This window comes from Sphingobacterium suaedae (assembly GCF_042684625.1).
Classification (GTDB): Bacteria; Bacteroidota; Bacteroidia; order Sphingobacteriales; family Sphingobacteriaceae; genus Sphingobacterium; species Sphingobacterium suaedae.
In genome coordinates this window covers 57,672-115,342 of record NZ_JBHULR010000015.1, presented here as the reverse complement: position 1 = coordinate 115,342, position 57,671 = coordinate 57,672, and the positions used below count along the sequence as shown (strand labels likewise).

Here is a 57,671-nt window from a genome sequence, read left to right as displayed (position 1 = left end):
GATAAACCATTTTATTATCTACCAGCTTACGTTCGAAACCATGAATTAGGTTATCCCAGTCCGTGTTATTAAACAACATTGGATCTATCGGGTTATTCAAAGAATCGACAAAACTGAAAGCAAGCGTATTTCCTGCACTCTTATTATCTTCATCTTTTCGAAAAAATATATGAATGGATCCGCCGGAAATAGGTTCGCGTTCACCGTACAGGTTCAGTGTATGAGATGGCCATACATATGAATTTAACGCAACGCCTGTCACTGGATCGTAAATAGACGGAACGTATGCCATTTCTTTGTAGGGCTTCAACCTTAAATTGCGCACATATTTGCGTCCGCCTGCATTTTCCACCTGCACATCAAACATGTAACCTGAGTCAGGAATCGTTTTTACGAAACTGGAATTTCCGCTTTCCCAAAAAAGTAAGTTTCCAGATTTCTGACCAATTTCCAACATAGAATGATATTCGATCTTGCGCTTACTTTCAATTTCCGCTAATGATTTTTCCAATCCGGAATACTCCTTCGTCCACACTTTCACAGGGAATTTATCCGTCAATGCTGTAGCAGGCTCCCCTTTAAACGTGCGTACATTAACTAGTGAGAATTCTAGCGGTTGTGATGTGTTACTACCGACGCTCGTTATATTTTCATAGATCGTCTTCCTTCCCAAAATAGGGTTTAACTCCTTCAAGGAATAATTAACTTCATCTCCTAAGGAATCCCTATTCTCCGGAATAAATTTCTTACAACCGAGTAGACACAAGCCCAAGCCGATCATTAATAAACTTTTGACTCGGTATCTTAAAACTGTTTTTTTCATACTATTGGGAGAATTTGGTAGTTAGTTTATTAAAACCGAAATCATGACCAGAACTCAGAACATGGATCACGCCATTCTTCGTTTTCAGGTTGACAGCAGCAGTATTAATTGTCTTCCAATAGCGTTGGAAAATTGAATTATTGACATCGCTCAACAAGATCTGCTGCTGCCCTCCTTCAATTAAGCCAGAAGCGTCGGTAATTTTATAGAGCAGATTCATGTCATAGTTGAACCGCGCACTTTTCACGGTACGCCCTTCACGAAAAGGCTGTAGTTCTTCGGTGTCAAATTTCTCTGTAAAAACGTAGCGTGACACCAACGAATCAAGCTCTAGTTTATCGATGTCTTCCAAATAGAGTGGCGATTTTTGTGAAAGCCCTCTTGCCACGTTCATCGCTTTGACCGCAATTTCAAAACTACGATTGGTTACGGCAAACAATGTCAGTTCTCCGGATTCAGTTCCAAGAGTTTTTCTTAACTCTGGCAAGCGATCTAAAACCAATACTAAAGAATCAAAGGTGCCTGGTCGGGATTCTATATATTGTAATATAGTGCCGTCGTACGTCTGCGTTTCGTTTGTGTATTCATAATAGTGTTGATCTCCCCTCTCGCAGGATATAATCAAGCACAAGCTGATGAATATGCTTACTATGTTTACAAGCTTTTTCATAATCGTTTTGTTCCAGTTAACTTGGTAGTTATTTCCAATATGCATTTTGTTCCAATAGCGAATTATTATTGAGTACCTCTCTCGCGATGGGCCAGTAAATTCCATGTTTGTCAATTAGCTCGGTCACTGCATTATCTACTCGTTTTAATCTGTTCAAGCGAATCTGATCGTACCATCTCCATCCTTCGCCCATTAACTCTCGTCTACGTTCCTGAAAAATTGCGGTCAGGAGGTCTTCGTTGGATGTGCTCGTATGGGCTTTCGTTCCACGAAGCGTTTTGACGACATTTAATAAACGAGTTGCTTCTGCCTCCTGTCGCAAGACAGTTAAGATCTCCGCCCGCAGCAATGTCATTTCTTCCAAACGGGTAAATAATAATGAAGAGCCAAAAACCGCATATGACGCTTCTGATGTTCCACCGTCTCGTAGAACTTTGATCTTGCTGAAAATAGGCGTCTCGCCACTATAATTACTGAAATAATTCGTTCTAGTCAATCCGGATAAAGTATCAATTCCGAATCGTGTATCGTTGGGTTCTGGGAAAAGGGAGGTTATGGTATCTTTAGAAACGTACATCGCCGGATTTTTTTTATATACCAACGGTTCGGCTAAAGTAAGCTCTTCAATATGGCCCGTGGCAGTGGCTTCACTAAAAGCATACGGAGCAACGATACATAATAGTTGTCCCCCCGTAAATTGATTGGAAAAGATTCCGGCCTGTCCCGTCAATGTACTAATGGAAGAATAAGAGAGACCAATTCGCGCATAGTTATCTAACACAAATTTGGAATATACGTCTGCTTGAACGTAGCGTTCACCCCATGCTGCTACATGGGCTAACAGAGCATAGGCCGTGACTTTATTAAATAAGACTCCGCGCCATACGCTAAAACCTTCATTATAGTACGAAGATGAACTTAAACTATAGGTGTAAGGCAAATCCTCCGCCGCCTTTAACAACTCAGACTCTACATATTCCAGAACAGTTTCTTTGCTATTACGCGGGCGCTCCAGAAACTCTCCATCATCAAACGAACTTTTCAATAGCGGGACGTCTCCCCAAATGCGGACCATGTAGAAATATGTAAAAGCACGCACAGTCCGAGCTTGAGCGATGTCCCATTTCAAATTCACATCGGTATATCGGCTGTCTTTTTGCAACACTTCTGGGGCCCTCTCAATAAACAAAGAGGCCGCATTGATGACCGCATAGAAACGACGCCAATTAGTCAATGTTTTTATAAGTGGGTAGGAAGCATTGAGGTCATGATCATGAACAGCATCTAGATCAGCGCGCGTATAAGATATGAAATCGCCTGAGCGCAATTCTCCATATACCCAGTGCCCATTTCCTTCCAATAAAGCTGCACGTAGCAGCCCGTACATGCCGATGAGTCCCGCCTTCGTGTCTGAGATATCCGTCCATTGCAATTCTTCCGACGCTACATCTGCAGCTTTTACATCCAAATGCTTCTCACAGCCGTATTGAATCAAAGTGCAAATAGTCAAAATCAATAGGCTTGCATATTTTATATAAGTTTTCATATTCAGTCGGTTAGAAAATTAGAGGTCTAGTTTTATTCCCAAAGTGTATGTTGGTGCCAAAGGTAATCCGTATCCTGTATAGTAACCATTAAATTCGGTCAACTCTGGATCTACACCTGAAAATTTCGTCCATGTATGCAGATTGTTGCCCGATACATAAATATAGGCTCGTCTAGCTGTTTTCATAGCTTTTCTTATTCCATCAATACCACACAAGTCGTATCCCAGCGTTAAGGTGCGTAATTTGACAAAGGAGGCATCTTCCAAAAACAAATCTTGTTCAACACGGTAAGGCACCACTGCACTCCATGGATTATATGTCGGATACTTATCAATATCAATATCTTGTTGCCAATGAAAGATCTCTCGTACGGATTGTATTGTGTTGTTACTTTCGTTATTAATAAAATCGTACCGTGTGGCAGCCCTATTATTCAGTAACTTATGTCCTGCAGCGAAGTAAAACTGAAACGTCATATCAAAATTTTTATAGCGTATCTGATTATTCCATCCGCCGAAGATTTTTGGTGTTGCTTGTCCAATCAGCACTTTATCATCTTGGTCGATTTGTGCATCTTGGTTAATATCCTTCCACTTCGGATCGCCAGCATTTAGATAAACACCTTCAAAAGCCAACCGGCGGCCGTCTTCGACCGGAATCTCCGCAACATCCTGATATATTCCCTGATTCTCATATAGCCAGAATTGATCTATCGAATGTCCTATTTTGAGTTTCCGATCTCCTATAATCAACTCGTCCAGACCATTAGGTAGGGCGGTTAGGGAGTTTCTATTTGCAGTAATGTTTAGGGCGGTTTTCCATTGAAAGTTGCGATTATCGCTAAAAATACTTCCTCCCAAACCGAGCTCCACCCCCCTATTCCGCACACTTAATCCATTCTTATGTTGGCCAGTATAACCGTATTCGCTAGGAACCGGGATAACGGTGATCTGATTCTTGTCCTCTTTGTTGTACAGCGTAAGGTTCGCAAACAAACGATCATTCAGCCACGAAGATTCGACACCTAAATTGAGTTGGTCGGAATATGGCCACTCAATCCCGTACCCCATCCAACCACTATTATAGGGTCGAGACAATCCGGCAAAACCATTGTAGGAGACAAGTCCTGCCTCCGTACTCCAGCCCATATTAGATGAGTATTGTGGTCCAGTTGCATAGCGAGCGCCGGAAACAGGACGTGCTATACGAGCCGCGCCCAAACGAATTTTTAAAACGGATAAAATTTCAGAATCATCAAATAAATGGTCTTTCATGTTCCATCTTACAGTTGCCGCCGGACTAAAGAACCAACGACTGTCCCTTTGAATCGTGGAAGCGCCATCGATACGAGCTAACACATCGGCTTCCAACATATTGGATAACGTATAACTTGCCCGCCCATAAAATGACTGCATCCTGAATTGATCTTTATTATTCCATCGGTAAACGACAAGACCACCTCTAGGCAAGAGATAATCTCCATCGCTGGAATTACCATTAACCACATTGATCTTTACAAAATCATTTGGTCCATCATATGCTTTCGCATAATTAAATCGATATAAATCCATGACATAATCGCTACCTAAATGAAATCGTAGCGTTTGATCCTTAGCTAGCGCTAATTGATAGTTTAACTGGTTATTAAAGATCAATCGTTGCGTATATCCAAAATAATTGGAAACAAAATTGCTTCCCTCCATCAAGCCCGATGGCCAAAAAACGTCACGCAAGCCCTCGGTATAGTCTATAGAAAGCTTGGTCTCGTAAGTGAGCTTGGACAAAATTTTGAACCTAAAGTTTACATGCCCGTGAATGTTGTTGGTCACATTATCATTGAGTGAGCCATTATACTGATCTAAATAATATGCATAGACGTCTTTATTAGGAGCAAGTGGTGTCGAAAGGTCTGGCAAATACGCTGTTTCGGCAAACTGGTCCCTTAAACTTCGGTTTCGTTTACGTTCTGATCGGTTTGCGTTAATGAAGGAAGACACAGTGAACCACTCAAAAGGCACCATATTTACGCTGAATAGCGCATTATAAGTTTTTAAACGCGTATCGTCGGCCACCCCTTCGTTATTTTTGTGGCCGCCATAAAAGCTGAAATTCGCCCGTTCCGAGCCTCCGGTCAAACTGATATCCAAGGAATATAAAGCACTGTTTTTGTAGTAAAGATCTGACCAGTTCGATGATCCGTAGTAATTCATATTGGTAGAATCGGCCAAATATCCCGGATATTTTAGCTTTGACTCCGCATCTCCATATAATGCGTAAAACGGTTGCCTGAACATATTTTCGTACTCTGCATTAATAGGAATAATGGAAGGCTTCTGAGCAAATCCGTAATAACTATTGATCGACAACTCGCGATTTCCAGATTTACCACTATGTGTTAAAATCCAAATTGCTCCATTTGCCGCTAAAGGACCTAGTTCCGCTAATTGTAGAGGATCGGTTATAACTTCAATCGATTTAATCGCGCTTAGATCAACCCGCGTTAGCAGATCCGTCTCCGTGCCAATCTTTCGGAAATTATATCGCTGTATATTGAAGGCAAAATTACTTTCCTGCCCTAAAGGTATCCCATTCACAAAGACGGTGGGTTGCACTGCATTCATGTCTTTATTGGACAGTAATGGGGATGATAGCCCCCGCCAGATGATATTTTTAAGGCTTCCTGGTTCACCAGACCCTTCCTGTACGTATAATCCAGAAACATAGCCCTTAGTATATTGAGCCGCACTAAGAAACGGGTTTAGATTCATGACTTGTACGTCAACGGAGTCTGCTACTTGTTTGCGTTCAACCAACGTATTGATCCTACGTCTTAAGCCTTCTGAAATTTCAACATCTTGTTCGTTTCCGGTTGTATCTTGGATGGCTAAAATAGCACTTGAAAGCACATTCAAACTATTTCCATATAGGGAGGAAAAAGGAAGACAAAACACTGAAAAACAAATAAGAGAATACAGTTTTCTTATCATAATTAGTAAATAATCGCTAAGGTTAGTAAGCGTTGTTATTGATCAGTTCAGAACAGCCTTTCTGCTGTCTCTGGAATCAATATTAAAGAAAACCGAGACAAAAAAGAATCAAACGAGCAACGAAAACGTTTGCGCAATTTTACGCAAACGTTTGTTCCTTGAACGATTAGCAAGACATGTGCATCACGTTTAGCATTAAGCATAACGACTTAACATACTGCGACAAGCGGACGAGCAGAAATAATTGAGAGGATTTTGCTAAAATGAAACGTGAGTCGTCAACTGTAACATAACCTTGAACAGTCACTAAAAAAGTCCTAAAAGATAATGGGCTTCTATCAAAAAGTGTCGATCGGCTCCCGCACTGCCGAAATCATCACGCGTCTCAGAAAATATGCTGATCGCAACAGAACGATCGACCTTTTTTAAACAAAACGAAGAAAAAAAAATCCCCGTATGTGAATATCACATACAGGGCTAGAGTGTATTTTTGCAGGACAAGATTTTGTCTAGATTAACACGTAGCAATCCGTTTGTGATGTCCTGTCTTATCGATTTAAAAAAAAATTACTTCAAAACTTCTTGCAGCTTCTGTTCCAAAGCCTCGCCTCTGAGGTTCGATGCAACAATTTTTCCCTGCGGATCAATGAGGTAGTTTTGTGGAATGCCACGGATAGAATACAACTCGACCACAGGCGAATTCCAAAACTGCAAGTCCGATACGTGCGGCCACTGACCAAGTTGATCATCTTCGATCGCCTTCAACCAGTCCTCTTTTTTTCCAGGGCGATCCAGAGAAACTCCCAATACGGTAAAATTCTTGTCTTTGAATTTGTTAAAAGCAGCCACAACATTCGGATTCTCATGCCGACAAGGCCCGCACCAGCTAGCCCAAAAATCGATCAACACATATTTTCCACGTAATGAAGACAAGGACAGATTATTTCCTGCCGTGTCCGGCAACGTAAAATCGGGCGCTAATGCTCCAGTAGCCAACTTCTCCATACCAGCGATCTTTGTCGCGAGCTCTTTTCCGAGCGGTGTAGACTTTAGATTCGCTGCCAGCCCATCAAAGGCAGATTTAGCAAATGATGTTACATTCTCAGGAGAAGCAAGTTCATTCAAGACCGTTAAAGCCACGTAACTGTTGGGATTCTCTTTCACAAACGACTCATTCAGGGCACTTTGCTTTTCATAAATCGCCTCAGCTTTGGTTTGCAAGCTGCCAATAAATGCTTCGTCTTGCTTCTTATCATCTGGTGCAGCTTGGTACTCCGCGTCCAGTGCAGCGAACCCATCGTTCACCTCTTTTAAAGATGCTTTATATTTAGCAAAATCGTCGTTCACCGCATTACCACGGCCTGAAGCTGATTCAAAATCAGCACCTTCAAAATGGATAACGCCTTTGGCTAAATACACAGAATTCATCGGCGGACGTTCGCCGCTATCCCGCAGTTGAGACATATTTTTACCGTCGGCCGACAGAAATAACATCGCTTGTGTCGGTTGGGCAACTGATCCTTGATATTTAAACACTCCGTTATCCACCGTGACAGAATCTATAGCACTTTGGCCATTGTCTCTATATTGGATGAAGATTTTTGCTCCCGCTTGGGTTTGTCCGATCTTACCATTGAGCGTAAAATCTTCCTGCGCAAACAACATGGCTGGCACTACGCCTAAACCCATTAAAATCGCTTTTTTCATATATTTTTTGTTCGTTCTACTATGTTAGACTGTAAAATATGCGTATGGTTAAAACGGCTGGCCATTTACCAGCGTCCACTAGCGCCACCACCTCCAAAATCTCCACCGCCGAAGCCGCCAAAACCACCACCACTACCTCCGCCGAAGCCGCCGCCGCCGCCAAAGCCGCCACCTCCGCCTTTGCCCAGACTGTTCAATAATGTCCACCAAAATAGGTCAGACGTACCTCTTCCTGTCATTACCCGTCCTCCACGGTTTCCTCCGCCACCATTGCGCGAAATAAGTACAATCACAATGATGACAACGATAATGATAAGCATCACAGGTACTCCGCCACGCTCTCCATCGCGCCGTTCTTTCCGCGGATCGGCTTTATATTCTCCCTTGCTATATGCAATAATCGCATCAGTAGCCTTGTCCAAGCCGCCGAAATAATCTTGCTGACGGAAATACGGTTTTATCTCGTTTTGAATAATTCGATACGCTATAATATCGGGAAGTACACCTTCCATCCCGTATCCGGTTTGTATAGTGACCGCCCGGTCATCGATCGCCGCCAAAACAATAACACCATTATTGTATTTTTTCCCACCAACACCCCATTTTTTTCCCAAGCGGACAGCGTAATCCGAAACATCATATCCATCTGTCGAACGGATTAAAACCACGGCTACTTGCGTAGACGTGCTATCCTCAAACGCCAGAAGCTTCCGTTCGAGCGACTGTAACTCCCCTTGGCTTAATGTTCCAGTAAAATCAGAAACAAGTTGGTTCGGTGCCTCCGGAATATCTTGAGCGTTTAGCGCGAGCCCTGACAACAACAGCATCAAAAAAATACAGAAGCGGTTGTAAACGGAACGGATAGGATATGTATATTGCATATTAGTGTTTGCCAAAATAAATATCGTCTGGAAGTTCATTAATATCATCATCACGACGGGGAAAAAAGGTGTTCAGTTGCTCGCCGATGTGTTGGATACCGACTATCAGCCCTTGGGCCATTTCTCCTTTTTTAAAATAAGCAATCATCTGCTCCTTCGTATCATCCCAAAAATCGTCTCCCACTTTCGTATGAATACCCCGATCGCCAATAATAGCCAATTGATGGTCATCGGTAGACAAATAGATAAGCACTCCGTTTTTGAGAACTGTTTTATGCATCTCAAGCTTCTGAAAGTAGGCGATAGCAGCATCGATCGCCGAAGGCCATGCCAACTTCTTATCAATTACCAACCGAATTTCGCCGGAGGTTTTACTCTCGGCCACACTGATCGCCTGCACAATGCGGTCCTGATCGTCTGTTGTAAATATTTCCATGATGATGAATAAGACACATGCCCGCTAATCGTAGCCATTCTCGTTGATCATACCTACGGGACAGACATAAAAAAGATGAATGGGAAAGCATAAAAGGCTATCCAATTCACCTATCGTTGTTTTAACACTTCTTAAAAAGATACCGTCGGTGCTTTATCCGCCCCTTCTGCGGCTTTAAATGTTCCCTTAGCTTTAAAGCCGAACATTCCAGCCATGATGTTATTCGGGAAACTGCGAACGGTTGTATTATAATCTTGCACAGCATCATTATATGCCTTACGCTCTACGGAAATCCTATTTTCGGTTCCTTCCAGTTGCACTTGCAATTCCTGAAAATTTGCATTCGCTTTCAAATCGGGATAAGCTTCGACGCTGACTAATAATCGGCCTATCGATTGTGACAATGCGTCTTGTGTCTGCTGAAAATTGGCAATGGCTTCCTCTGACAAGTTTGACGGGTCCACCGATACAGATGTTGCTTTTGCACGTGCTTCGACAACAGCAGTCAATGTACCCTCTTCATGTTGAGCTGCCCCTTTAACAGTCGCGACTAGATTTGGAATAAGGTCAGCACGACGCTGGTAGGCATTTTCTACCTGTGCCCATTTCGCTTTCACATTTTCGTCTTTGGACACCATTGTATTGTATCCGCAAGAACTGAACGAAAGGGCAGTAAATAACCCTACAATAGCAATTAATAATCTTTTCATGTGCAAAATTTTAATCTATTTTCTATAAAAATACTAAAAATGTTTTATAACAGAAAAGGCATAACAAATGATATACCAAGCCTGTCAATCTATACAAATTGGCAGACAATGTGTACCTTTGCATCTGTTTTGGGATAAAAACCCAGCCTAGCATATGCAAAAAGAAATAGAAATCGCGCTGATCCCCGAGTTTGTTGATGATGAAAAACGCATACTAACAGAGGGAGCAAAGCTCCTGAACATTAGCCGTGAGCGTATCCGTGGATATCGCATACGAAAACGCTCTATTGACGCCCGCAGCCGGCAGGTATTGTTCCGTATGCGCGTAGTTTTTTACATCGACGAGTCTTATACACCCGCTGTCTATTCTACCGAAATGAAACTCGTACACAATGCGCCCCCCGTAATCATCATCGGTGCTGGCCCTGCGGGTCTGTTTGCGGCTCATCGATGCTTGGAAAGGGGATTGAAGCCAATCGTACTGGAGCGAGGCAAACCGGTAAAAGAGCGGCGCAGAGATCTTGCAAAAATAAATCGGGACGGCATTGTTAATCCAGAATCTAATTATTGTTTTGGCGAAGGGGGGGCGGGGACGTATTCAGACGGGAAATTGTATACCCGCTCGGATAAACGTGGAGATGTACAAAAGGTTTTGCAAATTTTTGTACAACATGGTGCGACCGAAGATATCTTGGTGGATGCTCGTCCACATATAGGCACCAATAAACTTCCCCATATCATTGAAGATATGAGGAATACAATTCTTGAATGGGGCGGAGAGGTTCGATTTGATTGCAAAGTAACCGATATCCTCCATAACTTTGGACGGGTTACTGGGGTCAAAACCGACGCTGATGACATTATCGAGGCGCATCACGTTGTGGTAGCCACTGGCCATTCCGCTCGAGACATATTTGAGTTGTTCCGAAGGAACGGCTGGAGGACGGAAGCGAAGCCATTCGCCTTGGGCGTACGTATAGAACATCCCCAATCGATCATAGATCAAGCACAGTACCATTGCCCCGTCCGACACGAGAACTTACCACCAGCCTATTACAGCCTGGTAGAACAAGTCAACAACCGCGGCGTTTTTTCATTTTGCATGTGTCCCGGAGGTATCATCGCTCCCTGCGCAACCGACCATGAAGAGATTGTCGTAAATGGATGGTCCCCTTCGAAGCGTAATAATCCGCACGCCAACTCCGGAACTGTTATTCAGATCAGCTTAGAGGACGTGCCCGGAGCCGCTCAAAATGCCTTTGCCCTTTTGGATTTTCAACGAAGAATAGAACAGACTGCCTTTCAGATTGGCGGAGGTAATCTGGTAGCCCCTGCACAGCGCATGGTCGACTTCGTAGAACGTAAAGTTTCTAATACCCTTCCCGAGAACTCGTACAAACCTGGCACGCGCAGTGTCGACCTGACTGAGGTCCTCCCTTCCTTCGTTCATGAAGCCTTACGGGGAGCACTCCCAATTTTCGGAAAGAAAATGAAGGGATATTATACGAATGAAGCCATTTTGGTCGGCGTTGAATCCAGAACATCGTCGCCGATCCGTATACCGCGGGATCGCGATACCTTACAACACCCAGACGTGATAGGATTATATCCTTGCGGCGAGGGTGCCGGTTATGCTGGAGGCATCGTGTCCGCAGCTATCGACGGAATAAATTGTATAAACGCTATTAAACCTTAACGAATATTTTCTGCAAAAAGATTTACAAACGTCTACAGAATCAAGGGGTACCCGCTTCGAATTAATCCCTCACACCCCTTAGGCGTTCTGGTTCAAAAAACGGTTCGGTTATCGAACGCACCTTATATTTTTGAAAGTGCTCTCAACCGGTCCCGTTCCTGAATAATTAACTGGTTCGTAGGCGATTTCGTCTCCTCCCGAGAAGGTTGCCAAATAACTATAAACTTCCATACCACGCCCCACGTCATGCGCAAACGTAGACCACACATGTGCACTTCGCCCATATGAACTACCCAGATCTATTGCAACATCACCGTCCACCACACCAGTCGCAGTACCAAAACCATTCATATTAAATCGTAGCTTTGCACTTGGATAAGGAGTTCCGGTACCTTGGGTATCGTCATATTCATAATAACCCAACCCATTCTCGGTCTTATAGGTTTCAATAGGAAACACAGGCGTTATCATCATAAGGTCATTAAAACGCACGGTCCTCCATAAACCTTCGGGGTATACCAGGGCACAAGGGTCTCCATTCGTCAAGCTAATACCGTACTGTCCCGGTAACATACCACGAAACGAGAAATAAGTATTCCGTGCATTCGTATGTGCATTTGTCGGAAGAAATCGGTAAGGGTTATGCCCTCCATGGTAATAGAGATTAGTTCTAGCCCATCTTACCGAATTCACAATCAAAGGCGACTCTACAAAGTTTATAGTCGCTGCATAGCTTGTTCCTATTTGAGGTGTCAAACTAAATTCGAACTCAGCAGGGGAAGCCATTAAATCGCTGAATATTCGGTTTGTCCCATTACTTAACTTGATATCCAAGGCATGGACTGACACGTTGAGATCAATCGGTTCCTCACGCGCTGTATAAATATATGTTACTTTTCGGTCTGCATAGCCAAACTCTAGATTGCTAAAATCCTCGAAATCGAAATTGACCGGTTCTGAGGAGATATTGGATAGCGAGGCGTCTTTCAAATTGAATGAAGCGGTCGTGCCTGTAACACCTGACACCTCCAGGCCTACCTGGTTCATGTCGCCAAACATGCCCATCGAATTAAGCTCTAAAACTATTCGCGCATATCGGTGGGAAAATAGAACATTTAACGGCGGTACTTCACCGCTTCCCTGGGCAGGTATTTCGATTGAACCTGAAGCGTACAGCAAATCCGTATTATGAGGTACAACCAATTCAGGAGCAGCAGGATCGGGAGCCGGCATGGGATCCGAATTATGATAAGATACAGCATACCAGTCATATGATTCACCCCTGTTTAACGTGATTTCTCCGGGGATACCTGAGACCATTTGCGTGGAGTGAACAAAGCTTCCATCACTTTTATAAAATAATATACGATAGGTAATTCCCTCCTCCATCGACGGGGCTTCAGATTCCGTTGATTGCATGTTATTACTTTCACTTCGCATATTTGATTTTTTCTTCACCTTAGAGCTCCATTTTTCAAGGGAAATTTGTGCATCAAACGATTCGAAAGAAATCAGATCTTTGGAATTGATTACATCTGGAGTTGCATTACTCGAACCCCGGTTAGTCTTAAGTTTATTATTCGAGACCGCCGGGACCTCTTCTACCCCAACGACATCCACAGTCAGCTTAACGCTCTTCGTCTCAATATTTTCAGAATCGGCCGTCTTAGCACATCCAGCGAACAAGGATACCATACTCAATACAAGAACAGGCAAAGCGGACATGCGCGGATATAATTTGGTCAACATATTCAAATGGCTTGGTAGATTAATTCAAAAATTTATTCACTCTTTCAATAGATAGAATGCTAAAATATTCATTTCCAATCAAAAAAACAAAAAAAGCATCCAATATAAGTCCTGTCAGTTGGACGTATATTAAACAACGACTAAAAAGCTCGTTATTCTAATCGCGGAGTATCCTATTATCGCGCACATTAACTTTTGAGTAAATATTAGGTTTTATTTGCATCACGGCGTATCCTATATTAAGTTCGATTGAAGTTTGGGTTATTAAAAAAAACAGTTGACAAATATATCCTGAATTGCTACCTTTGTAGCACAATCAGCGAAAGTAGCTCAGTTGGTAGAGCACAACCTTGCCAAGGTTGGGGTCGCGAGTTCGAATCTCGTCTTTCGCTCAAAAAGGCTTCTGTAATGGAAGCCTTTTTTTTTTATTTAGAATTTTCCGCACCGCAATTTCAAATCAACATAATAGGACCCGCTATATCTATTCCTACGATTTCATATTAAAAAAAAGCGTTTAGTAGTTACTAAACGCCTTTAACATATAGAATGGAAAACAATTTACGATTTTTCTAAACCTTTCGCGACCAATTCTTCCACATATCCACGTACGATTTCATTCGAAAACCGACTGGTGACATCGAAAGCGAACGCATGCACAAGTAATACACGGGCCGACTCCTCGCCAATACCCCGCGCACGCAGATAAAACAGTGCTTCGTCATCAAATTGCCCCATGGTACATCCGTGTGAACATTTGACATCATCAGCAAAAATTTCTAACTGCGGTTTCGTGTATACCGTAGACTTATCACCGATTAACATGTTATTATTTTGTTGAAATGCATTGGTTTTCTGTGCATCTTCGCGTACAAAGATCTTTCCATTGAAAACTGCCGTAGACTCGTCCTGAGGAATGTTTTTATACCATTCATACGATTCACAATGCGGTTTCAAATGATCAACAATCGTATGATTATCTACAAACTGACGACCAGACGTCAGATTGATCCCGTATAGGTGAGATTCCACTTCTTCGGCATCCAAACGAACGTTAATATTGTTTCTGACAAACGATGCTCCAGGCAAATTACAATTGTAATTATTATACAGGCTGTGCTTCTCTTGATAGATCTCCGTGTGTTGTATATAGTTACTTGACGATTCAGCAACCTGAAGATAGTAGTGCTGTACTTTCCCGTTTTCCTGAACTACGATTTCGCTTACCTTATTATGCAAATTTTTAGGTGTACCATCGAGTGTGATAAAAGATTCAATAATCTCTACTTCAGCGTTTGGTTCAACAACTATAAGATTACGCGTTTGTGCAAAAAACTCTTGTGTTCCAGCCGCCACGTGTACTATGTGTATTGGTTTGGAAACAACCTTGTTTTTAGCCACCGATAGGTACACACCGGCCGTTTGCAATGCGGTGTTTAACTGAACCAATATATTATCCGATTTATCGGCATGCTGTGCATAATGCAATCTGAAATTCTCTTCCGTATGCGCTTCTTCTATTGGTTTAACGGTTAAGCCGATTTCGTCTTCTAGCGAGGAAAAGGCCAACACATACTGGCCGTTAATCAACACGATACGATGTGCATCTAGGTCTTTGATATCTGCTTTGCGCGTATCCACCTGATCAACATTTACATCCGTATTTAACACATAATCGGTATTGACCAATGCATGAAGATTCGTATATTTCCACTCCTCGTTTTTAACGGTAGGAAAGCCTTCTTGCTGAAAACGATCAAATGCTTCTCGCCGTAAAGTTGTCAAATTTGCAGGCTCCTGAACCTTTTCCAAATCATGGAACGCGGAAACCAACTGTTGATATAATGAATCTGCTACTAATGTACTCATGTTATTTTTTGTCAATCCGCTACTCAAATTACCCATTGATAATCCTTATTATGCGGTTTGCGTGTCATATTCTTTTAACCAATCGTAACCTTTTTCTTCCAGTTCCAACGCAAGCTCTTTCGGTCCTGTTTTCACGATACGGCCATTGTAAAGTACATGGACGAAATCTGGCACGATATAATCCAATAGGCGTTGATAATGCGTAATAACCACAAACGCATTATCTTGGGAACGTAACTGATTCACACCATTGGCAACAATGCGCAGCGCGTCAATATCCAACCCAGAGTCTGTCTCATCCAAGATCGCAAGTTTTGGGTTTAACATAGCCAACTGAAATATTTCGTTCCTTTTCTTTTCTCCTCCAGAGAAACCTTCATTGAGAGAGCGGTTAGCCAGATTAGCAGAGAATTCCACCAGCTTTTGCTTCTCTTTTACTGCTTGCAAAAACTCCTTCGCTTCCATGGGCGGCAAACCTTTATATTCGCGGATATCGTTGACCGCGGTTTTTAGAAAGTTGATGTTGGAAACGCCTGGAATCTCCACTGGATATTGGAAAGCTAAGAACAGTCCTTCCCGTGCACGATCCTCAGGAGCAAGGTCCAATAGATCTACACCATCTAACAAGGCCGAGCCCTCTGTCACCTCATATGAGTCGCGTCCGGCCAGCACATTTCCTAACGTGCTCTTTCCAGCGCCATTTGGTCCCATGATGGCATGGACTTCGCCAGCTTTAACTTCTAGGTTTAATCCCTTTAATATCTGTTTGTCTTCTACAGACGCGTGCAAATTCTTGATTGATAACATTATATTCTTATTGCTTATTCTAGTGGAAATCTCGCGAGAAACTCCATTTATTCACTTCGTTCAAATTATCCTACAGATCCTTCTAAAGAGATCGCCAACAACTTTTGTGCTTCGACGGCAAATTCCATCGGCAATTGATTTAACACTTCCTTCGCGTAGCCATTCACGATCAAGCCAACGGCTTTCTCCGAGTCTATTCCGCGCTGGTTTAAATAAAACACTTGATCCTCACCTATTTTTGAGGTTGTCGCCTCATGCTCCAGTTTCGCAGTGCGGTTCTTATTTTCAATATATGGAAAGGTATGTGCACCACAGCGATCACCAATTAATAAGGAGTCACATTGTGTAAAGTTTCTCGCCTTATCCGCATTTGGACCTATTTTTACAAGCCCGCGGTAACTATTATGGCTCAAACCAGCTGAAATTCCTTTAGAAACTATTTTCGAACGCGTATTTTTACCCAAGTGTATCATTTTGGTTCCCGTGTCAGCCACCTGACGGTTACGAGTCATAGCGACAGAATAAAATTCGCCAACGGAGTTGTCACCCTTTAAGATCACACCCGGGTATTTCCATGTAATAGCAGATCCTGTTTCTACTTGAGTCCAAGAAATCTTCGAATTATCCCCTTTACAGATCCCGCGCTTTGTTACAAAATTGTAGATACCGCCCTTTCCGTCTTTGTCTCCCGGATACCAATTTTGTACGGTTGAATATTTTATTTCGGCGTCACGCTCTGCAATGAGTTCAACTACGGCGGCGTGCAATTGGTTTTCGTCACGCATAGGTGCCGTACACCCCTCCAAGTAGGACACATATGCACCTTCATCAGCAACGATCAACGTGCGCTCAAATTGCCCGGTATTTTCTGCATTGATACGAAAATAAGTAGACAATTCCATTGGACAACGAACACCTTTGGGTATATATACAAAGGATCCGTCGGAAAATACAGCAGAATTTAGAGCCGCATAGATATTATCGGTCTGCGGAACAACCGTGCCTAAATATTTTTTAATTAATTCAGGGTATTCCTGTACTGCCTCACCAAATGAACAAAAGATAACCCCCTGTTCTTTCAATTTCTCGCGAAAAGTAGTTTTAACAGATACCGAGTCGAACACAGCATCCACAGCCACCACGCCAGCAAGAATTTTTTGCTCATCGAGCGGAATACCCAATTTTTCAAAGGTAGCCAATAATTCCGGATCAACTTCATCCATACTTTCCAGCTGCTTTTTCGCTTTCGGCGCAGCGTAATAAGAAATATCCTGAAAATCGACCTCTGGATTTTCAAAATTTTGCCAAGTCGGCATCTTCATTGTTAAGAAATGTCGAAAGGCCTTCAATCGCCATTCCAACAACCATTCCGGTTCATTTTTCTTCGCGGAAATCAACCGAATAGTATCTTCATTTAGCCCCTTTGGAGCTATCTCCATTTCAATATCGGTTGTGAAACCGTACTTATATTCTTCGAGCTCTAGCTCTTTTAGTAATTCGTCGTCTTTGGTACTCATTTCTCTTCCCCTTTTATTAATCGGCGATCCCTACCTGCTTTTCGGACAACAAAGATACGATTAAATAACCAATAAACCCCACTTTTACGCGCGTGTCCAATCAGTTTTTGATAAAAAAAATGACAAATGTCATTTCCTTGTCTCCACGCCCATTTTCATCGAAAATTTATGACATTCACATGATTGCCAATAGATAGCGGTAATTTTATAAAGAAGTTAACATAAATTTTATCTATAGATAATAGTTGGTACACACACTTGATGTACGAAATATTATTCCGTATATTTACTTTTTGGAAAATATAATATTCACGCAACGCTGATTATAAAAATGCCATACCAACCAGACAAAACAGATCTAAAGATCCTGAAATTGTTACAGGAAAACGGGCGAATCACCAATTTACAATTGGCTTCTAACATTGGCTTGTCTCCTGCACCGACACTAGAGCGGGTACGTAAGCTGGAAAATTCAGGCTTCATAAAAAGTTATCATGCTTTTGTGGACGAGGAAAAACTTGGGCTCGGCATCAAATCGTTTATTCAGATATCGCTGGATTTTCATACACACAACGCTATTCCAGAATTTGTGGAGGCAGTAAAGTCTATCCCAGAAGTTACAGAATGTCATCACGTAACAGGAAATTGTGACTTTATACTCAAGGTTTACGTAAAAGATATTAAGGCCTATGAAGGGGTCATTATGGAAAAAATTTCCAAAATTCCTTTTGTAAAGACTTTCCAAACCATGATGATCATGTCGACAAGCAAAAAGGAGCCCATCGTCCCATTGGAGTATTAAACCAGATATGTATGCAAACGAATCATGTAAACCATAATGACCTTGCACTCATTCTTACTTGGCCGGATGCAACCATTCGTGGGGATGAAAAGTGGATGATGTTTTTTAAAAAAATTGGCATCGTAAAAAATTTGAATTTTAAAGTTGGACACACGGGCATCGTGCTGATCAAACGCGAAACTGGAGAAATGTTATTTTACGATTTCGGCCGATATATTACACCTCGGGGATTTGGTCGAGCACGGTCCAAATTTTCTGATCCCCGGCTAGAAATCAGACTTAAGGCAAAATTTGACGGACAAAGCCTCGTTAATCTAGAACGCATTATTTCGCAATTTGAGGTGCAAAAATCGGCCATGTACGGTGAAGGGGAATTGTATTTCTCCATTGCCACTGACATTAACTTCGAATTGGCCAAAGCATATGGTGACGATTGTGTTCATCAGGGGACTTTTCCATACGGCGCCGTAGCGCGGAACAATAACAATTGCTCCCGTTTTATCGCACGTATGCTTATGAAATCGTCCAAGAAATACAATTGGAGGCACAGCATCAATTTCCCTGAAACAATCAAGGCAAGCCCGATCAGTAACGTGGTTAACGCGGTTTCCGATCGTATGATCTATTCATTCACACCAGAAAAGGGGTTGCGCCGTTTCAAGATGAACCGTTGGCAGTCTTTTGGATTCCTACTGCGGAAATTAGGCGACAATGTTGCTATTCATAAAGCAAGTTTACTTCCAGACGATTTGATTATAGGGTGCATGCAATTTTCATCCAAACCGATTTCAGTACCAAAGGATGCACAATACCTTGGTGGCGTAGGCGATGGGGCTTGGTTCTCGGTACAGGCCGCACCTGCTGGTCGGGTTATCGTTAAACGTTTTACATCCAAGGGCGAACTCGAATATGTCATTCTAGGCGAAGCCATGGAAGAGCTCGACTTTACCGTGCCATTCGACATCGTGTATGACAGCCATCTTTTGTTTACACATGTGCGCCAAAATGGACGGAAAATCAGGATTAACCACATCCAGCGGCTAGCCACGGAAGACTATCACTTCAAAGATCTCAAAGAGCTGTACGCCTAATCTTAGAGTTGCCAATCGATGGGTTGCTTGGCATGTGCTTCGAGATAAGTATTTGCTTGGGAGAAATGTCTACAGCCAAAAAAACCTCGATAGACCGAAAGGGGCGATGGATGTACTGCTTTCAGAACAAGGTGCTTTTTTGTATCAATGAGGACTGTTTTCTTCTGCGCGTAGCTTCCCCATAGAATAAAGACCACATGGTCCAATTTTTGAGAAATCAAATGAATTATTTGGTCGGTAAATTCTTCCCATCCCTGCTTTTGATGAGACGCCGCCTGGTGGGCCCGAACGGTTAATGTCGCGTTCAACAATAACACGCCTTGCTTAGCCCAAGAAGAAAGATTTCCAGATGCGGGTGCACGGAATCCTGCTATATCTGTAGTCAATTCCGCATAAATATTCCGGAGCGAGGGAGGCAAGCCTATTCCGTCCGGAACAGAAAAAGAAAGTCCATGTGCCTGCCCGTCATTATGGTATGGATCTTGTCCCAAGATGACAACTTTTATCGCTTCAAACGGTGTCAATTTAAATGCATTAAAGACAAGTTCTTCGGGAGGAAATACAAGACTATGCTTTCGCTCTAGTTGAACAAAACCAGATAGCCGGCGCATAAACTCCTGCTTGAACAGGGGCTGCAGGATCGGATCCCAACTGGAGTGATAACGTTCTGCCATACACAAAAGTACAATTTTACAATTTTATCACCCAAACAAGTTGTATAAGCTCTAAAATAACCGGATATTTGTACTCGGTTTATTTAACTTGGAAATTTAGCATATGTCAAATATAGTTCGCATTATTCTGAGCAGCCTTTTATTAATTGGAACTGTGGTTCTATTTTGGTTCGGGCATTGGGGCTGGGGTATATTAGGAATACTCGTGACCATACTCGCATGGGTAACGGTCTTCTTCAACGAGAACATGTTGATCGCGCAGTGGTTTTTGCGGAAGGAAAACATGTCGAAAGCAGAGCATTGGTTAAAAAACATCAAGAACTACGAAAAGCAACTCATAGCAGCACAACATGGCTATTACCACATGCTGATAGGCATCATCGAATCGCAACGTGCCCCTCTACAGTCGGAAAAATACTTTAAAAAAGCGCTGACTTTAGGGCTTCATATGGACCACAATGTTGCCCTCGCCAAACTCAGCCTAGCAGGAGTAGCCATGGCCAAACGGAATAAACGCGAAGCTGAAAAGCTCTTATCGGAAGCAAAAAAAGCAGATAAAAATAAATTATTGGCCGATCAGATTAAGATGATGAAAGACCAAATGGCATTAATGGATAAGCAACAGTTTAGATATTCGCGCTAAAGCAAAAAGGTCGGTAAAAAACAATTACCGACCTTTTTTATTGAGGCTCTGCATAGACCAAAGGTCAATCTCCCACTTGTTGACAAACGTCTCGTTGTTTTATCGAAAAACAAACATTTTCTAAAACTTTTCGGTTATTATATTAAAACGAGTCTTCATGGATCTACATTCCGGCCTTCCGTATTGGATTGTTAAGAACGCACTTTACGATCATTACCAGCCATTGCGAAAAAACATACGAACAAGAGTTGCTATTATCGGATCGGGTATTACCGGTAGTCTGGTTGTACACGAACTGTGCAAACGAGGAATCGAATGTGTTGTTGTAGATAAACGTAGTCTTGGATTTGGATCTACAGCAGCGAGCACAGCACAGTTGCAATACGAAATCGACGTTCCTCTAAGTAAGCTCATCTCTTTGGTCGGCGAAAAAAATGCAGAAACTGCCTACAGAAATTGCCTACAGTCTATTGATGATTTACAACAGGTTTTGCAAGAAACAAATACGTCCGAGAGTTTCCAGCGGGTACCGACCTATCTTTTGGCAAGCGACAAGACCGGGCATCGGATGCTAGAACGCGAATATACTGTTCGGCAGAAGGCCGGCCTTCCTGTCGATTTCCTCTCCGCCAATCGAATTGCTGAAGATCTGGGAACCTTCCACTCCGCCGCCTTATATAACGACTCCTCTGCGCAGATGGACTGTTACGCTGCGAGCATCGGTATTTTAGACTACTATGGAAGACACGGCAAAACCGCCCTATATTCAAACACGTTAATTACAAAGTACCAGAAGTCAGCTAAAGGATATAGATTAAGCACAGCCGACGAATGTACTATTGAATGTGATTACGTCGTGATTGCTGCCGGATTTGAAGCGGGAGAGTTTCTTCCAAAACGCGTCATGGATTTGCTTTCGACCTACGTTATCCTATCCGAGCCCATAGAAGAGAAATACCTCTGGAATAAACGTGCTCTACTTTGGGAAACGAAAGCGCCCTACCTCTACATGCGAACGACAGCGGATAACCGGATTATTGTCGGAGGCGAAGATGTTCCTTTCTCTTCTCCGGATAAACGGGATGACTTGCTTCGTGAGAAATCTAAGCGCCTTGAACGCAAATTCAGAAAATGGTTTCCGGACATCCCTTTTGTTACGGAAATGAGCTGGTGCGGCACATTCAGTTCCACATCCGATGGCTTGCCATTCATAGGAGCTTGGCCAAGGAATCCGCGCATGTTGTTCACGTTGGGATACGGCGGCAACGGTGTTACATTCAGCATGATCGGCGCCCAAGTGATCGCACAAGTTATTGAAGGAAAAAAAGATGCCCGACTGAAATTATACGGTTTCGACCGGCCTCACATTAGCGGTTAATTTAGCTGGACTTCCTGTGTGATGAACTTGCCTTCCTCCGCACTATCTTCGTATACCAGATAGAGCATTCGAGCTTTTTTTCCTTTCCAATTTGCAACGTTGATTGTCAACGGCACCGGTGTATTTTCTTCCAATAAATAGTGTAGATAATTCTGCCGGTCTGCCAGCTGAACCAAAACGCGTCCCATTTTGATGCTTGCAAACAAATACTTCGTTCCATCTTCATCGATAACTTGCGTAGCATATGTATTCAACTTAAACTCTCGTTGATTCATCTTATACGAAATTAGAAAAAGATCCACATGCAATGTATCCCCTTTTGCATTGGTTCGGGCCGATTTTACATCTACTTGTACATCATCGATCACGTTAACAGACGGATCTTCCTGGCCGGACACGCTCGTGGCACAAAAAAAACAACATCCGAAGAAAATAAATAACAATCTATTCATGAGCGCAAGCGATCTGCCGACTTTATCAGTTTTTCATCTTTCCGAATGCCGCCAATAGCCATAGCTAAAAATATAACCGCTACGGGCAGGAGGAAGAATCCCACACCGACATTTCCCGCCTGAATCTTCTGAGAAATCGCATCGAGAATCGTGTTGGCCGAACTGTACATCCAAAAACCTAAAAGTGCAATCAGCAACATCTCCACAAAAACAAGAACGATCTGGCGTTTTCTATTTCTAAACTGGAATACGATCAATAGTGGCGCAACCACCACAATACCTGCAAATATGGCGAGCGGAATAGTACTATTCTCGCGCACCGACTCGTTATTAACTGAGGAGTATGTACCTGTTACGAAAATTTGCTTCCCGAGTCCTACCAGATCGATAAAACTTACATACGGGAAAACGAATAAGCCCAGCAATACTACTGCTGCAGCAAGTAACCAAACCGTTTGAATGCGTTGAATCATAACTTTGTTTTAACAGCGTGACAAACTTAGATAAATTTACGCTGGCTTGCAACACCGTTCCTCCTGTCAGCTTGAAAATGTCTATATCTGCTCGCGAAATTCACCGTTTATGCAACGGCTCACGAAAAAGTAGGGAACGGCGTATTCTCTAGCGTTATAGTACATAACAATCAAAAGGACAAAAGGATTGTTATTTTTATAATTACGCCAGCAAATCACATGATTTTATACCATCTGGTCGAGTACGAACGCACGACCAACCTCTGGACTATTTAATCTAACAATTTGTGCTTGGTCGCGAGCATGATCAAACTAGCAATGTTCGACACTTTAAACTTATGGAGCATGTTCTTTCGATGCGTTTCGACCGTCAACGGACTTAGAAAAATTTTTTCTGCAATTTGCTGGGAGGTCATACCTCCAGCAATTAAACTTAATATTTCAAGCTCTCGTTTTGTCAGGGAAGGAATACTCTCCAGTTCTGTCTTGTCTGGAGACGCGATGATCCGCTGTACTTCTTTGCAAAAAACAGTATTACCTTTGATAGCTTCATCGATTGCATTATGCAATTCCTTCTTATTGACATTCTTCAATAGATAGCCGTTCGCTCCGGCATTCAACATCTTCAGGATCATACTGCGTTCCGCATGGTTGCTTAGCCCCAATACAATGGTTTCAGGACGCATTGATTTAATTCGCTGGCACAATTCGATACCGTTTGTATCGGGTAGCATCATATCTAAAAAAACAATAGGGTATGGGATTTTCTGAAAAGCTTGCAGAAAGGTCGTACCGGATAGAAATCCTTCGATTTTATCGATGACATCATTGTTACGCATTAAGGTTTTTAGTCCCTCGATAATCATTCCATGATCATCGACAATAGCCAGTGTGAAGTTAGCGGTCGACATGTAATTCAATATTTACGGTGGTTCCTTCATTTTCCCCGGAAACCACATCCATTTTTCCCTGTAAGTAACGCACGCGCGTATCGATGTTTTTGATTCCGATCCCTTTATTTTTACGTTGGAAAAGAGCATCGCTATCAAAGCCAATGCCATCGTCCTCTACGGTAATGAAAATGATATCCTCGTTTTTGCTGCATTGCACAATGATCTGTTTGGGAAAGGCGTGTTTCAACGCGTTCGTCAACAATTCTTGAATGATACGATAAATCTGCACCTGCAGATCCCTGTCTAAGTCATGCGGAATATGAAATAGCTGCAACTCTATTTTTGTGACACCGGTTTTCAGTTCGTCGACCAAATCCTTAAGCGCGATCTCTAATCCGAAATGATTTAGAACAGCAGGCATTAGATTATGCGAGATGCGTCGCATCTCTTTGATAGAACGATCGATTCCGTCGATTAGAATGGGAAGCTCTGGATGCTGAATACTATCATGAACCTCCAGCAATTTGTATTTCAACGACGCAAGGATACTGCCTAACCCATCGTGCAGATCTCTGGACAAACGTTGGCGTTCTTTGTCTTCGCCCTCAATCATGGCGCGCAAGGCCAATAAATTCTCACGACTTTCTTGCTCCCGAACCTGTTGTTCGTGCTCCATTTCGCGTTGCAGTAACAGTGCTTGATTCTTCTTGTGGTTGAAATAGGCAAAAACACCTAAGAGAACTAGCCCTAAAATCATGAGAGCCACAGCCAGACGCATGTTCTGCTGATTCAGTTTAGTTTTCTCCTGTTCCAATTGTAAAACTTGAATCTTCTTTTCTTTCTCCAACGTCTGGTAACGCTCATCCGATTCCGCTAATGATGTACGCACCTGGCGGAACGCGGCCGTATCGATCATTCGTGCGTAATCTTTTGCCCATTGCAAGGCCATTTTGTAGTCTCCTAAGTGTTCATAAATAGTTATGTACCTTCCCGCATGCGTAATGCTGTCTTGGAGCGAATGGTAAGGATGCAAATTGCCGACACTGTCATTTTTAAGCATCCAGCCCAGCGCCAGCCTATAATCTTCCTGTGCCATACTGTTCAATGCAAGTTGAAAGTAGTGGCCAGCTTTACTCATTTGTGCCTCTGGATGTTCTCCTTTCGTACTTTGGATGGCTTTCCATAAAAAGGTGTTGCTTTTCGCGTAGTCTTTTGTTATCCGATAATATGCGCCGAGCGAGTAGTAATAAAAAGATTGTATCTCCAGATTGCTTCGGTTTTTTTCCGCAAAAACCCTATACTTTGGGATTAAGGATTCAGCTTTTGCAAAATGTCTACTAAAGGCGTAGCTGCGTAGTAACGTGGCATAGCAATCACTGATCGATATCTGCTCTTGTCCATGTTCCGAAAGGTATAGCAACGCTTCCTCCAAATATTTTTCGGATGCAGCATACTGCACATGGTTATGATAGAATAGGCCTTTCTTGTAAAGTAACTGCCCCATCCTCTCCAAGTCTTGCGCTTTCTTGGCATACGCCAATCCCTGATCGATAAACGACATTCCTTCACTATCCATATCTTTCCGTTGGTATAGAGAGGCTAAACTGGAATAACCTCGGGCGACCAAACTGTATGCTTCTGGCCACTTATACGCCTGCATATCGTTGATAAATAATTGCAAAAGGCGCTCACTGCGGGTAGGATCGTAATCCATTACAAAAAGTCCTTCATAATATTTACCGACAGTCTTCAGGTATGGGCTCCCTTTGGAATGGTGCGTCCCCTTTTCAAGATGTACCTTACTCGAGGCAGAATCAGTTGCCCCGCGGTAATATGAAAGCTGATAGTGTAAACGAGCTTTCGATGAGTCATCGACAGCTTGAAGTAGTTTCTGATCAAGCTTCTCAATTTCTATCGTATACGGATTTTCTTGTCCGCGTGTCTCATACAGAGAAAAAACAAGAAAAAATAGGACGATCCTTAAAAAACTATGTAGTAAAGCCATCAGACGTGCTAGTAAATCGAGATAAAAATAACCATAGTATGGTAGATTAAAAATACCGGAAAACAAGTAGAACACAATTTGCGGGTTTTCAGTAATCAAATTGTTAGAATATTTTTTACATAAACAGCATAATATACTTTTAGCTACCTTTGTTTGGTGGAACAGACAAAGCAACGTTTTTTTTTGGAAATCGCATACGACGGCACCGCATATCACGGCTGGCAGGTTCAAGACAATGCTGTCTCTGTACAGCAACGTCTCCATGAAGCATTACAAAAAATACTTCGTATTCCGATCGAAACCATTGGAGCGGGCCGAACGGACACTGGTGTACACGCGAGGCAACTTTTCGTACATTTTGACGCTGATGAGCAGTCCATCCTCGATACCGACCGTTTTTTGCATTCATTAAATGCGCTACTGCCCTATGATATTGCTGCAAAACGCGTATTGCCTGTAGCACACGACGCACACGCCCGTTTTGATGCAACGGAACGTTCTTACGAATACCATATACATTGGGGGAAGAATCCCTTTCTACGACATCGGTCTTGGCAATTAAGAGATCTTCCAAACAGCACTTTGATGAACCTTGCGGCTGAGCTTTTACTGGGAAAACAGGACTTCGGCTGCTTTTCAAAAAGCCATACTCAAGTATTTACGAACATATGTACGATCAAACATGCAGCCTGGGAAACAACGGCACACGGTCTGATTTTCCATATAACCGCCGATCGATTTCTACGCAATATGGTCCGCGCCATTGTAGGTACACTGCTGGAAATAGGACTGGATAAAAAACCGGTTACTTGGATGACTGACGTTATTCGGAGCAAAGATCGAGCGCAAGCCGGCACATCGGTACCAGCACATGGTTTATATTTAACACGAGTTATTTACCCTTATATAAGCGAATTATCTTGAGCGAACAGAAGATAACAGGCAAGACCTACGACAGTAAACTCCTCCGGAGGATGGCAAAATATATGAAGCCATATCAGGGCATATTTTGGGCGTCTGTCATTCTTACTATTCTTTTAGCGGCTGTAGCACCGGCACTTCCGATGTTAGTAGAATATACACTTGACAGGTACATTTTGAAAGCTGATGCATCCGGGCTAACTTGGATGCTCATTGCCATGATTGTCCTTCTTCTCGGACAAACAGTGATCCGTTATTACCATACATTAGCAACAAATGTATTAGGACAGAATGTGATCCGTGATATCCGTATTCAGGTATTCGATCATATTACGAAACTACGGCTGAAATATTTCGACAATACACCACTTGGAAAACTGATTACCCGAACAATATCTGATTTGGAAACCATATCCAACATCTTCTCCCAGGGACTAATACAGATTATTGGTGACCTGCTACAATTAGTCGTTATTTTGGGAGTGATGTTTTACACCGACTGGAAATTGACATTGATCGTTCTTATTCCAATGCCAATGATGATCTGGGCAACATACATTTTCAAAGAGGCCATGAAATCAGCATTTGTTGACGTACGGACGTGGGTATCCAATCTTAACACCTTTTTGCAAGAGCATATCAGCGGTATGGCTATCATCCAATATTTTTCGAGAGAAGAACAGGAGATGCGCAAATTTGACAAAATAAACATCAATCACCGGGATGCGCATATTAGGGCCAACTGGTATTTTTCGATCTTTTTTCCGGTGCTGGAAATTATCTTAGCTATTTCTACAGGATTATTGGTTTGGTACGGATCCAAACAAATTTTAGCGAATGTGATTTCTCCAGGTGTCGTAGTTGCGTTTTTAATGTATATCAATATGATTTTCCGGCCCATCCGCGAACTGATCGACAAATTCAACACACTGCAAATGGGGATGGTCTCTGCCGAACGTATTTTTGACGTGCTCGATACCGAAGAATTTACACCGGATCAAGGCACTTACGCGCCCGCGGATGTGAGGGGAGACATTACCTTTGATCATGTTTGGTTTGCTTATAACGATGAAAAGTGGGTATTGAAGGATGTCAGCTTTCACGTGCAACCAGGGGAAACATTGGCCTTAGTAGGAGCAACAGGTGCAGGAAAATCATCTACTATCAACATCCTCAGTCGGTTTTATGAAATACAAAAAGGTAGTATTCTTTTAGATGGTCGAGACATACGCGACTACAAGTTGGATTTTCTGCGTGGACATATCTCAACCGTTTTACAGGACGTTTTCTTGTTTGCGGATTCTATTTTCAATAATATAACACTTCACAATTCTTCTATCTCGCTGAACGATGTGATCGAGGCTTCAAAAAAAGTTGGAGCTTACGATTTTATCATGCAGCTTCCTGGAGGGTTCGACTATCAGGTGCAGGAACGGGGAGCAACTCTATCATCTGGACAAGCTCAGTTAATTTCTTTTATTCGAGCGCTGGTACATAATCCAACAATCTTGATTTTAGATGAAGCGACTTCCTCCATCGATACGGAAACCGAACTATTAATTCAAGCTGCGATTGATAATATGATGGTAGGCCGAACAGCAATTGTTATTGCTCATCGCTTATCCACCATACAGAAAGCGGACAAGATTATTGTATTTGATAAAGGAGAAATTAAGGAAGTTGGGACCCACAGTGAATTATTAAATATAGACGGTTACTATAAAAAATTGTACGATCTTCAGTTTAATTCGCTTGGCATTTAAATTCGTCTAACCTAAAGTGTAATTTGTGCCTAGCAAACCTATCTCCCGATTGGGATCGCAAAGATAAGCTGCTAGGACTTTATATCTTCAATTGGGGTGGATCATCTCATGGATCTGCCGCATATAATAGCCTTCGTTCATCGATTTTGTAAAATCAATCCATTCTTCGTGTTTAAATGTGAACACGATTTCTCGTACCGGAGTGTTCAATACGATTCGTGCGATACCATCGGGAAATCGAAAATACTCCTCTCCCCCCATTTTTGCTTTTATTGTTTCCCAAAAGCATCTATACTGCTCTGGGTCGAACGTGAGAAGAAATGCCTGGTGCCAGATGTAGCAATTTTTACATTGTTGGCAATAGCTTACCGTTGTGGTTCCGTTTGTGCTCAGTACTATGGATTGACACATTTTTATATTTTATTTAGATCAAATATAAATAAGATAATGGATTTGCCCAAACTATTTCACAAAACTTTCCATAATTTCAAAAAGATATCCAAAACTATATTCATTTACAGACAGGTGTGCTTTACCAACACCTTTGTTGGAAAATAGCATGATTGGCGGCCACATCCAAACTTCCGAATATGAACACATAAACACACGGTTTGACCCAAATAAAAAAGGTTACACAGACCGTGTAACCTTTTTTATCGAATGAAATTTGGACTTAGTTCAAGCCTCGTTTTTTCATTAAATAGGCCGGATTAGGATCTGTACCCCGGAAGGCTCGGTACATCTCTGCAGGATTACCTGTTCCGCCACGCTCCAAAATATTTTTCCGAAAAGAAATTGCCGTAGCCTCGTCATATAAAGACTTTTCCTTAAACGCAGCAAAAGCGTCAGAATCTAATACTTCTGACCAGATATAGCTGTAGTAGCCCGCAGAATAACCCCCAGAAAAAATATGCTGGAAATAGGTGCTTCTATAGCGCGGGATGATGGCATCTATTAGGCCTATCTTCTTCATCGAAGCGGCCTCAAATACGTTCGCACTGTCTTTAATCGGTGTTGTACGCGTGTGATAATCCAAGTCGAGCAAAGAGGCCGCCAGATATTCTACAGTTGCAAAACCCTGGTCGAACGTCCCCGCTTTTTCCATCTTGTTGATCAAAGAATCGGGTATCGCTTCTTTCGTTTTATGATGTTTGGCATACGTTTTCAGAACTTCGGGATCTGCCGCCCAATTCTCCATGATTTGAGAAGGAAGCTCGACGAAATCACGCGGAACAGAAGTTCCTGCAAGGCTTCTATATTTGACATTCGAGAGTAGCCCATGCAAGGCATGCCCAAATTCATGAAATAACGTCGTAGCCTCGTCAAATGTCAACAATGCCGGATTGTCTCCAACTGGTTTTGTAAAGTTGCAAACGATGGAGATTACCGGTGCAACGCGCTTGCCTCCTGCGGTAAATTGGCTCCGATAGGCTGTCATCCACGCTCCACTACGCTTCGATTCGCGTGGAAAAAAGTCAGCGTACAATAATCCCAAATGAGAACCGTCCCGATCTTTTACTTCGTAGACTTCCACTTCGGGATGATAAGTAGGCACGTTATTCAATGCTATAAATGTAAGTCCATACAATTTGTTTGCCGTTGCAAAAGCTCCCTCGCGAACGGCTGTTAGACTAAAGTAGGGCTTGATTTGCTCCTCGTCCAGTGCATAACGCGCTTTACGGATCTTCTCCTGATAATAACGCCAATCGTAAGGCGCTACCTGAAACGTATCCTTCGCCAATTGAATCTCCTTCTGGATATCTGCAGCTTCACTCTTCGCCTTTGCTAAGGCTGGTGTCCATATTCTGTTTAATAGTGCATAAACATTACTTGGGTTCTCAGCCATAGACTCTTCCAGTACATATGCCGCATGAGAAGCATAGCCCAGCAACTTAGCCTTGTTCAGACGAAGGTTTGCTATGTCAACAAGGATCTTTTTGTTATCCTGCGCATTACCGTTGTTCCCCATATGTTGGTACGCATTCCAAATCGCTTTACGCAGATTTCGGTTGTCTGCATACTGCAGGAAAGGCATAACAGACGGATTTTTGAGGGTAAATACCCATTTTCCTTCTTTGCCTCTTGATTTCGCCTCGTCCGCGGCTGCCGAAATGAGTGCTGCTGGCAGACCTGCTAGATCTTCCTTTTTTTCAATAACTAATTCATAGGCATTTGTCTCAGCTAACGCATTTTGCCCAAACTGTGTTGTCAAAACAGACAGCTCTGCATTTATTTTCTTCAACTTCTCTTTGTCTGCTTGAGAAAGATTGGCTCCGGATCGTACAAATCCTTTGTAAGTCTCCTCCAATAACTTCACGTCTTCCGCATCGAGGGTAAGCGCCTCGCGTTTATCGTACACCACTTTCACCCGGGCGAATAACTTTTCATTTAAGTATATTCCATCTCGGTGGGCAGACAAAATTGGAGCCAGGTCTTTTGCAATGGCCTGAATTGAGTCGTTCGTATTGGCCGAATTGATATTAAAGAAGACCGTCGAAACATTGCTGAGCAGAGACCCCGCATTTTCCAGCGCGACGATCGTGTTTCGAAATGTCGGTTCATCAGTGTTACCGATGATGGAATCTACCTCTAAATTGTGGATTTTTAAAGCCTCGTCAAATGCCGGCCGATAATGCTCTATCCTAATTTTGTCAAAAGGAGGAACCTGAAAGGGGGTCTCGTAGTTTAAAAGTAATGGATTATCTGTGGTTTGTGTTTTATTTTGATCTTGACAGCCTACAACGACAGCTGCCACGATCAAACAAAAGGGTAAGAAATTATTTTTACTCATTACTGCCAATTAAAATTCGAAGCAAAGATAAGGATATATTGCCTATAAATAAAGCGAACCAATCGTAACCCGTATTATCCCAGAATTTAGTCTCGGTCTAAAAACACCGAGCAGGTTATTCACGGTAAGCCCATGCGTGGTTATATCCTAAAATAGAATAAAAGATATACAAACAAAACCAGTCCATTGGCGGTACCACCAGCTTGGCGCTATTTTTGAATAACTCATGGTGTGAATCTATTACGGACAGTTGATAACATATGAAGGACAAATCCAATGATTGGAATCGTAGGCGGTGTTGGTCCGCTCGCCTGGCTAGATATTGCAACTAAAGTTATTGAGGAGGCGATAGCAACAACGGATCAGGAGCATCTTCCGCTGTTGTTATCGACACAACTCCATCGCGTCGCCGACAGGACAGCATACTTGCTCGGCAAGTTTGCGGAAAATCCCGGATTCGCTATTGCCCGCATTATTTAAAAATTCCCTATCATACAGCGCACGCGCTACGCATCTTTGATGCAAAAATTGAAATATCCTTAAACCTTTATTCAAAATATTATTCTATAATATCAAAATGTAGCAAAATTATATTGTCATTCGTTTTAATACAAAAGAACAAAAAATATGAAAAAAATTACTTTCAAAGGCTTCGGCTTGGTTTTAACCTTGATTACTTTTACTTCTGTTGCTGTCGCACAATCTACGGTTACTAGAGAAGATTTATCTATATTTCCAAAACCTGAAGCTGGATACAAAAAAATGGTTATCGACGTTCCACATTCTCAAAACGATGCGCACAAAAAAATCGAATTTACAATTGGAAAAATAATGGAGGTTGATGGATGCAACCACTTTGGACTACAGGGGACCTTGGAGAAAAAAGATCTCGTCGGCTGGGGATACAATTATTACGTTTTCAAAACAAACGGACAAGTGGTCAGTACACAGATGGCCTGTCCCGGTCAACCGAAACGACAGTTATTCGTATCTGCAGCACCAGAGATAGCTAACTATAATGGACGCCTACCGATTGTAATCTACGTCCCGCAAGATTATGATGTCCAATTCAAAATATATAAAGCGGAGGATGATGTCTTCCACGCCAGCGAAGTACGTCAAGATAATAAGTAACAAAAGGAAGCGACCTGCGGGTCGCTTCCTTTTGTTAGAATATCTTCTTCCACCAACTTTTAGCTATACCTACATACCATTTGCCGTCCTCTTTTTTAACAGGATACACCTCGATATAATCGCCCTGCCCCGGGTCTCCGCGCCCTGTCTGTAGATCAAAACGGTGTCGATGAAAAGGACATACCAATTTCTTTTCCTCACACCAGCCTTGCCCGAGATCTGCTCCCGCGTGCGGGCAGCGACTAGAGCTCGCATATAGCTGTCCATCAATCAGCACCAAACAGAGCTTCTTACGCCCTATTAATCGTTTTTCAATTTGGTTTTCCGCCTTTGGTGCCGGAACCAAAAACCATTCGTGCTTGTCCATACTTATAAAGATAGCAAGATTATAATCGTATGCCACCGTGTTCAACGGTGTAAATTCTACTAAAAATAAAAGCCTCCGATTATGTCGAAGGCTTTTATTTTATCCAGTGTTAATCTTATTGGAATTTTTTTCCGTTGATCTTACGCTCATTCTCTGTCAAGTAGATTTTACGCAAACGCATGGATTGAGGCGTTACCTCAATATATTCATCTGCCTGTATATATTCCATACATTCTTCCAGAGAAAACTTAATAGCTGGGGCGATACGTGTATTGTCGTCAGATCCTGAAGCACGCATGTTTGTCAACTGTTTTCCTTTGGTCACATTAATCGTCAAATCGTTATCGCGAATGTGCTCACCTAGAATCTGTCCTTCATAGATCTCCACGCCGGGATCAACGAAGAACCGTCCACGGTCCTGCAATTTATCAATCGAATAAGCCGTAGTAGAACCCGTATCCAAAGAAATTAAAACCCCTGCCAAACGTCCAGGAATTGTTCCTTTCCATGGTTCGTAACCTTTCAAACGGTGAGCCATCACAGCTTCTCCAGCAGTCGCAGTCAAAACATTATTCCGAAGACCGATAATACCGCGGGAAGGAATAGAAAATTCCAAGTGCTGCATATCACCTTTGCTTTCCATAACTAAAAGCTCGCCTTTTCTTTGCGTCACCAACTCAATAACCTTTCCTGAAACTTCGCCTGGTACATCCACAACAAGCTCTTCAATAGGCTCGCATTTAACGCCGTCAATTTCTTTAACAATTACCTGAGGTTGACCAACTTGCAACTCATATCCTTCGCGACGCATCGTTTCGATCAATACCGACAAATGAAGGATACCACGCCCATACACCAACCAAGCATCGGGAGATTCTGTCGGAACAACACGTAGGGCAAGGTTCTTTTCCAATTCCTTTTGCAAACGGTCATAGATGTGACGCGATGTAACAAACTTTCCTTCTTTACCAAAGAATGGCGAATTGTTGATCGTAAACAACATGTTCATTGTTGGCTCGTCGATATGCATCACCTCCAATTGCTCTGGATTCTCGAAGTCAGCTATCGTATCACCAATATCAAAACCTTCAATACCTACAACGGCACAGATATCACCTGCATGTACTTCCGGAACCTTAATCCGGCCTAATCCTTCAAACACTTGAAGCTCTTTGACCCGTGACTTTACAACTTTCCCATCACGTTTCACTAAGGATACCGGCTGATTTTCTTTGATTGTTCCACGAGCAACACGACCGATCGCGATACGCCCTACAAACGTCGAGTAGTCCAATGAGGTCACTTGCATTTGCAGCGTGCCTTCCGAAACTTTAGGCGCTGGGATATGGGTTAAAATGGCTTCCAGAAGATCCGTAAAATCAGTTGTCGGTTTTTTCCAGTCCGTAGACATCCATCCTTGCTTTGACGATCCGTAAAGAACCGGGAAGTCCAATTGATCTTCTGTTGCGCCTAAATTGAAGAATAAATCAAAGACATTCTCGTAAACTTCGTCGGGACGACAGTTTTCCTTGTCAACTTTATTTACCACCACGATTGGTTTAATACCAAGCGCCAATGCTTTTCCTGTTACGAAACGAGTCTGAGGCATCGGGCCTTCAAATGCATCGACAAGAAGGACAACACCATCCGCCATCTTCAATACTCGCTCTACTTCTCCACCGAAATCGGCGTGACCAGGCGTATCGATAATATTGATTTTTGTGTCTTTATATTTCACCGATACGTTCTTCGACACGATGGTAATACCTCGCTCTCGCTCTAGATCATTATTATCGAGTATGAGTTCACCGGCATTCTCGTTTTCACGGAACTGGTTGGTGAAATATAAAATCTTATCAACGAGGGTAGTCTTACCGTGGTCAACGTGTGCGATAATCGCAATATTTCTGATGTTTTGCATTGAGCGATAATGTATTATAAAAAATTCGAGGTGCAAAGATAATTATTTTGCACCTCAATTTTTTATTTTTTATATTATTATTTTATTACGCCTAGCGCTTTTCCCACTTTCGTAAATGCCGCAATGGCTTTATCCAAGTGCGCCATCTCATGTCCAGCCGAGATTTGCACACGAATCCGCGCTTTTCCTTGAGGTACAACCGGATAGTAAAATCCGATGACATATATCCCCTCGTCCAACATACGAGCTGCAAATTCCTGAGCGAGCTTAGCATCATACAGCATCACGGGAACAATTGGGTGGAACCCCGGTTTTATATCAAAACCAGCTTCGGTCATCTTCTCGCGGAAGTAAATTGTATTGCTTTCGAGCTTGTCGCGCAAAGCAGTAGTCTCGCTCAGCATATCCAACACCGCAACCGAAGCGCCGGCTATCGCAGGAGCCAGGGTATTGGAAAACAGGTATGGACGGGACCGTTGACGAAGCATATCAATGATTTCCTTTCGGCCAGACGTAAAACCACCTGATGCCCCACCCAACGCTTTACCCAGCGTGCCGGTAATAATATCTACGCGATCTATAACGTTAAATAGCTCGTGCGTGCCTCGTCCGGTCTTACCAACAAACCCTGAACAATGCGACTCATCAATCATTACTAGTGCTTCATACTTGTCGGCTAAATCACAGATCTTGTCCAACGGGGCCACAGAGCCGTCCATAGAAAAGGCACCGTCGGTTACGATGATACGATGGCGCGCACCCGAAGCCGCCTGCAACTGCGCTTCCAGGTCTTCCATGTCGCAATTTTTATAACGGAAACGTTGTGCCTTACACAGACGCACGCCGTCGATAATAGAGGCATGGTTCAGTTCATCTGAAATAATAGCATCTTCCGCCCCCAATAAAGGCTCGAATACCCCTCCGTTTGCGTCAAATGCCGCCGCATAGAGAATGGTATCTTCCGTCCCTAAAAATTTTGAAATCTTGGCTTCCAGCTCTTTATGAACATCCTGTGTTCCGCAGATAAACCGTACCGAAGACATACCGTACCCATGCGAATCAATGGCCCGCTTTGCCGCTTCTACTACCTTCGGATGCGAGGAGAGCCCTAAATAGTTGTTTGCGCAGAAATTGATCACCTCTTGCCCAGTGCTCACTTTAATATCGGCTCCCTGTGGGGTGACGATAACGCGCTCCTCTTTATACAAACCCGCCTCTTTAATAGCCGCAAGTTCTTTTTCTAATACAGGTTTTAGTGTTTTGTACATGTGAATACGTTGAAAAGTTAAAGTAAAAACAGATTGCGACCTCCATCGGTTCGGCAAAGCATCTTTTTAAGGCTGCTGCAACACGGGGTCGTGCGAACTGTTCTACGAAGATAAGGGTATATTTTAAAATGAGGGTAGGAAATCGATTGCTCAATTTTCATTCATACCGTAATGCATCCACTGGATCAAGCTTAGACGCCTTCGACGCCGGATAATACCCCGAGAGCATTCCTACTCCCACACAAACGGATAGTCCCAGCAACATCCACTTCCAGGGCACGATAAAATCGGCGCCAAGTGCTAGTGCCAACAAATTCCCGATAGCAATCCCCAACAGAATACCGGCAACACCGCCTAACAGACAAATAACAATCGCCTCCATCAGAAACTGCTTACGGATAACAGTTGGTGTGGCACCGATCGCTTTCCGAACGCCAATCTCCCGCGTTCTCTCCGTAACGGAAACCAACATGATATTCATCAATCCGATGGATGCTCCAACCAACGTGATAAAGGCGATAACGATCGCACCGATGGTTACATACGCTAAGTTTTGCATCAAAATCTGCGCCACAGCATCCGATTTGACGATCTCAAAATCGTTAGTCTGTTTCGCATTCAGTCCCCGTATTTTACGGAAGGTAGCAACAGCTTCTCCTTCGGCCGCTTCCATCCGGAAAGGGTCGGTCGTCATCACGGTGATGGTGTAGGATGGATTAGCCTGTCCCATCATGGCCCGCCCTTTTGAAAGCGGCACAAAACAAGCCTTGTCTGCACCAAATCCCGCGCTTGACCCCTTCTTCTCCAAGACCCCAACAACGGTGAACCGGTCGCCTCCTAGCGTAATATATTCACCCAGCGGATTCTTGTTGTTCTTGAATAATTTTGTTTTGATTTCCTCGCCAATAATCACGACACCGGCAGCATTTTCTACATCTTGCGACGTTAAATTCCGTCCGTCGGCCAATTTATAGCCTGAGGTCTGCAAATAATTTTCATCCGCACCAACGACACCGATATTGGGATTCGTCTTCTCCGCCCTGTACTTCGCCGTCGCCCCCCAAGTGACATTGGCGCTTAGTGAAACGATCGCATGGAAATCAAGGTTCCGTTTGAAATCCAACGCATCTTGATAGGTGATCGCCGGGAACACTTTTGCTTGACTCCCCGACTCGCCAATACGCACATTTATACCACGGTTCCGGATATTGAAGGAATTTGATCCCATCGATGAGAATGAGTTTGTCAACGAACTCTGTATAGCATCAATAGACGTTAAAACACCAATCAACGCTGTGATGCCTATGGCGATGATCAGCGCCGTCAGGAATGTCCGCAACTTATTGCTTACAATAGACTGTAAGGCAAGTTTAACATTCTCACGGTAAGACATATTAACGGACATGGCGAGTTCTTTTCACCAAAATACGGTAAAAAGTGACAAGTAAGAAGCAAAAAATGAAAAACCGGTTGGTGTTCAGTTAGTCGATCCGCTTCCATGTTTCGGTACGCCCCAGCAGCGATACCCCCATATAGCCTCGTATATCCAATTTATCCCTTCCTTTCATCGTCATTTTGCAACTGTAGGTTTTTCCAGATTTGGGGTCATAAATTTGACCTCCCGTGTAGGTCTGTCCATCTTTTACGAAGTTTGTTAAAATCTCGAGCCCCTGGATTTTTCGACCACGCAAAGTTGCTTCGGGGTTTTTCTCATCCTTCTTGTTCGCGTCTTTAATCCAATACAGTTTACCAAAATACTTGTCTCCTTTCTTATAAATCTCAATTTTCCCCTCTCCGCTTGGGTTTTGCCATTTCCCAATAACAGGGTCAGTGCTCTGCGCAAAGGTGAAGACAGAAACCAGCAGTGCGCAACAGGTGATCATTAAATTTTTCATATATCATTGTTTATAATTGTGATCTAAATATACAAAATTTCTATGCAAGCATAACAATCTATGGTATTTATTATTTCATAACAGGTAAAAAAACAAGAGGTTTGGCATTTTTTTTGACTCACACACGGTGTAACACGCTAGCTAAAAGAATATGAGATTTATTATCAGTTTATTGATCACAGGTGTTGTCATCGCCGTTGCGTCCTATATTGTCCCGGGAGCTCATGTCGCAGGTTTTGGGTGGGCTATTATTACCGGTTTAGTTATCGGCTTGGTAAACGCCATTGTAGGGGGTATCCTTCGGATATTCACATTCCCGTTGAATTGGCTTACGTTTGGTTTGGTCTCCTTCATCATCACCGTGTTGATGATTATGCTTGCAGATAACCTGATGGGCAATAAATTCGACGTCAGTGGTTTTTGGACGGCCGCATTATTTGCTATAGTTGTCGCTGTAATTGAGATGATCATGGGTAAGATCATTGGCGAGGATAAATAGACGGAGTCCCGGCTCTAATAACAGGCTATGCCTAGGCGAGTCACATTTATTGAAGGTCTAAACTATACTTAAAAGGCCTTGTTTTTATCTACGATCGGCCAATAGCGGTGCGAGTGTAAGCACAACGAAAAACGTTTATCCGACTAGTTTAAGATAACATCTGTCGGATAAACGGAACAATACTTTGTGCCTACTTCTCTTTTCGTGATTTCTTCATTTTATTCAGCCAAATTAGTACGCCAGTGACCGGTAATGACGTCGCCACCAGACAACTAATAAAATAAAGAAGTTTGGTAAATGGTCCGTACACATCTCCGATATGCAGAGCCTTAATAGAAGAGCCTATCCGATTTCTTATCGATTTTTCTCGAAATAGATCTTTTTCCAATACATCACCCGAGTACTGGTCTAATACCAATTTATCACTGGCCGATGGCGCAAAGAAGCCAACACGGTTTTTAGTGATGGAAAGCGTTCCAACACTATCCTTCGGAAAATTGATCGTGATATCGCCATCGTAAGGTAAAATAACATTTACCGCCGCTATGGTCTCTTGGATATCCATGGGTGAAGACCCCGTGGTGTAACGCGACAAAGGTTCAGACTTTTGACCTTTTTCAATCTGTTGACTTTGATGGGTTCCCCAAGCTTTTTGCCAACCCTCTCGATACCATTCAAATGACCAAAACGGTCCGGTAACGGCCATCAGGAACAAGAATATCCAGGTGTAAAGACCAAGGGTGTTGTGAAGATCATGGTTAACCCGTTTCCAGCTTGCAGACCATTTCACTTTCAGGCCATTTTTCCAAGAGCGAATTTTATTCGGAAACCAAATGACGAGGCCTGTTAATACACCAAGAAGAAACAACAAGGTCGCTGTGCCTGTTATCCATGATCCCAATTTCCTGTTCTCTATCCCTTCAATAATCGGCCCTTCGATTTCATTAAGCAGCAACCATCGATGTAGCCCGAACATCGTCTGCATAAAGTCCGCCGTTTTGGTTTTCTCCTCTGCGGGATCACCTAATGCTTCTCCTGTATATGGATTGACCATCATCTGATTGGAACGGCGTCTACCTCCGCCTTGTGGCGCCTTATGCTCTCCTCCAGTCGATGCACTACCTTCTTGGTGGTGCGCTTCTCCATCCTTACCTTTTCCTCTACTTCCTGCCTTGGCGGGCGTACTCGAAGTTTTCGGCACCACTTCACCAGCAACACGCTCGCGATCACGACTCCCTATTCCGGAAGGTCCATCTTCTCCCCCTGCTTTTTTCTTGGTATACAATACACCATAAGAGGCAGTCTCGTCAAATGGAATCCGTATTCCGGTAACCTTTCCGGAGATCATGGGTCGAACCATGCTCAGCAGCGAGTCGACCGGTAATTTCTTACCTTCCTTTTCCACTTTATAATAGGAAGAAAGGGCCGCCTCCCGCAATTCCGTGTTATACACGTAGATTGTTCCGGTCAAACAAACAACAAACACAATGATGCCAGATATCAAACCTCCCCAGAGGTGTATGTCATTAAAAAGCTTACGGGTTTTTACCCAACCAGACTTTGCTTTTTTAGCCTTGTTCATCTCTTCTCTTTTTTGTCGGTATTGTCATGTACAGAAATCAGGTGACGCTCCTCCGGCGCTCACCTGATTCGATGCGATAATAATATGGCAACAAACCTTTACGGGCTCATGCCGTCTAATGTTACTAGTAAGCTCCCAGATAAAAGCTACCGGATTGGTTCTTCAACTTCGCGCCTTTTGTAATTTGCTTAGTTTTCCAATTAATTACATATAGATTTCCGTCTACACCATTCGGCGTCATCGGCACATACACGTTATCTCCTACCACACCGATATGTTGAAACTGTCCAAATGAACCTGTAATCGCAGGTATACCATCGCTACCCGAACGTCCCGAATAACCGATGTCCCCTTGGTGCTCTGTTGATAATTTGCTGGCAGATTTTGCATTCAAGTCAACCAACGCAAGATAACCTCCATTTATTCCATTTTCAGTATACAACACCAAGCCAATACCATCTTTAATATAACGCCAAGCGCGAATAGAAACCTTGTTTGTAGTGCCAAGCGCTGTCTTTAAATCAAAGTTATAAGCATTATCATATTCATTAGTAGCCCCATTGATGCGCAAAATCTGAGAACCTGACGTTGCAGTCGCCTGATAAATATGTCCATCCGTTCCAACATATTGGGTCATGGTACGGTAGGAATGATTGTTGTCTTTACTAACAGCAGGATCCATATAAATAAGTCTAGGATTTGTCAATGATGGATAATCAACGACCAACGTAGCTGTACCTAATTCACGAATTCCTTGCGTCCATGTTTGATTTCCGTTATTCCCAACACCTGATTTTTTAGTGACATCCGTCCTCGTTAAATTACATCCGATAAAAATCTTAGTTTTTGAAGCATTCAGTACAGGCACATCAATACGGCCGATCTGATAACCTGCTTTTGTTTGTTCTGAAGTAAAAGGGATTGTAAATTCAGTTTGTCTGGTAATTTCCGGATTATTTAAATCTAGCACTGCAATCTTAGCTTCACTTTGTACGTCGATAAAGTCTTGATCTTTCCCTTCTCCTGTAGCCGTGATCGTCGCTGATGCGTATACACCGACTCCAATACCGTCCGCAGCTACAACCCAACGAGGTGCACTGCCAAGAATTGGCTCAGTATTTACCTCTTCGCGCGTGTCTACAAAGTTCTTCTCTCCTTCCACTTTATACTTATTGAAGATCCCCCCATCGTTTCCGGTATACTGTATATTATATAAAAAATTACCGTTTGAAGATCCCTGAACCCGCGCAGTACGCTGTGATCGTAACGGATAACCATTCGTAAAAACATTGACTTCAAAATTGGGATTAACCGCTTGATCTAGAGTAACTGCGTAAGCCAATGTACCCCCATTTCCGGCCGTGCCTTCACCGTCTGGAAACGCAGCTGTCAACGTTATATATTTTCTATCCCAAATATCCGCACCGGATGCCCTTTGATCATCCCCAGGGCCATCACTGCTCTTTTCACACCCCATCAGCGTACCAAACATGATCGCAGATCCAAAAAAGACACTCTTGAATAAATTTGTTTTCATATGATTACTTATTAAAGTTATTTATCGTGTAATTTAGCTTGACATAAAACGCTCTCCCCGGTTTCTGAACGCCGAAGTTGTCGTACACTTCTGCATTAAATGCATTCTTACAATCCAAACTGACAACCAGCTTACCGCTTGGAACACGATAGCTGGTTCCAAAATCGTGCGTAAACTGAGTTGGCGTAGTAAACCATTCAGACTCCAACCAAATAGTGCTGAATGGGGCCACGTATCCTGCATTGTAATAGAGATTTAGCACAGACCGCTTCTGAAATATATGATTGAGGCGATATTGCAGATTACCATTCACCGTAAAAAACGGCTCATTAGGTACTTGTTTATTATAGAGACTGTGCGCGTTTCCACGTTCATCTTTTTCTACCTTGAATAACGAATTGAACTTAGAAAAATTAACTATCGCGTTTAGCTTGTTGTCATAAACATAATTTACTTCAGCCTCAAAACCCACTGATTGTGTCCGGGATAGATTGACAAATTGGGTTACTTGAATATCTTCGACTTGAGTCTCCCGGCCTTCTAGCACCTCTTCTTCACGTGTTTGTAAGATAATCTTATCATAGCCGTTTCGCCAGAATGCGTTTGCATAAACATTCAATCGATGTTGCTTTCCTTGCAGAACATTGTATCGCGTTCCGATGTTATAATTGATGGCCATTTCCGGCAAAATACTGGGATTTGGTAGTAAGTTATTCTCAGGTTCACCATAGATGTGACGCTCCGTCGGCACAATAAAAGACTTTTCCGCAGACAGTATCAGAAACCCATCTTTTAAAGCTTGATAGGATATTGTACCTCCAAACCCTTTGTTATTCCGCTTATTTACGGCTGACTCGTACAGAATCGCCCCGTCGACTTCACCAATTGGTATGCGCTGGTCACTTCGGTAAATGGCATATTTGCCGAAAATATTCGTTTTCAGCCGACCAGCCAACATCTCCGACTCGTAGTTCATGGACCATATATTTGTGGTAATATTATTTCTCGTAATCCACCGACTACGATCGGGACGGAGCAGATCGTGATCGTTTCTATTCGATTTTTCGAACTTATGATTTAAAGAAAGCCGGTGTCCAGAAATTATAGTATAAGCTAAATTAGAACGAATATTCGAAATAGTTCGATCAATGTCGCTCATGACAGCATCTCCTTGTTGCCCTTTTCCTGGCTGATGTGGATAGGGCTTATGTTCCCCACTCGCATTCGGCGGAGCCAACAAAAGCTCCAAGTCGTCCCTTCCGGAACCTTCTCTGCTCCAGTTGTACATCTGACTCACGGTATCCTGCAGATATGTGTTACGCATACTATGCACCGCGTTGATATTTAGTGATAATCCTTCAATGAATAGATTTTTCTTACTGTAGTTCAAGCTAAAAACATTTGCTTGATATTCATTGAACCGCCCGAGATATGGCCTTGTCATTGTCAAGCCGTGTGGAATATCTTTATAAGAGTCCGATACGTTATAGCCTAAAAAGAACTGATCTGCCCATTTCACATCTGTAAAACCGAATTCGAAACGTCCACCCAGGCTTTCGAATTTGTCGTTCGGTCTTTTGGTCCTGTTGTACCGGATGACACGACCACCTGGTAACGTATACTTAGAGAATTTACCCCACATTTCGTAGTTATTATCCGAATGGCTATAAAAGCCGGATACGCGAGCTGTAAATCCGTTTCTCTGGTTACGATATAGTCCCCCTATGTCGGCTCGATAGGTGTTGAAGGAGCCAAACGAAACCGCCGCTGTAATGTTATTCGCTGATGCGTCCTTTTTCATGATTACATTGATCGCACCGCCTACATAATTTCCGCTTAGATGAGAAGGTAAAACGCCTTTATACACTTCAATGCGTTCGATCATAGCAGGAGGGATGTTATTTAGGTTAAAGGACGAACCATAGGTCGAGATTTCGATACCATCCAAGAACAGACCAATTGTACTACCCGACATCCCATTAAGATTATACTCAATTGGCGCCCCTTCTCCCCCATTTTGTCGAACCCTCACCCCCACAGCCCTATCCAATAGGTCATTTGTTGTTACGTTTCGTAGGGAAGCTTCCTTGGTTTCAATAACCGCAACAGCGAAACCTCCAATCTCCATATCCCTTTTCTCTGTATTACGGTTTACTGTTACTTCATCGATCCCAACAACTCCCTTTTTTCCGACAGTCAAATGAAACTCTTGACTAACCTGTTGCACATCTACCGTGAAACGCTGCTTATCAATTTCGACAGAACTGACTTCCACAACCTTCATACCTGTCGGAACATTATGTAATGTGTATTCCCCTTTCTCATTAGATACCGTGATCAATGTAGTTCCAGCTACTTTGATAGTAGCTCCGTTTACACGCTCTCCATTCTTTGTCGTAATAATTCCTCGAAGAGACGACACCTGTGCCCATGTACAAAGAAATAAGCTCACAAATAAGGCTGTCAGAATGAGATGTTTCATTATTCAAGATTAATATACTATATTTGACACTCTTTAGATCAAGTCTAAATTAATGACGTCGCAAAAATAGAATTAATCTAAATAGCAAAATGACGATATTGGAAAATAAATATTCAGATTCCGAAAATAATTGTTTCAAAAAGAATTTACTTTCGTTCAACAAATTGCAAACGTCTATGCAATATATTCTGTTGAACGAATTAGACGGTTTATGTGCCGCATTTCCGTCTAGTGGATACATCAACATCCTGTGCTACGACCGGATCTTACCCTTTTCTTATTCTATTAATGATGAGCTATTCTTCATTGAGCAAAATGAAAACAGCTTTCATCAGGTACAGGAGAAACAAACTTTGCGGGTGACGGGGCGTGTAGGAATCGGAAAATCTATTGTTATTTTCCTTCCGGAGTTCTCGTTGCCAGACACGATGACAACCCTCCCAAAGCAGCAAACGACCGTACTGGACAACAGTAGATTAAAGCTGCTAAAACAACGTGTTGCCGAGTTACATCAAACGGATCACCTCTCAAAACACATCCGTATCCAGAGCTTACTGTTGGACGCTTTAGCAATTCAGATAGAAAGCATGAATGTTGCGCCAGAGGTGACCATACAATCCGATTTATTGGAGAAGATTCTACAGGCTCAAAAGTTGATCGATCAGGACCTAACGAAAAATTACACCATCAATGAGCTGTCAAAAGCCGTGGGGACAAACGAACAATACTTGAAAAAATACTTCAAGCAGTATGTCGGCAAAACCATTATGCATTATGTATTGGAGACTAAAATGCTATATGCCAAAAAACTGATTACCACTGGAGACGTCCGGATCGCCGATGTCGCGCGCATGACGGGATATAAACATGCCACCCATTTCAGCATGAACTTTAAGAAGTTTTTCGGAATTCTTCCAACCTCACTGCGGTACTCACTATTCCTTCTACAAAGTAGCACCGTTGAGCTCGCCGAACTGGAATCTTTACGTTTCTTTTTGTAAATAACGTTTCTTACTGAACGAACCTCTAAATACGTAAAACTAAAAAAGAGGTATCTCCAATCGTTGCTGCCAACCGATGTAGATACCTCCTTTTGTTGTATCGCTTATACAACGCGGCTATTCGTTAGTCAAACTTCCAGCGCACAAAGGCTTCAATGGCTTCGTAATCCGCCAATCCGAGTTTATGATAAAGCTCGGCTGTCTCACTAGTACGATCCTCTGCCCGAACCCAAAATTCACGAGGATCATCCCCCGGAAATACAGGAACATCTTTTTGCGATTGATGTTTGAAAATGGCCAAACGTTTCCTCTTTACCTCTTGCGGTGACAACGGCACTGCCATCTCGATCTCATGGATCGGATACTCATGCCAAGCTCCTCGATATAACCACAACCAGCAATCCTTGGTCCATTCATCGGTTTTCGACAAGCGCTTCAACGCTTCAAACAAAATATCAAAACAAACTTTGTGAGTACCGTGCGGGTCTGCAAAATCGCCGGCAGCAAATACCTGATGGGGTTTAACCTGACGAAGCAATTCCATCGTTTGCTGAATATCGTCCTCATACGACACCTCTTTGGAGAACTTGCCGCGGTCGTAAAACGGAAGATCTTGGAAATGAATATTCCCATCTGGGAGCCCGACAAACCGCGCTCCAGCGATCGCTTCTCCTTTACGGATCAACGCCTTGATTGTCCGAATAATTTCCGGGTCTACCTGATTCGGCTGCTTCGCCTTAAAAAATTCGCGGGCTTCGTTATAAATCTTAGTGGTAACACCATTATCATCGTCGATGGCTTTCGCAAAATCTTGAACAAACTCCAGATAACGGAGAACGTCGTCGTCCCATACCGCCGTATTACCGGATGTTTGGTATGCAACATGGACATTGTGTCCTTGATCCGCCAACCGAATAAACGTCCCTCCCATAGAGATAACATCATCGTCCGGATGCGGAGAAAACAAGATCACGTTCTTACGCGCAGGCTCAGCCCGTTCGGGACGGCTAGAATCGTCTACACCAGGCTTCCCTCCCGGCCACCCGGTAATGGTACGCTGCAATTCATTAAAAATCTTAATATTGATATTGTAGGCTGGCCCTTTTTCGGTTACCAGCTGCGCCATACCGTTATTGTTGTAATCGTCATCTGTCAATTTCAGGATGGCTTTATCCAACTTTAACGACAGCCAAACTACCGCTTTTTTAATCAACGTGTCTGTCCAGATCACATCGTGTGCCAACCATGGTAAATTGAAGCGGGTGAGGTGAGATGCCGCATCCTGATCCAAAACAAATTCAACGTGGTCAGATAACTGCAAGTACGTTGCTGGGATATCAGAAGATATTTCCCCTTCTACAGCTTTTTTTACGATTTCCGCCTTTTTCTCGTTCCAGGCCATAAGGATAATTTCCTTGGCCTTAAAGATGGTACCTACCCCCATCGTTATGGCCTTCGTCGGTACATTTTCCTTTCCTCCGAAATCACGAGAAGCATCCCGTCGGGTAAGATCGTCCAGAATGACCAATCGTGTCCCGGAATTCGGTGCTGAACCCGGCTCGTTAAAACCGATATGTCCCGTACGCCCAATGCCTAGAATCTGTATGTCCAGACCGCCGAGGCTCGAAATCTTTTGTTCATAAGCTTCACAGAATGATTGAACCGCATCCTCTGCCAATGTCCCATCCGGAATATGGATGTTTTCTTTTGGAATGTCTATGTGATCGAATAGATTTTTGTTCATAAACGTCACATAACTTTGATCCGCATCAGGTTTCATTGGATAGTATTCATCCAAATTGAACGTGGTTACATTCTTGAAACTAAGCCCTTCTTCTTGGTGAAGGCGGACTAATTCTTTGTAGACTTTTACGGGCGTAGCTCCAGTTGCTAAACCCAGTACTGCCGTTTCGCCTTTCGCTTGTTTCTCTTTAATGATCGACGCGATGCGATGAGCAACATCCACAGAGGCCTCGTTTTGGTTGGGGTACACCTTTACAGGTACGCGTTCAAAACGTGTCTCCTCTAATAAATTTAATCTTGCCATTAATAAGGAATATTATATTGTTAACAACCTGAATAACAAATTTAAAAATAAAACCCTACCAAACCGAAAAAAACAGGCGAAATCAGGCAAAAAAATGCATAAAAGGGATTGCAATCGGTTGTGTTTATACATTCGCGAGCGCCGATATAGCTTGCTGAAGGGTGTCTTCACTTTTTGCAAAACACAAACGTAACAGCCTTTGCTCTAAAGGAATACTATAAAAAGAGGATACCGGAATCGTCGCTACGCCGTGTTCAATAGTCAGTTTTTTGGCAAATTCCAGTTCCGACAGCGCACTGACCCCACTATAATCTATCAGCAAGAAATAGGTTCCCGCACTCGGAAGCACACGAAAGCGAGACATCGCCAAACCCGACGCTAGATAATCGCGTTTCTGCTGAAAAAATGCAGGCAGAGAACGATACGTATCGGTGTCGGTCAAAAATTCAGCAATGGCATGCTGCATGGGCGTATTAACGCTAAACACATTAAATTGATGTACCTTCCGGAATTCTTGCGACAACCGGGGAGGTGCGATGACATAGCCGAGTTTCCACCCCGTCGTATGCAATAGTTTCCCAAAGGATGCCACCACAAAACTCCGTTCGCGCAAGTGAGAAAACTCCAAGACCGAATGATGCCGCTCCCCATCAAAGACCAAATGTTCATAGACTTCATCGCTCAATAGGAAGATAGCCGTCCCTGCCAGTAAACGCTCTAATTCGAGCAAATCCGCTCGGGAGAAAATCATGGCGGAAGGATTGTTGGGATTATTTATAATAATGAGCTTGGTGCGTGTGCTGATCGCCTCCCGCACCTGGTCCCAATCGATTTTGAAAGCTGGCCCACGAAGACGGATAGGGACAACTTTACCCCCAAAAACTTCAACACTGGGTGAATATGAATCATACGCGGGTTCGAAAAGGATAACCTCATCTCCGGGCTGGATAATGCTCGCAATCGCGGTGAACAAGGCTTGTGTCCCGCCCGCAGTAATCGTAACTTCATCCAATGGATCGACGTTTAGTTGATATAATGCCTGCACTTTCGCGGCCAGTACCTCCCGTAATGCCACCACACCAGCCATGGGAGCATATTGATTATAGCCACCGCGCAGATACTTCTCTACCAGAGCGACGAGGCGATCGGATGCTGGATAATTCGGAAAACCTTGCGATAGATTAATCGCCTGATATTGTTCAGCCAATGCAGACATCTGTGAAAAAATACTCCATGTGATATTCGGCAATTTCGAATCGTGATACGGAAATGTTGTAGACATTTTACAAAACTATTATCCTACTAAAGTAATAGATTATTTATATTTGACCTATCATATATTGAAGAAAGATGAAGAAAAAAATACTATGGATAATTTTGTTTGTCCTTCCAATGGTTTCATTTGCTCAAACAAAAGAAGAGCTTATCGCTCAAGTTAAAGCGAATCCAAAAAGCATAGAGAGCCTTAAAACTATACAGCGTGTAGGTGGCTACTATCCGGATTACAAAGAATTGGGCGCGCTTTTCAAAGGTTTAGACAAATCCGTCCGTAAATCGAAAGATGGCAAAGCATTTGCCTATTATCTAAAACGCCTGGAGGAATCTTCGGTCGGGAAAAAGGCGCCCGCTATCACCCAACTGACACCAGAAGGAGAGCCTTTTTCGTTATCAGATCTCAGGGGAAAATACGTGCTTATTGACTTTTGGGCCGCTTGGTGCCCAGACTGCCGCAAGGAAAACCCTAATCTGGTAAAAACTTACGCGGAGTTCAAGGACAAGAATTTTGAAATCTTAGGGGTATCGTTCGACCGGAAAATGGAGGACTGGGTCAAAGCCATCGAAACGGATAAATTGACATGGAAACATATTTCGGACTTGCAGTCCTGGCAGAATGCAGCGGGAACGCTCTATGGCGTACGTTCGATTCCTCAAAACATCTTGGTTGATCCAGAAGGTATCATCGTGGCTCGAAACTTACATGGCGAAGATTTGAATAAAAAATTACGAGAGTTGCTGAAGTAAACGAACACACAAACCCGTTTTTTTTTGCTCAAAACAAAGCTAGTGGAATCCTAACAATGAGATTGTTTGGCATCCTTTTGACTAACTGGAACGAACGTCGCTCGCGAACGAGGCATCCACCAATGCTCTTAGCTAAGATGTTTAAGCGCAAGAGTTTATAAACCCCCGGCATATTTCTTCCGACACAGAGGGAAATGGAGTTTTTAACATACCTAAATCTAGAGGAGGCAAAAGGATATCAAAAACGTTTTCCCTAGAAATATGCTTCAGAACTTTCTCAAAGAAATTGTTATAACAACGTTGTAATTTTTCTTGTATAGAAATCGGAATTCTTCCGATTTCTATACATATTTTACAAAATGAGTTTTTGATACGGTGATCGAAGAGTATACCGAAGAACCGTTGACAAGACAGCTTATCCTTTCTCCTCTATCAGGCTATAAAATCACCCAAATAATGCCCGAAACAAGTCTTCTAAAGTAGCTAACGGTCGAATGGCTATATCAAATTTTTTGGCATCCAAACCTTTGGTATTATACTTGGAAATGAAGATCCCTTCAAATCCTAGCTTTTCCGCCTCTGCAATGCGCTGTTCGATTCGGTTGACGGCGCGGATCTCGCCCGAAAGCCCCACCTCTCCGGCAAAGGTGAGTTGAGCAGACAGCGGAATATCCTGTTGCGAGGAAATCAATGCGGCAATCACGGCTAAGTCAATTGCCGGATCCTCGACACGTAGTCCACCGGCAATATTTAAAAAGACATCTTGCGCACTTAATCGAAATCCAAAACGTTTTTCCAAGACAGCCAACAACATGCTGAGCCGTTTGGTATCGAAGCCTGTTGAGGTTCGTTGAGGCGTACCAAACGCGGAATTACTGACCAACGCCTGCACCTCGATCATCATGGGGCGCACCCCTTCTAGCATCGCCGCTATTGCCACGCCACTGACTGGCTCGTCCCGCTGCGAGAGCATAATCTCCGACGGATTGGACACCTCGCGCAATCCAGATCCCTGCATTTCATAGATCCCGAGCTCAGAAGACGAACCAAATCTATTCTTAACGGAACGTAGTATTCGGTACACGTGATGCCGATCGCCTTCAAATTGCAATACCGTATCTACCATATGTTCCAGCACTTTAGGCCCCGCAATGGATCCATCTTTGGTGATATGACCAACGATAAACACGGGCGTACTTGTTTCTTTCGCAAAACGAAGCAGCTCCGCTGTACATTCTCGGACTTGTGACACGGATCCGGGTGCCGATTCAATTTGCGACGAATGCAATGTCTGTATCGAATCGATAACGACGATATCCGGCTGTACAACTTCGATTTGCTTAAATATATTCTGTGTCGCGGTTTCTGTCAATATATAACAATTGGCTTTGGAATTCTGAACCAGCCGCTCAGCCCGCATTTTTATCTGCTGCTCGCTTTCCTCGCCCGAGATATATAAGGTCTTGACCTGGGGTATCCCTAGCGCCAATTGCAGCATTAAAGTAGACTTGCCAATACCGGGTTCTCCGCCAATAAGCACCAACGACCCCGGTACAATTCCTCCCCCCAAAACACGGTTGAACTCTTTGTCAGGCGTAGCCAGCCGCTGCTCATCCTGATATACGATTTCGTTTATCACAGCGGCCTTATTGGATCGCTTCGACGATCCGGCTGATGCGCTCCGCCACTCGGGTACTTTTGAATTTACTTTTTCAACTGTCTCCTCGACAAATGAATTCCATTGCTTGCAAGATGGACATTGCCCGAGCCATTTCGCCGATTCGTATCCACAATGCTGACAGAAATATGCTGATTTTGTTTTAGCCATTTTACGAAATTAAAGAAAAGCCACGGAATATTTTTCAAATTTCTGACGATCAGGTGTAACATCTTCTCCTTACCTTCGACTTATTAAATTCCATGAATAAACATTTAGAAGCCGACTTTATCATGCTGCTGGAGGAACACCAAAATATCCTCCACAAAATCTGCAAATTATATGCGGATGATACAGAAGCACACAAGGATCTGTTTCAGGAAATGGTTATTCAGCTGTGGCACTCGTATCCCAAGTTCAAGGGAGATGCAAAATTTTCGACATGGGCGTACCGCGTGTCGCTAAATACGGCCATCTCACTTTTCCGCAATAAGAAACGCAAGATTGTTACTGTAGAGTGGGATCAGGCGTTTCAAAATATACGGTACGAAGAATACAACGACCAGCAAGAAGAGCAATTGCGTTTCTTATATGCTGCTGTTCGACAGCTCAATGATATCGAAAAGGCTTTGGTATATATGTATCTGGAGGACAAAGATTATGTCGAAATCGCGGAAACACTCGGAATCAGCGAGGTAAATGCACGGGTTAAAATGAATCGGATCAAAACGAAATTAAAAAATAGGTTAAATCAGCAAGGAGGTATATAATGGATGGATTGGATTTACTGAAACAGCATTGGCATAAAGATAACAATTTTCCTCAGGTGGATAAGGAGGCACTTAGAGGCATGCTGCATAAAAGTTCTTCTTCAATTGTGAAATGGATTTTCCTGATCAGTATCCTAGAACTAGCTCTTGGCATCATCCTAAGCTTCTCCTTCGGCATCGACAAAGAGCAACATAGCCTATTCTATGATGTGGTTTACACCGTGTTTGATCTAGTTTTTTATACGGTTATATGCTATTTCATTTACAGCTTTTTTAACAGCTACAGGCAGATCAAGAGTACTAACAACACAAAAGTTTTATTGGGCACAATATTAAAAACCAGACAACATGTCGACCGTTATATCCGATTTAATTTGTACTGCATTATCTTTTCGTTTGTGTTCATCTCCATCGATGAGGTCATTATTCAATACCAAGAAAGAACAACGGGAGAGTTTATATCTTTTCTGTTGTTTATGGTCATTTTGTCTTCCTTGTTTTGTTGGGTCTTCCTGTTAATTGTTAAACTCTACTACCGTGTATTGTATAGAAGGCTTGTAAAGAAATTGACCAAAAACTACGAAGAACTATTGGAAATAGACCGCCAGGAGCAGGGTTAGTTTTCATTTTCCTTCAAGATGCGCAGGAAGTTTCGCCCCATAATCTGAGCGACATCATCCTTGGAATACCCTCGTTCCAATAAGGCCTTCGTCAGAACCGGAAAGGTAGATACGTCTCCCAGTCCCTGCGGGGACGACTCTATCCCGTCGAAATCTGATCCGATGGCCACGTGTCGCACACCCACCTTTTTTACTAGATAATCGATATGATCTAATAGAAGGGATAATGGAGCATCGGCCTGACGCTGCATTTTTTTTGGTAACTTTTCATATTGCCGAGTAGTAGATAGCGTATAATTGCCCCGGTCACCCATATGTTTTCGGTACAACTTTCGTACCCGTTTGGTAAATTCAGGATCCAGAAAACCAGAGTAAAAGTTGACGCCCACCACACCACCATTCTTTTTTAAAGCTTCCAGTTGTTCATCCTTTAAGTTGCGATAGTGCGGCATCAACGTATAGGCGTTGCTATGCGAGACGAGGACAGGCTTGGTTGTTATCGACAGCACGTCATAAAACGTTTGCTCGCCTACGTGAGAAAGATCAACCATCATACCCAACTCGTTCATGCGATTAATGATCCTCCGCCCCAAAGCAGTCAAGCCTTTGCCAGCAGACCCTTCCGTTTTTACTTCTATCGCGGCAGCGCTCGCCCAAGGAAGGTTATAATTCCACGTGAGCGTTAAATAACGCGCCCCCCGGTTATAAAGCGCTTCAAGATTTTCTACCGAGTTCTCAATCATATTACCCCCCTCTACGCCGATGACAGCGGCGATCTTTCCCTCTCGAACGATTGCGTCTATCGCGGCACTATTTGTCCCGATAGCGATCTCTCCCGCATGACTATGTACCATCTTTTCTAAGAGATCGATTTGAAGATTGGCATGTTTGAACGCTTTACCCTTTCCGTATTGTTTATCGTCAGACCAAACGGCGAATACCTGAACATCTACTCCTCCCTCCTTGAGCCTCGGTATATCAGTATGTCCAACCGAAAGTCTCTTACTTATATCCCGACCTTTGAGCAACGATTCATAAATTACATCATTATGTCCATCAACAATCACCAGATCTTGATGAAATTGTCCTTCTTCCTGTGCTTTTAGTGATCCCGACATCACCAAGCTGAGAACGATCAACATCTTTTTAAGCTGCTCCATTATTTAGTCGCATTGATGGTTTCATAAATAACATCCTGAATACGGCTACGGATATTCAGATCATACAATTTCGTGGTCACCTGCGGATGAACTCGATTCGACAGAAAGATATAAATCAACTGATTTTTGGGATCGATCCAAATGCACGTTCCGGTATATCCGGTGTGCCCGTATACGGATTCGTTAGCTAACTTCGACGGATATTCTTTTTTAGGATCGGGATCTGCACGATCAAACCCCAACCCACGTCTACTGGTTTTGGACTGCTTTGAGGTAAACATATCGATGGTTTCGGGCTTAAAATAGCGGACACCTCCATAGTCTCCCCGGTTCAACAACAACTGCCCATAAATTGCTAAGTCATTTGCCGTAGCAAAAAGACCCGCGTGCCCAGCGACCCCTCCCGCCATGGCCGCGCCCTGATCATGTACGTAACCTTGCAGCAGCACTTTGCGAAACGACGTGTCGTACTCCGTGGGAACAATCTGGTCTTTTGCAAAACGAGTTCGCGGATTGTAGCCGGCTGTTTTCATACCAATAGGTCGATACAACAGATGTTGCACATAGTTATCCATAGGCTCAGCTGTCTCGTGTTCGGCGACTTCTTTCATGACATACATACTGATGTCGCTATACACATAGCTCCCAACAGGTTTAACCGCCGACTGCAGCATCTCCGGCCACATCACATCCCGGTAATAATTATTTTTTAAGTAGGCGCTATCAGCCACTTTCACTTGATGGCCGGCGTCTGGAGAACGCCGTATGTCGCCTGCATTCAAATGTCGGTAGAACGGAATATAAGGTGTAAAACCGGCTTCATGCAGCAGTACGCTCCGAAGCGTAATATCTTTTTTGTTGGTCTCCTTCGCTTGCCATAAATAACGTCCCATGGTGCTATCTAGATTGATAATGCCTTTCTCTTGTAAATGCATAACCACTGGGGTCGTACCTGCAATTTTGCTAATCGAAGCAAGATCGAAAATATCGGTAGTACGTGTAGGTACTTTTTGTCCATAGGTGTGGTAGCCATATGCCTTGTCAAAAATAACCTGTCCGTTTTTCACGGCCATAACAACCATCCCCGGTGCCGCGCGTCCGCGGATTGCTTCACCCGCAATCGCATCAATTTTTGCAGTCATAGCCGCAATATTAAGTCCTGACGCTTTTGCCTCCGTATATTGCAATCGGGTTTGTTCCGTCTTATGTGTTCCCTGGGTGATGGCCAGTCCACCAAAAATGGACATGGCTGCATGTGCTTGTGCCTCTTCACCCCCGGCAGGCGCCACTAACTCCGATATACCATTCCCTAAAAAACCGCGGTTCCAGGGTTGCGAATTTGTTCCATCGTCAAACCGCACCAAAATCACACGCTTTTTGTTCACAATCGACTGCCTGACCATCAGCAGCAGGTCATTACGCAGATCCGCCGTCGACCCAGCCACAATGATCAAATTCGCATATTTGGTATGTTCATCATACTGATTAAAGTCAAAGCTTTCGATATCGGCGTATCGCTTTGCCGTATGAATAAACGTGGCGTACCTGGAAGGAACGGTCGTTACCAATGCAATTTTGTATTCGTCCAGACGTTTCAAAGGAAGCAGACCATTTGCATTTTGCAACAACACGGATTCATTAACTGCGGTTTGCTTATACTGAGCCCATCCAGAAAGATGCGTAAAAAGCATGCTCAGACAAAGTAAGGAACATAATACAAAAGATCTCATATGGAAATAGGAAGGTAAAGCGATGGTTATCATGTTGCTGTTTTTATAAGTAAATATAAACATAAAACGCAAAAATATGCAAACACAAACAACCAATTTCGCCTAAATGTTCCATCAGGCGGCCATGAAGGCGCGTATTCTACGTCGAAACATGTTCCCTCTTTTATTCCCGCGCAAATTTCGTTAAGTTTGACCTATGCCCGAAGTCTCCGAAAATAGAACCATTTTTTCTCTTTTAGAGGTATCCCGTAGCATACAGAAAACGATTGCCGATCGCTACAAAAGCCTGTATTGGATCAAAGCAGAAATGAATAAGCTCAACCACTACACGCATTCTGGTCATTGCTACCCGGAGCTCGTAGAAAAAACGGATGGGAAGATTGTAGCAGAAATGCGATCCATTTTATGGAAAGCAGACTACCAACGGGTTAATAAACAATTCCTACGTATCTTGGGAGAGCCGCTCCGCGAGGGCATTACTATATTGTTTCAAGCCGCCATTTCGTACGATCCACTGTATGGGTTCAGCTTGAAGATCGTCGATATTGATCCCACGTTCGTCCTGGGAGAACTTGAGCGCGAAAAACGGGAAAGCATACAGCGTCTCCAAGAAGAAGGTCTATTCGGTAGAAATAAGACGCGCCCTTTTCCACTTGTACCCAAGCGGCTGGCCATTATCTCCGTGGAGACTAGCAAAGGTTTATCCGATTTTTTTAAGATTATACAGCACAACCCGTGGCGTTATCTTTTTGAATACACGCTGTTCCCCGCGCTCCTGCAAGGAGATAAATCCATCCCTTCTATTATCAAACAGCTGGCGATTATTGCCGAACGGATCGAATCGTTTGACGCAGTAGCCATCATCCGAGGCGGTGGAGGCGAGGTCGGGCTATCTTCCTACAATAATTATCAACTTGCAAAAGCCATTGCAATATTTCCAATACCGGTAATAACCGGTATCGGGCATTCCACTAACGAGACGGTAAGCGAAATGGTCGCGTATAAAAATGCCATAACGCCAAGCGAACTTGCAGATTTCCTGCTCCAGCGCTTTCATCAATTTGCACTTCCTGTCGATGAGGCACAGCAGCGCATCATACGCGCAAGCCAGCATATATTTCAACAGGAGCAAAGACAAGTGGACCAACTCTCACAATCGATCTCTTGGAACAGCAAGTCGGTTCTGGCTGGGCATGAAAACCTTTTAACAACACTGCAGAGTCGCCTGCAATTCTTTAGCCAACAATTGCTGAAGGATAGAACCAACGACCTTGCACATATGACACGCTTACTACAGTTGGCCGATCCGAAACAATTGTTGAAAAGAGGCTTCAGCATTACCCGTATCAATGGAAAAGCCATCACCCACTCGAATGAAACACAGCAAGGCGATGAGGTTGAAACGTTGCTCTACGATGGCATCGTTCGAAGTCGAGTTACAGGTAAAAAACTTTAAAAAATGGAATCAATCACATACACCTATCAAGAAGCGTTTCAGGAACTCCAGCACATCGTTGCGGACATAGAAAATGGACAAACTAACGTCGATGAGCTTACCGCCAAAATTCGACGGGCATCCGAATTGATCGCTATTTGCAGGGCCAAGCTCACAGCTTCCGAAAGCGAGGTAGAGAAACTGTTGGCTAAACTTAGACAAGAAGAACACGATACACCGGAAGAAGAATAACCCATAAAAAGAGATGGGTACTAACCCCTGAAACGAAAGGATGACATTACCTTTACCGTCCAAAATCTTATAAATTGCTTACCTTTGTAAGTTATGTCAAAGAAATCCGAACAAAGCGCAAAATCTTTTATCCAGATCAAGGGTGCCCGCGTAAACAATCTAAAAAATATTGATGTCCAGATCCCCAAAAACAAGTTAGTCGTGATTACAGGCATGTCTGGCTCGGGAAAGTCTTCCTTGGCATTTGACACCTTGTATGCCGAGGGGCAACGGCGCTATGTGGAGAGCTTGTCGTCGTACGCCAGACAGTTCATGGGCAGAATGCATAAACCGGAAGTTGACTACATCAAAGGAATCGCCCCTGCCATCGCTATTGAGCAAAAAGTCATCACATCCAATCCCCGATCGACAGTGGGAACCTCGACCGAGATCTATGATTACTTAAAATTATTATACGCACGGATCGGAAAAACCATCTCGCCCATCTCGGGAAATGAGGTAACGAAAGATACGGTTTCCTCAATCATTGATGAGCTAATGACTTATTCCGAGGATACGACGGTAACGATTTTTGCCCAGCTTATCCCGATGAATAAGCGAAAACTGAAAGAAGAGCTTTCGCTGCTTTTACAAAAAGGATTCGTTCGCATCTTTTTCGACGACAAGATCCAAAAAATCGAAAGCGTGATCGACGATACGACCATTAAGAATAGAGATTTCAAGGCGGGCGAAGTACAAATCGTTGTTGACCGTATCCGTTTAGATAAACAGGACGATACCTATAGCCGTATTGCCGATTCGCTGCAAACGGCATTCTTTGAAGGGAAGGGCGAATGTGACGTGGACATCGACGGAGACAAGCGACACTACTCGGATAAATTCGAGTTGGATGGAATGACATTTGAAGAGCCCACACCTAATTTCTTCAGCTTCAACAACCCATACGGCGCCTGTAAACGGTGTGAAGGATACGGCAAAGTAATCGGAATCGACCCTGACTTAGTTGTACC

General features: G+C 43.2%; 49 protein-coding genes and 1 tRNA gene (2 of these 50 cut by a window edge). 18 read left to right on the top strand and 32 right to left on the bottom strand.

The features are described from left to right. From ACFSR5_RS16245 to ACFSR5_RS16210, 8 genes are all read right to left on the bottom strand, one after another. On the bottom strand, positions 1 to 823 hold the 5' portion of the coding sequence (locus ACFSR5_RS16245; RefSeq protein ID WP_380905516.1) for a DUF5007 domain-containing protein. Its footprint begins 218 nt before the window's first position; only the first 823 of its 1,041 coding nucleotides appear in the window; its start codon is at positions 821 to 823; its stop codon lies beyond the left edge, outside the window. A gap of 1 nt (position 824) precedes the next feature. Continuing rightward, entirely contained in the window at positions 825 to 1,493 is a 669-nt protein-coding gene (locus ACFSR5_RS16240; protein WP_380905515.1) for a hypothetical protein, read from the bottom strand. Positions 1,494 to 1,521: 28 nt separating this feature from the next. Further along, positions 1,522 to 3,039 carry a RagB/SusD family nutrient uptake outer membrane protein gene (locus tag ACFSR5_RS16235; protein ID WP_380905514.1) on the bottom strand — a complete coding sequence of 506 codons (1,518 nt, stop codon included), beginning with the start codon at positions 3,037 to 3,039 and terminating at the stop codon, positions 1,522 to 1,524. Positions 3,040 to 3,057: 18 nt separating this feature from the next. Beyond that, the gene (locus ACFSR5_RS16230) at positions 3,058 to 6,027 is read right to left on the bottom strand and encodes a SusC/RagA family TonB-linked outer membrane protein (protein WP_380905513.1); all 2,970 of its coding nucleotides are present in this window, start codon (positions 6,025 to 6,027) and stop codon (positions 3,058 to 3,060) included. A 567-nt stretch (positions 6,028 to 6,594) separates the two neighbouring features. Next, positions 6,595 to 7,734 (bottom strand): redoxin domain-containing protein, encoded by a 1,140-nt coding sequence (locus tag ACFSR5_RS16225; protein ID WP_380905512.1) that lies wholly within the window; start codon positions 7,732 to 7,734, stop codon positions 6,595 to 6,597. 65 nt (positions 7,735 to 7,799) lie between these two features. Further along, positions 7,800 to 8,615, bottom strand: a complete 816-nt coding sequence (locus ACFSR5_RS16220) for a TPM domain-containing protein (protein ID WP_380905511.1) — start codon at positions 8,613 to 8,615, stop codon at positions 7,800 to 7,802. Position 8,616: 1 nt separating this feature from the next. Beyond that, positions 8,617 to 9,051 carry a TPM domain-containing protein gene (locus ACFSR5_RS16215; RefSeq protein WP_380905510.1) on the bottom strand — a complete coding sequence of 145 codons (435 nt, stop codon included), beginning with the start codon at positions 9,049 to 9,051 and terminating at the stop codon, positions 8,617 to 8,619. 131 nt (positions 9,052 to 9,182) lie between these two features. After that, positions 9,183 to 9,761, bottom strand: coding sequence for a LemA family protein (locus ACFSR5_RS16210; protein WP_380905509.1), 579 nt, complete (start codon positions 9,759 to 9,761; stop codon positions 9,183 to 9,185). A 154-nt stretch (positions 9,762 to 9,915) separates the two neighbouring features. Here ACFSR5_RS16210 and ACFSR5_RS16205 point away from each other — a divergent pair, with 154 nt between their 5' ends. Further along, positions 9,916 to 11,457, top strand: a complete 1,542-nt coding sequence (locus ACFSR5_RS16205; protein WP_380905508.1) for an NAD(P)/FAD-dependent oxidoreductase — start codon at positions 9,916 to 9,918, stop codon at positions 11,455 to 11,457. Positions 11,458 to 11,565: 108 nt separating this feature from the next. Here the strand turns inward: ACFSR5_RS16205 and ACFSR5_RS16200 are convergent, their stop codons facing one another. Further along, complete coding sequence (locus ACFSR5_RS16200; protein ID WP_380905507.1) at positions 11,566 to 13,206, bottom strand: hypothetical protein; 1,641 nt, start codon at positions 13,204 to 13,206, stop codon at positions 11,566 to 11,568. 319 nt (positions 13,207 to 13,525) lie between these two features. Between ACFSR5_RS16200 and ACFSR5_RS16195 the strand changes: the two genes are divergently transcribed. Further along, a tRNA-Gly gene (locus ACFSR5_RS16195) sits at positions 13,526 to 13,598 on the top strand. 166 nt (positions 13,599 to 13,764) lie between these two features. Here ACFSR5_RS16195 and sufD read toward each other — a convergent pair. From sufD to sufB, 3 genes are all read right to left on the bottom strand, one after another. Continuing rightward, the gene (sufD, locus tag ACFSR5_RS16190) at positions 13,765 to 15,072 is read right to left on the bottom strand and encodes a Fe-S cluster assembly protein SufD (RefSeq protein ID WP_380905506.1); all 1,308 of its coding nucleotides are present in this window, start codon (positions 15,070 to 15,072) and stop codon (positions 13,765 to 13,767) included. A gap of 48 nt (positions 15,073 to 15,120) precedes the next feature. Continuing rightward, positions 15,121 to 15,879, bottom strand: coding sequence for a Fe-S cluster assembly ATPase SufC (gene sufC, locus ACFSR5_RS16185; protein WP_380905505.1), 759 nt, complete (start codon positions 15,877 to 15,879; stop codon positions 15,121 to 15,123). A 65-nt stretch (positions 15,880 to 15,944) separates the two neighbouring features. Continuing rightward, positions 15,945 to 17,396 (bottom strand): Fe-S cluster assembly protein SufB, encoded by a 1,452-nt coding sequence (gene sufB, locus ACFSR5_RS16180; protein ID WP_380905504.1) that lies wholly within the window; start codon positions 17,394 to 17,396, stop codon positions 15,945 to 15,947. A 331-nt stretch (positions 17,397 to 17,727) separates the two neighbouring features. Here sufB and ACFSR5_RS16175 point away from each other — a divergent pair, with 331 nt between their 5' ends. Together ACFSR5_RS16175 and ACFSR5_RS16170 are read left to right on the top strand one after the other, a co-directional pair. Beyond that, positions 17,728 to 18,198: an Lrp/AsnC family transcriptional regulator gene (locus tag ACFSR5_RS16175; RefSeq protein ID WP_380905503.1), complete on the top strand. Its 471-nt coding sequence runs from the start codon at positions 17,728 to 17,730 to the stop codon at positions 18,196 to 18,198. A gap of 11 nt (positions 18,199 to 18,209) precedes the next feature. Then, positions 18,210 to 19,289, top strand: a complete 1,080-nt coding sequence (locus ACFSR5_RS16170; protein WP_380905502.1) for a DUF6695 family protein — start codon at positions 18,210 to 18,212, stop codon at positions 19,287 to 19,289. Positions 19,290 to 19,291: 2 nt separating this feature from the next. Here the strand turns inward: ACFSR5_RS16170 and ung are convergent, their stop codons facing one another. Beyond that, positions 19,292 to 19,963, bottom strand: coding sequence for a uracil-DNA glycosylase (gene ung / locus ACFSR5_RS16165; RefSeq protein WP_380905501.1), 672 nt, complete (start codon positions 19,961 to 19,963; stop codon positions 19,292 to 19,294). A 103-nt stretch (positions 19,964 to 20,066) separates the two neighbouring features. On the opposite strand from ung, the gene ACFSR5_RS16160 reads away from it, so the two are divergent. Together ACFSR5_RS16160 and ACFSR5_RS16155 are read left to right on the top strand one after the other, a co-directional pair. Next, positions 20,067 to 20,606: a DUF2892 domain-containing protein gene (locus ACFSR5_RS16160; protein WP_380905500.1), complete on the top strand. Its 540-nt coding sequence runs from the start codon at positions 20,067 to 20,069 to the stop codon at positions 20,604 to 20,606. Positions 20,607 to 20,763: 157 nt separating this feature from the next. Continuing rightward, positions 20,764 to 21,984 (top strand): NAD(P)/FAD-dependent oxidoreductase, encoded by a 1,221-nt coding sequence (locus ACFSR5_RS16155; protein WP_380905499.1) that lies wholly within the window; start codon positions 20,764 to 20,766, stop codon positions 21,982 to 21,984. On the opposite strand, the gene ACFSR5_RS16150 is transcribed toward ACFSR5_RS16155, so the two are convergent. From ACFSR5_RS16150 to ACFSR5_RS16135, 4 genes are all read right to left on the bottom strand, one after another. Beyond that, the gene (locus ACFSR5_RS16150; RefSeq protein ID WP_380905498.1) at positions 21,981 to 22,436 is read right to left on the bottom strand and encodes a hypothetical protein; all 456 of its coding nucleotides are present in this window, start codon (positions 22,434 to 22,436) and stop codon (positions 21,981 to 21,983) included. The two genes, ACFSR5_RS16155 and ACFSR5_RS16150, sit on opposite strands and share 4 nt — an antisense overlap. Then, positions 22,433 to 22,909 (bottom strand): DUF4293 domain-containing protein, encoded by a 477-nt coding sequence (locus ACFSR5_RS16145; protein ID WP_380905497.1) that lies wholly within the window; start codon positions 22,907 to 22,909, stop codon positions 22,433 to 22,435. The genes ACFSR5_RS16150 and ACFSR5_RS16145 overlap by 4 nt, the downstream gene beginning before the upstream one ends. Before the next feature lie 272 nt (positions 22,910 to 23,181). Then, the gene (locus ACFSR5_RS16140) at positions 23,182 to 23,820 is read right to left on the bottom strand and encodes a response regulator (RefSeq protein ID WP_380905496.1); all 639 of its coding nucleotides are present in this window, start codon (positions 23,818 to 23,820) and stop codon (positions 23,182 to 23,184) included. After that, positions 23,807 to 25,807 carry a tetratricopeptide repeat-containing sensor histidine kinase gene (locus tag ACFSR5_RS16135; protein WP_380905495.1) on the bottom strand — a complete coding sequence of 667 codons (2,001 nt, stop codon included), beginning with the start codon at positions 25,805 to 25,807 and terminating at the stop codon, positions 23,807 to 23,809. The genes ACFSR5_RS16140 and ACFSR5_RS16135 overlap by 14 nt, the downstream gene beginning before the upstream one ends. Positions 25,808 to 25,963: 156 nt before the next feature. Between ACFSR5_RS16135 and truA the strand changes: the two genes are divergently transcribed. After that, the gene (gene truA, locus ACFSR5_RS16130; RefSeq protein ID WP_380905494.1) at positions 25,964 to 26,731 is read left to right on the top strand and encodes a tRNA pseudouridine(38-40) synthase TruA; all 768 of its coding nucleotides are present in this window, start codon (positions 25,964 to 25,966) and stop codon (positions 26,729 to 26,731) included. Between the two features lie 50 nt (positions 26,732 to 26,781). After that, entirely contained in the window at positions 26,782 to 28,491 is a 1,710-nt protein-coding gene (locus tag ACFSR5_RS16125; RefSeq protein ID WP_380905902.1) for an ABC transporter ATP-binding protein, read from the top strand. Positions 28,492 to 28,578: 87 nt separating this feature from the next. Here ACFSR5_RS16125 and ACFSR5_RS16120 read toward each other — a convergent pair whose 3' ends face one another. Together ACFSR5_RS16120 and ACFSR5_RS16115 are read right to left on the bottom strand one after the other, a co-directional pair. Beyond that, positions 28,579 to 28,902, bottom strand: coding sequence for a hypothetical protein (locus tag ACFSR5_RS16120; RefSeq protein WP_380905493.1), 324 nt, complete (start codon positions 28,900 to 28,902; stop codon positions 28,579 to 28,581). Between the two features lie 262 nt (positions 28,903 to 29,164). Continuing rightward, positions 29,165 to 31,282 (bottom strand): M3 family metallopeptidase, encoded by a 2,118-nt coding sequence (locus ACFSR5_RS16115; protein WP_380905492.1) that lies wholly within the window; start codon positions 31,280 to 31,282, stop codon positions 29,165 to 29,167. 276 nt (positions 31,283 to 31,558) lie between these two features. On the opposite strand from ACFSR5_RS16115, the gene ACFSR5_RS16110 reads away from it, so the two are divergent. Continuing rightward, positions 31,559 to 31,762, top strand: coding sequence for a hypothetical protein (locus tag ACFSR5_RS16110; protein ID WP_380905491.1), 204 nt, complete (start codon positions 31,559 to 31,561; stop codon positions 31,760 to 31,762). A gap of 147 nt (positions 31,763 to 31,909) precedes the next feature. After that, positions 31,910 to 32,416, top strand: coding sequence for an ecotin (locus ACFSR5_RS16105; protein ID WP_380905490.1), 507 nt, complete (start codon positions 31,910 to 31,912; stop codon positions 32,414 to 32,416). A 34-nt stretch (positions 32,417 to 32,450) separates the two neighbouring features. Here the strand turns inward: ACFSR5_RS16105 and ACFSR5_RS16100 are convergent, their stop codons facing one another. The 5 genes from ACFSR5_RS16100 to ACFSR5_RS16080 all read right to left on the bottom strand — a co-directional run bounded on the left by ACFSR5_RS16100 (position 32,451) and on the right by ACFSR5_RS16080 (position 37,867). After that, the gene (locus tag ACFSR5_RS16100) at positions 32,451 to 32,783 is read right to left on the bottom strand and encodes a Rieske (2Fe-2S) protein (protein WP_380905489.1); all 333 of its coding nucleotides are present in this window, start codon (positions 32,781 to 32,783) and stop codon (positions 32,451 to 32,453) included. Between the two features lie 115 nt (positions 32,784 to 32,898). Continuing rightward, positions 32,899 to 34,704: a translational GTPase TypA gene (gene typA, locus ACFSR5_RS16095; RefSeq protein WP_380905488.1), complete on the bottom strand. Its 1,806-nt coding sequence runs from the start codon at positions 34,702 to 34,704 to the stop codon at positions 32,899 to 32,901. A gap of 77 nt (positions 34,705 to 34,781) precedes the next feature. Beyond that, positions 34,782 to 35,972: a glycine C-acetyltransferase gene (gene kbl, locus ACFSR5_RS16090; protein WP_380905487.1), complete on the bottom strand. Its 1,191-nt coding sequence runs from the start codon at positions 35,970 to 35,972 to the stop codon at positions 34,782 to 34,784. Positions 35,973 to 36,129: 157 nt separating this feature from the next. After that, entirely contained in the window at positions 36,130 to 37,377 is a 1,248-nt protein-coding gene (locus tag ACFSR5_RS16085) for an ABC transporter permease (protein WP_380905486.1), read from the bottom strand. A 76-nt stretch (positions 37,378 to 37,453) separates the two neighbouring features. After that, on the bottom strand, positions 37,454 to 37,867 hold the full coding sequence (locus ACFSR5_RS16080) for a DUF2147 domain-containing protein (RefSeq protein WP_380905485.1): 414 nt from the start codon (positions 37,865 to 37,867) through the stop codon (positions 37,454 to 37,456). 151 nt (positions 37,868 to 38,018) lie between these two features. Between ACFSR5_RS16080 and ACFSR5_RS16075 the strand changes: the two genes are divergently transcribed. Further along, on the top strand, positions 38,019 to 38,366 hold the full coding sequence (locus ACFSR5_RS16075; protein ID WP_380905484.1) for a phage holin family protein: 348 nt from the start codon (positions 38,019 to 38,021) through the stop codon (positions 38,364 to 38,366). A gap of 190 nt (positions 38,367 to 38,556) precedes the next feature. On the opposite strand, the gene ACFSR5_RS16070 is transcribed toward ACFSR5_RS16075, so the two are convergent. The 3 genes from ACFSR5_RS16070 to ACFSR5_RS16060 all read right to left on the bottom strand — a co-directional run bounded on the left by ACFSR5_RS16070 (position 38,557) and on the right by ACFSR5_RS16060 (position 43,967). Then, positions 38,557 to 39,948 carry a PepSY-associated TM helix domain-containing protein gene (locus tag ACFSR5_RS16070; protein WP_380905483.1) on the bottom strand — a complete coding sequence of 464 codons (1,392 nt, stop codon included), beginning with the start codon at positions 39,946 to 39,948 and terminating at the stop codon, positions 38,557 to 38,559. A gap of 124 nt (positions 39,949 to 40,072) precedes the next feature. After that, positions 40,073 to 41,485, bottom strand: a complete 1,413-nt coding sequence (locus ACFSR5_RS16065; protein WP_380905482.1) for a hypothetical protein — start codon at positions 41,483 to 41,485, stop codon at positions 40,073 to 40,075. Positions 41,486 to 41,489: 4 nt separating this feature from the next. After that, positions 41,490 to 43,967, bottom strand: a complete 2,478-nt coding sequence (locus ACFSR5_RS16060) for a TonB-dependent receptor (RefSeq protein ID WP_380905481.1) — start codon at positions 43,965 to 43,967, stop codon at positions 41,490 to 41,492. Between the two features lie 176 nt (positions 43,968 to 44,143). On the opposite strand from ACFSR5_RS16060, the gene ACFSR5_RS16055 reads away from it, so the two are divergent. Further along, positions 44,144 to 44,968: a helix-turn-helix transcriptional regulator gene (locus ACFSR5_RS16055; protein ID WP_380905480.1), complete on the top strand. Its 825-nt coding sequence runs from the start codon at positions 44,144 to 44,146 to the stop codon at positions 44,966 to 44,968. Positions 44,969 to 45,092: 124 nt separating this feature from the next. Here ACFSR5_RS16055 and nagB read toward each other — a convergent pair whose 3' ends face one another. Both nagB and ACFSR5_RS16045 read right to left on the bottom strand, forming a co-directional pair. Then, positions 45,093 to 47,015, bottom strand: a complete 1,923-nt coding sequence (nagB, locus tag ACFSR5_RS16050) for a glucosamine-6-phosphate deaminase (RefSeq protein ID WP_380905479.1) — start codon at positions 47,013 to 47,015, stop codon at positions 45,093 to 45,095. A gap of 124 nt (positions 47,016 to 47,139) precedes the next feature. Then, positions 47,140 to 48,297 (bottom strand): methionine aminotransferase, encoded by a 1,158-nt coding sequence (locus ACFSR5_RS16045; protein ID WP_380905478.1) that lies wholly within the window; start codon positions 48,295 to 48,297, stop codon positions 47,140 to 47,142. 68 nt (positions 48,298 to 48,365) lie between these two features. Here ACFSR5_RS16045 and ACFSR5_RS16040 point away from each other — a divergent pair, with 68 nt between their 5' ends. Beyond that, a complete protein-coding gene (locus ACFSR5_RS16040) occupies positions 48,366 to 49,037 on the top strand; it encodes a peroxiredoxin family protein (RefSeq protein ID WP_380905477.1) in 672 nt (223 codons plus the stop codon). 445 nt (positions 49,038 to 49,482) lie between these two features. Here the strand turns inward: ACFSR5_RS16040 and radA are convergent, their stop codons facing one another. After that, entirely contained in the window at positions 49,483 to 50,865 is a 1,383-nt protein-coding gene (gene radA / locus ACFSR5_RS16035) for a DNA repair protein RadA (RefSeq protein WP_380905476.1), read from the bottom strand. A 92-nt stretch (positions 50,866 to 50,957) separates the two neighbouring features. Between radA and ACFSR5_RS16030 the strand changes: the two genes are divergently transcribed. Beyond that, a complete protein-coding gene (locus tag ACFSR5_RS16030; RefSeq protein WP_380905475.1) occupies positions 50,958 to 51,464 on the top strand; it encodes an RNA polymerase sigma factor in 507 nt (168 codons plus the stop codon). Then, complete coding sequence (locus ACFSR5_RS16025) at positions 51,464 to 52,084, top strand: hypothetical protein (protein WP_380905474.1); 621 nt, start codon at positions 51,464 to 51,466, stop codon at positions 52,082 to 52,084. Before ACFSR5_RS16030 ends, ACFSR5_RS16025 begins: the two co-directional genes overlap by 1 nt. Here ACFSR5_RS16025 and ACFSR5_RS16020 read toward each other — a convergent pair. Both ACFSR5_RS16020 and ACFSR5_RS16015 read right to left on the bottom strand, forming a co-directional pair. Continuing rightward, complete coding sequence (locus tag ACFSR5_RS16020) at positions 52,081 to 53,244, bottom strand: dipeptidase (RefSeq protein ID WP_380905473.1); 1,164 nt, start codon at positions 53,242 to 53,244, stop codon at positions 52,081 to 52,083. The two genes, ACFSR5_RS16025 and ACFSR5_RS16020, sit on opposite strands and share 4 nt — an antisense overlap. Continuing rightward, positions 53,244 to 54,935 carry a serine hydrolase domain-containing protein gene (locus ACFSR5_RS16015; protein WP_380905472.1) on the bottom strand — a complete coding sequence of 564 codons (1,692 nt, stop codon included), beginning with the start codon at positions 54,933 to 54,935 and terminating at the stop codon, positions 53,244 to 53,246. Before ACFSR5_RS16015 ends, ACFSR5_RS16020 begins: the two co-directional genes overlap by 1 nt. A 235-nt stretch (positions 54,936 to 55,170) precedes the next feature. Between ACFSR5_RS16015 and xseA the strand changes: the two genes are divergently transcribed. The 3 genes from xseA to uvrA all read left to right on the top strand — a co-directional run. After that, positions 55,171 to 56,430 (top strand): exodeoxyribonuclease VII large subunit, encoded by a 1,260-nt coding sequence (xseA, locus tag ACFSR5_RS16010; protein WP_380905471.1) that lies wholly within the window; start codon positions 55,171 to 55,173, stop codon positions 56,428 to 56,430. A gap of 3 nt (positions 56,431 to 56,433) precedes the next feature. After that, positions 56,434 to 56,661: an exodeoxyribonuclease VII small subunit gene (xseB, locus tag ACFSR5_RS16005; RefSeq protein WP_380905470.1), complete on the top strand. Its 228-nt coding sequence runs from the start codon at positions 56,434 to 56,436 to the stop codon at positions 56,659 to 56,661. 93 nt (positions 56,662 to 56,754) lie between these two features. Further along, positions 56,755 to 57,671: the start of an excinuclease ABC subunit UvrA gene (gene uvrA / locus ACFSR5_RS16000; RefSeq protein ID WP_380905469.1), read on the top strand. 1,897 nt of this gene lie beyond the right edge of the window; only the first 917 of its 2,814 coding nucleotides appear in the window; it begins with the start codon at positions 56,755 to 56,757; the stop codon falls past the right edge of the window.

Excerpts from the sequence above, each read along its gene's own strand:
- ACFSR5_RS16240 (WP_380905515.1), bottom strand. The coding sequence starts at position 1,493 with ATGAAAAAGCTTGTAAACATAGTAAGCATATTCATCAGCTTGTGCTTG.
- ACFSR5_RS16235 (WP_380905514.1), bottom strand. The coding sequence starts at position 3,039 with ATGAAAACTTATATAAAATATGCAAGCCTATTGATTTTGACTATTTGC.
- ACFSR5_RS16230 (WP_380905513.1), bottom strand. The coding sequence starts at position 6,027 with ATGATAAGAAAACTGTATTCTCTTATTTGTTTTTCAGTGTTTTGTCTT.
- ACFSR5_RS16225 (WP_380905512.1), bottom strand. The coding sequence starts at position 7,734 with ATGAAAAAAGCGATTTTAATGGGTTTAGGCGTAGTGCCAGCCATGTTG.
- ACFSR5_RS16220 (WP_380905511.1), bottom strand. The coding sequence starts at position 8,615 with ATGCAATATACATATCCTATCCGTTCCGTTTACAACCGCTTCTGTATT.
- ACFSR5_RS16215 (WP_380905510.1), bottom strand. The coding sequence starts at position 9,051 with ATGGAAATATTTACAACAGACGATCAGGACCGCATTGTGCAGGCGATC.
- ACFSR5_RS16210 (WP_380905509.1), bottom strand. The coding sequence starts at position 9,761 with ATGAAAAGATTATTAATTGCTATTGTAGGGTTATTTACTGCCCTTTCG.
- ACFSR5_RS16205 (WP_380905508.1), top strand. The coding sequence starts at position 9,916 with ATGCAAAAAGAAATAGAAATCGCGCTGATCCCCGAGTTTGTTGATGAT.
- ACFSR5_RS16200 (WP_380905507.1), bottom strand. The coding sequence starts at position 13,206 with ATGTTGACCAAATTATATCCGCGCATGTCCGCTTTGCCTGTTCTTGTA.
- sufD (WP_380905506.1), bottom strand. The coding sequence starts at position 15,072 with ATGAGTACATTAGTAGCAGATTCATTATATCAACAGTTGGTTTCCGCG.
- sufC (WP_380905505.1), bottom strand. The coding sequence starts at position 15,879 with ATGTTATCAATCAAGAATTTGCACGCGTCTGTAGAAGACAAACAGATA.
- sufB (WP_380905504.1), bottom strand. The coding sequence starts at position 17,396 with ATGAGTACCAAAGACGACGAATTACTAAAAGAGCTAGAGCTCGAAGAA.
- ACFSR5_RS16175 (WP_380905503.1), top strand. The coding sequence starts at position 17,728 with ATGCCATACCAACCAGACAAAACAGATCTAAAGATCCTGAAATTGTTA.
- ACFSR5_RS16170 (WP_380905502.1), top strand. The coding sequence starts at position 18,210 with ATGCAAACGAATCATGTAAACCATAATGACCTTGCACTCATTCTTACT.
- ung (WP_380905501.1), bottom strand. The coding sequence starts at position 19,963 with ATGGCAGAACGTTATCACTCCAGTTGGGATCCGATCCTGCAGCCCCTG.
- ACFSR5_RS16160 (WP_380905500.1), top strand. The coding sequence starts at position 20,067 with ATGTCAAATATAGTTCGCATTATTCTGAGCAGCCTTTTATTAATTGGA.
- ACFSR5_RS16155 (WP_380905499.1), top strand. The coding sequence starts at position 20,764 with ATGGATCTACATTCCGGCCTTCCGTATTGGATTGTTAAGAACGCACTT.
- ACFSR5_RS16150 (WP_380905498.1), bottom strand. The coding sequence starts at position 22,436 with ATGAATAGATTGTTATTTATTTTCTTCGGATGTTGTTTTTTTTGTGCC.
- ACFSR5_RS16145 (WP_380905497.1), bottom strand. The coding sequence starts at position 22,909 with ATGATTCAACGCATTCAAACGGTTTGGTTACTTGCTGCAGCAGTAGTA.
- ACFSR5_RS16140 (WP_380905496.1), bottom strand. The coding sequence starts at position 23,820 with ATGTCGACCGCTAACTTCACACTGGCTATTGTCGATGATCATGGAATG.
- ACFSR5_RS16135 (WP_380905495.1), bottom strand. The coding sequence starts at position 25,807 with ATGGCTTTACTACATAGTTTTTTAAGGATCGTCCTATTTTTTCTTGTT.
- ACFSR5_RS16125 (WP_380905902.1), top strand. The coding sequence starts at position 26,782 with ATGGCAAAATATATGAAGCCATATCAGGGCATATTTTGGGCGTCTGTC.
- ACFSR5_RS16120 (WP_380905493.1), bottom strand. The coding sequence starts at position 28,902 with ATGTGTCAATCCATAGTACTGAGCACAAACGGAACCACAACGGTAAGC.
- ACFSR5_RS16115 (WP_380905492.1), bottom strand. The coding sequence starts at position 31,282 with ATGAGTAAAAATAATTTCTTACCCTTTTGTTTGATCGTGGCAGCTGTC.
- ACFSR5_RS16110 (WP_380905491.1), top strand. The coding sequence starts at position 31,559 with ATGATTGGAATCGTAGGCGGTGTTGGTCCGCTCGCCTGGCTAGATATT.
- ACFSR5_RS16105 (WP_380905490.1), top strand. The coding sequence starts at position 31,910 with ATGAAAAAAATTACTTTCAAAGGCTTCGGCTTGGTTTTAACCTTGATT.
- ACFSR5_RS16100 (WP_380905489.1), bottom strand. The coding sequence starts at position 32,783 with ATGGACAAGCACGAATGGTTTTTGGTTCCGGCACCAAAGGCGGAAAAC.
- typA (WP_380905488.1), bottom strand. The coding sequence starts at position 34,704 with ATGCAAAACATCAGAAATATTGCGATTATCGCACACGTTGACCACGGT.
- kbl (WP_380905487.1), bottom strand. The coding sequence starts at position 35,972 with ATGTACAAAACACTAAAACCTGTATTAGAAAAAGAACTTGCGGCTATT.
- ACFSR5_RS16085 (WP_380905486.1), bottom strand. The coding sequence starts at position 37,377 with ATGTCCGTTAATATGTCTTACCGTGAGAATGTTAAACTTGCCTTACAG.
- ACFSR5_RS16080 (WP_380905485.1), bottom strand. The coding sequence starts at position 37,867 with ATGAAAAATTTAATGATCACCTGTTGCGCACTGCTGGTTTCTGTCTTC.
- ACFSR5_RS16075 (WP_380905484.1), top strand. The coding sequence starts at position 38,019 with ATGAGATTTATTATCAGTTTATTGATCACAGGTGTTGTCATCGCCGTT.
- ACFSR5_RS16070 (WP_380905483.1), bottom strand. The coding sequence starts at position 39,948 with ATGAACAAGGCTAAAAAAGCAAAGTCTGGTTGGGTAAAAACCCGTAAG.
- ACFSR5_RS16065 (WP_380905482.1), bottom strand. The coding sequence starts at position 41,485 with ATGAAAACAAATTTATTCAAGAGTGTCTTTTTTGGATCTGCGATCATG.
- ACFSR5_RS16060 (WP_380905481.1), bottom strand. The coding sequence starts at position 43,967 with ATGAAACATCTCATTCTGACAGCCTTATTTGTGAGCTTATTTCTTTGT.
- ACFSR5_RS16055 (WP_380905480.1), top strand. The coding sequence starts at position 44,144 with ATGCAATATATTCTGTTGAACGAATTAGACGGTTTATGTGCCGCATTT.
- nagB (WP_380905479.1), bottom strand. The coding sequence starts at position 47,015 with ATGGCAAGATTAAATTTATTAGAGGAGACACGTTTTGAACGCGTACCT.
- ACFSR5_RS16045 (WP_380905478.1), bottom strand. The coding sequence starts at position 48,297 with ATGTCTACAACATTTCCGTATCACGATTCGAAATTGCCGAATATCACA.
- ACFSR5_RS16040 (WP_380905477.1), top strand. The coding sequence starts at position 48,366 with ATGAAGAAAAAAATACTATGGATAATTTTGTTTGTCCTTCCAATGGTT.
- radA (WP_380905476.1), bottom strand. The coding sequence starts at position 50,865 with ATGGCTAAAACAAAATCAGCATATTTCTGTCAGCATTGTGGATACGAA.
- ACFSR5_RS16030 (WP_380905475.1), top strand. The coding sequence starts at position 50,958 with ATGAATAAACATTTAGAAGCCGACTTTATCATGCTGCTGGAGGAACAC.
- ACFSR5_RS16025 (WP_380905474.1), top strand. The coding sequence starts at position 51,464 with ATGGATGGATTGGATTTACTGAAACAGCATTGGCATAAAGATAACAAT.
- ACFSR5_RS16020 (WP_380905473.1), bottom strand. The coding sequence starts at position 53,244 with ATGGAGCAGCTTAAAAAGATGTTGATCGTTCTCAGCTTGGTGATGTCG.
- ACFSR5_RS16015 (WP_380905472.1), bottom strand. The coding sequence starts at position 54,935 with ATGCTTTTTACGCATCTTTCTGGATGGGCTCAGTATAAGCAAACCGCA.
- xseA (WP_380905471.1), top strand. The coding sequence starts at position 55,171 with ATGCCCGAAGTCTCCGAAAATAGAACCATTTTTTCTCTTTTAGAGGTA.
- xseB (WP_380905470.1), top strand. The coding sequence starts at position 56,434 with ATGGAATCAATCACATACACCTATCAAGAAGCGTTTCAGGAACTCCAG.